Here is a 53,230-nt window from a genome sequence, read left to right on the forward strand (position 1 = left end):
GCAACCGAATTGGCCAGATTCAGGGTACCTGCGCTCGTTTCCAGCGTTGTGCCGTCGGCCATCGCCAGCGACGATGACGCGCCTGTGCCCAGCGCCGTGTTGCTGCCGACCTTGATCGTGCCGGCAGTAAGTGTGGTGCCGCCGGTGTAGGTGTTGGCGCCGCTCAGCAACAGCGTGCCGCTGTCGATCTTGGTCAGCGTGCCGCTACCGCTCACCACACCGCTAAGGGTCAGCGTGTTGCCATTGGTGTCGACCGTGCTGGTGCCGGTGATGGCAACCGCCCTGACCAGCGTCAGGCCCGCTGCGCCCGATTCCAGCGTTGTGCCCGTCGCCATCGTCAGCGCGCCGCTGCCCAGCGCCGTGTTGGTGCCAACCAAGATCGTGCCGCCACTGAGGGTGGTGCCGCCGGTGTAGCTGTTGGCGCCGGTCAGCGACAGCGTGTTGGCGCCGGTTTTGGTCAGAGCGCCACCGCTCACCACGCCGCCGAGCGTAAAGCTACCCCCGGCTGTGTCGGCATTGATCGCTTCAAAATTGCTCACTGCGCCCGACAAGCCGGAATTGATGTTCAGCGTATCATTAGAGCCTGCGCCGCCACTCAGCGATGTTACCCCCGCCAAAGTTACACCCGAGGCGATGTTGAGCGTGTCGCTGCCATCCCCTAGCGCGATACTGCCCGTAACTCCTGCGCCCGCATTGAGCGTCACAACTGCATTGCCGACACCGTCCGAAATCGCCGCCCCAGAGGTTGCGCTGACACTCGATCCCGACAGCAGGTCGATCGCCACTGCGCCACCCGCATTGGACTCGGTTGCAATGCCCGCGCCAGTGCCGCCCGATACTATACCGGAGACCGTCACCGACAGCGCGCCGCCCGAGTTGTTTGCCGAGACGCCAGTAGTGGCGCCCTTGATTGTCGAGCTATTTGAATCGGAAAATGTTATACCATTTGTTCCGGTGAGCACGAGCCCGCCCCCGGTTGTTGTCTCAACCTTGTAGTTGGGGTCTGTGGTGACCACCAAAGGCGCGCCCGTCGCAGTCTGGGTCGTTGTGTTATTTGTGCCCGTGAGCGCCACCGTTTGCGCCGAGGCCATGGGTGCTAACAGCAGTCCGCTGCCCAGCGCCATCGATACCGCAAACGCCGACAACGAAATGCCCGCCGATAGCGCGCCGATATGCGGCGACATGCTGACAACCCGACCCTTCCACTTGGTCATCCGCCCGCCGCGCAGAAGCAAACCGCCGGCAGCATGGGTCGAGTCATCAGATGTTTTCATAATTGTCATTATTTGACAGACCAATGCATTTTGCTCGGAAGAGTGGTTAAGTGGGTAGTCATAAATTCCAAATTCATCTTGGGTCGGCTGTAAAAGGCGTCTTGGAAATATATGTCATGAAGTCCGGCGTCATTTCGGCGCTTGGGGCGCGAAAGACCCTTGTCCGCTAAAGCTTAATCGCGGCGAAATCTTCCGTAGCCGCCATTGCCAGTGTAACCGCGATAGCCAACAGTGGCCGGATAGCCGCGATAGCCGCCGGCATAGCCCCAGCCGCGATAGGCGGGTACGACTACGACGATTGGCGCGACAACCACACCATATCCCCAGCCGCGATAGGCGGGCAGGCCATAGACGGCGCGTTGTCCCCAACCGCCATAGCCAGGAATACCGCGCGCCGCATAACCACGACCGTCATAGCCACGGTTATGGCCATATCCCCGGCCGCTATGGCCGCGACCGTCATAGCCAGGATTATACCGGGCGCCACGTCCCTCGTAACCGCGACCATCATAACCACGGTTGTAACCATGACCTCGGCCGTCATGACCCTGATCGTTGCCATAGCCACGTCCGTTGCCGCCGCCATTATGTCCGCCATCCCCACGATTATCGTGAGAACCCCGATCGTTGCGTTGGCCGCTCGATGAGCCACCGTGGCGTGAACCACCGCTGTTTACTTGCTGATTGCCCTGCTGCTGGCCTTGATGGGCAGTCATTGGACTGTCGGCTGCCGCCGGACTTGTGGTGAGAACGCCTGAAACCAGGGTTGCTAATGTCAGCAGATATTTTGACTTGTTGAACATTTTAACCTCCTTCGAAGCAATGCCTATAATCTGTCGTTTTTACGAAAAGTGGTGGGGAGCCTCAGCCCCCCACCCAAGTCGTTTGTGGTTCATGCCAGGGGTTCTAGCAGGAACCGGGTGTTGACCGGGCGGTATCGCCGCCCGGCCAAGGGGTTAGTTGCCACCACCGATGGTGCTGACCGAGCTGTTGCCAATCGCCTGAGCACTTATGCTGTTGCCGCTGTTGCGGAACGCACTGCCCGAAGCTGGGCCAGTCGGGGTCATGGTGTAGCCCACGCCTGTTGCCGTTGCCGTGACGGCACCGCCGTTGACCTGATTGCTCGATATCGCGCTGGACGGGATACCCGCGCTCCATGTCGCCATGGTCAGGGTGTTGGTGGCAGCGTTACCAAAGGCGACGGCAGAAGTCGTATTGTTGCCGAGCGAGGCTGAGGAATTCAACGCCGATCCGGCACCCGCCGTCGCTGGCCCCGAAAGTCCAACTGCATAAACAACGGAGTTGGCGTTCGCAGCTACGCCACCAGTGTTAGTTTGCGCGTTCAAGACAACGGCCCCAGCGGAAGCTTCCGTGGTTCCCGCAAAGGTAGGGGCAGTCGCTATACCGGTGTAGGCCACGTTAACGTTATAGTTAAGCGCGTTCGAGGCCGAGTTGCCGCGTGCCAAAGCCGTGGTCGTATTGCCTTCGACGGCGACGCTGCTGCCGCTTGCTGCATAGGTAGAAGCCACAGCCGTGGTCAGTTCAAGTTTATACGAGCTGCTCGACGCCGTGGCGGTAACACCCGCAGAACTGATTTGCTCGTTACCAAGCGCGGCCGTTGCACCATTGTCCGTGGCCGAAACCGCAAGGCTGTTTGCCACGCGGTTGGATGACGCTTCCGCCGTGGTCGTGTTTCGTGACAAGGAAGCTGAACCATTCGAGATACCGGTAGTGGTTGTATCTGTCCGGTCCAAGTTATAGGCGGTGGTCATGGCCGTGCTGGTGAGCACGCCGCTCGCATCCTGGTTATTGTTCAGCGCATAATCCGCTGTTGTTACATTGGTGGTCACATTGACACTGGCAAGGCCAGTCGAACCATCAACCGCCAAGCCCGACACAGAAACAGTGTTGGCGGCATTGTTGATCGCCCCCAAGGATGTGTTGCTGTTGCCGTTCAGGGCGACCGACGAACCAGACGAAGCCGCATTGGCATAGAGCGACATTTCCGACGTGGCGCCGATCGCTGCGGTCAGGCCCGATTGGACATTGTTCAGTGCCGCCGTGGGATCATTGCCCGTGGCGCCTGCACCCACTGCCGTTAGCTCGACCTTGTTGGTCGCCGAGTTGCCCAAAGCTTCGCCAAATTGCGTGTTGTTTGATACGGCAATTTTGGAGTCCGTCACGGCCTTATCGAAAGCCACATCGACGCCGTAGGTCGCATAAACCTTGGTTGTAGAAGTGGCGGCGGCATTCAGTGTCTGGGAGTTCCCAAGGCTGAAATCGGCGTTGGTCACCTGAGTGCCGCTGGTCGAATCTGCCGTGGCCTTTGCGTCCGTGCCGTCACCCGTCAGCGTGGTAGCCGATGCAATTAGTGTGTTGGTGCCGACGTTGCTGATGGCGGAACCGCGCGCCATATTGCCGGTCACGGCAATGTTGCTGCTCGAAATCGTTTCGTTGAAATCAACAATAACGCCCGCATCTACGCCTACGGCTCCAGCAACCCCACCGGTGGTCGCACCGATAATTGACGAAACTTGCGCGTCACTGTTCTGGTTGTTGACGACAGCGCCATCACTGGTGAGCGTCGTAGCCGCAAGCGTGATGCTGTTGGTTGCCTTGTTGCTCGTGGCGAATGCATCTTGCATGTTACCTGTGGATTTCACGGATGACGATGACGTTGCACCCGCGATCTCAGTCCGAAGCGGGATTGGATCGTTGAGCTCAGCCTTGATCGTGCCATTGCCGCCATCTTGGCGGTTGACGACCGCAAAGGCGGCGTCGGCAGTAAGGTCGGTAGAGCCTGGCACGCCAGTGGCGTCGGCGGCTGTTGTCAACGTGGTAGCCGACGCGGTCAGGGCGTTGGTGGCCGAAGCACCATCCGCAAAGGCCTGGATCCGGTTGTTGGAGGTCGACACTGATGAACTGCTGAGCACGCCACCGACGCTGGTCAACATGGCAGTATCGCCGGCTGTTGACACTGTTTGAACGCGCGCCGCGATGTTAGCGCCGTCTGACAATTCTTGGATGTTGCCGATGACGGCTGCATTCGCAATTGCGGTGGGGGTGACCGTGGCGCCCTGCGAAAGTGTCCCGCCGACGGACAAAGTGGTATTATTTGCGGCCACAGCGCCCTGCGCCTGCGCGGTCATCGCGTTGCGATCGTTGTTGATCGAACTTCCGTTTGAAACCTCACCGGTAACGCTGACAGTGAAGCCAGCTGTTGCCGCAGCAGTCGCATTGGTGGTTGCCGTCACGCTACCCGCGATCAACTGGTCATTCAGCGTTGCATAAGCGCCGCCCACCGTTCCTTCGAGACCCGCCGTAATGGTTGCGGCCGCGGCGACATCCGGTGATTTAATGGTGATGGTCGTCCCCGCTGCCGCGAGTGTATTGGTGACCGTTCCGCCTGTCGCACGCGACTGCAGTGCATTGTCCGTCAGCGATGCTGATGACGCCGTCGTAGCGCCCAAGGACGCCGCCGTAATGCCGGCCTGGCCAGTGGTGGCTGCAGTAACGGTGCTTTCTGCGTCACTCGTCTGGGTGCTAACAATGGCCGCGCCGGTGCCAACCGTGGTGCCCGAAAGGGCCAATGCATTTCCTGCCGAGCTGCCGGTGGCAGTTGCAGCCTGCGTGTTGCTGTTAACATCAAGCGACGAACTGTTGGTCACGCCGGCAACGAGCGTCACCGAAGAGGCCGTGTTTGCGGCTGACACATCGGTGAAAGTGTTGGTCTGGCGGCTGCTCACAATTGCCTGACCGGTCGCGCCGGTATCGGTGCCAACTGTCTCAGCGGTGGCGCTGACCGTGCCCAACGTCAGCGTGGTGCCGGTGAGGGTCATGTTCTGCGTCAGGCTGTTGGCGGTGGCGACGGCGGCATCGGTGTTGCCGCTGACGGTCAGATCGCTGGTCGTTGTGGCACCTGCTTGCAGGTTGATGTCAGTGTCATTGACCGTCGCCGTAATCGAAATGTTGTTGATACTTGGCGCGGCGTCAGCGACCCCAGTGTTCTGCTGCATCGCGCCCAGAGTTGCTTTGGTTGAGTTGGTGGTGAAATCGGTGGTGCTCACCCCAGTGGAGGCCGTGTTGCCTGTTGCAGATGCACGGTTAGCTACGTTTGAAATGGTCAACGGCGAGCCCGAAGTCACGCCGGTTAAAATCTTCACCTCGGTACCATCCGTCGCAGATCCTGTCTGCGCGGTGGCCGAGGACAGGTTGTCCTGTTCGACCGAGATCCCCGAAGTTCTGACAGTGGCGGCCGCGCCGGTATCATTGAGCGACGGCGATGCCGTGTTGTTGATTGCGGTGGCTGCGGTGGTGCTGTCGGTGATCGACACGCTGCTGTTCGTCACAGCGACACCGTTGCCCGATGTGTTGTTGGCATCGTTCGCCGTTGCCGTCGTGTCCGAAGATGCAGACACCGATTGATCGACAACCACCAATGCATCCACCGTATTGGCCAAGGTCACGTCAGTGGCAGTGGTTCCTACAGATTGCGCGTGGGCTGTGACTGCAGTTGCGCCGAGGATGAGCGCACTCGCGCTTTGTAGAAGCTTAATCTTGTTTGATGTTGAATATGACATGGTCTTCTTCCTTTTGTTAACTAATGTAATCATTTGGTAATTTTAATACGCGCCAGCAGCTGGACACCCGGTCCATCCCGATAAATCGTCGTGTCCGTGGCGGTGGGCCGCCACGTCATCGACAGGGATGTCGCAGGGATGCCGCGGCTGGACAGCGCGGCGACGAGACTGGAGAGGCGCTGGTCAAGCAGCCGGCTCCGTTGTGCAGGATCAAGCTTTTCCGAATCGCGTGCGACCAGCACAAGGGACACAGGCCCCCGCGTCAGCGCGGTCGACAGTCGGTCCAACACGGACTGCGCCGGGATGGAGAGCTTGGCATCGTTAATGTCGAACGGGATCTGAATAATCTCGCCCGCTTGTTCCGCCTGACCATTGGTGTCAGAATTCAGAGACTTCTTCTCCGACGCCGCTGCCCGTGGCGCTTCGGTTTGCGGGCTTGTTGCGGTCGGTGCGGGCTTGGGTGTCGATACCCGTGCAGGCGCTGGTGCGCGTGCCGGGGCCATGACGGGTGCTGGGGTCGGCGCAGGCTGCGGTTCGGGTTGCGCTGGGACAGATGCTCGGGACATTGGCGCTGCAGGCAACATCGGCTGCTGCGGCGCTTCTGCCATCGGGCCGACGGGGGCGTTGCCGTCCATGGCCGCCTGCCCGTCGCGGGTCATTTGCGCGAAGATTTCCTCAGACGTTTGCGGCTGAACCTCTTGCGTCCGCAGCGCGAGGCAGGGCCCGGGGTCCACTGCCGTAACCCGCCCAATCAGGCGGATGGCAGCCTCTTCAATGGCTGCCCGGACGCCGAGCTGTAAGGGCTCTTGGCCCTTTGAACCAACGTTGATATCGACTAACCCCAGCCCGAAAAAACGGAACGTGTTCGCGCCGACTTCATAGCCGCTGAACTGCTTTGAAAGGCTGATCGCATCGACAACAAGCAGCGTGCGCGTATCCACAATACGCAGGTCAATGGCCACGCTTTGGGTGTATGTGCGGCCCTTGGCGCCAATATTGTTCAGAGACGCCTCCGCGCCGCGGGAGGCGATGTTGTAATTGACCTCGGAAATACCGCCGGCAATATAATAATCGGACACTTGAATGGTGCCGCCATAATAAGGCACCCACGGCACTTTTTTCCCGTCGACTTCGTGCTGCGCGCCATCGCCCAGCTGGCGGCGCTCCATATAACCCAGCTCGCGGTCCGCAATCGTGCTATCGTAGCGCTCCGCAATCCGGACCGTGCCGCCCAGCTTGCCTAACGCCGAAAAGAGCATGAGCGAGCCGCCCTGCGTAATCACGTTGCCTTCGTTAATCGAGTATCGGCCAGTAAAATCTTTGATTTCGCCAACACCGATCACTAACGGAGGGCGACCGCTGGCCGCCAGCGAACGTGCATAGCAGCCAAGCGCCGCCTCCATTGGCGTCACATTGTTGCGGACGGGGGTCCCTATCTGCATCGGCGCCTCACCTGGGGCGATCTGCTGTGTTTGAACGCCGATCGTCGAGAGACTGCATCCGGACAGCCAAAGCACCTGCGAAGCCAAAAGAATCGGGCGCGCGGAGCGGGGCCATTGTCGCAAATTCACCATGATGGGTTCCGGCAGACAATGCGCGTCACGATTTACTTGGAGACACCGGTGACGCTATCAAACGCGCACGCGTTTGAACCGTTTACGCTGGCGTCTTGGACGCCAAGATTGTCCTGCGCAGAATTTAGCACCTGCCTTGTGAGGTTATTCGATGCGGACGCGAGACTGTCCCCCATTACGTCGCTGGCGACGAGGCCCGAGTTTCTCTGCGCGTTGTTCAGCACAGTTTCAAAAGGCTGCTGCATTGCAGATGTGCTTGCGGAGCTCGAGTTGCCGGTCGCTGAGCCGGTTGCGCCCGAAGAATTCGGCGTATTCGCCGTGGTAGAGTTCGTTCCAGCGTTGCCCGAGGCATTTGCGGCGTTCGAACAATTGAAGTTGTTCTGATTGTCGATGAAGGAGTTGTACACCGGCGAGTTGTAAAAGCCCGACTGCTGCTTGCGCCTTAGGTCCTCAATGTACGCGCGGTTAGCGAGTTCCGCCGTAGTCTGAAACTGCCACGCCGTGTTCTCGTTCAATCCATTCGCGTGTGCAGCAGAGCTGCCCATCAAAACGGCCGCCATCACTGACAGGTGGATAACTTTAAGCATCGATTTCTATCCTGATTCGGTAGACTTATATCGCCTAGATAATCAGATTTAATCAGATGTCAAAAATATATTTTATTTATTAGTAAATCTATGTTGTTTTTGCATCATATATAGTCATATCAAGGATATATGTGTCGCAATTCCCGGCCAATTATCTCGTAAAACCGCCAATGGGTCGCGCTTCGGCAGTGCATTCAATTTTCCTAAAGAGTGGTATTTAGGCCGGGAGGCGGCGCGTGACGGGCGGCCGCATTATGGGGTGCCTTTTACCAATCAGGTTGCGCAGCCAATTGGCGGGAGCCCCTGCAGGCTGGGGGCGAGGTGCGCTCACTTTAGACTATAGAATAATAAGGTGTCGCCCTGCCGATGATGAATTTGGCCTCCGGCGCCGCCAAAATCCTCAACAAGTGCCGCGCGGCGGTTCTCGGATCGGGAGGAGCTGAAGGTTACATGCAAACGCTCTGCATTTCCCGCTCGACGTTGGTGCCCGCCTCAACGGAGCGCCAGACGCGGCTCGCCCTTTCGGCGGTCGTTCTGCCGGCCTTCGACACCCCCGAAACCTTCAGGTTTCTGGACATCCTTGTGTCACAACGCACTTCAGTTTGAGAGATAACCTCCGACAGAGACGCGTCCTTTAAGAAGACGATCTTGGCGGAATAAGCCACAAGGGACTTCGACTTTTGGATGCTGTTATGGTCGACATAGAGCAGGACATCGTCACTCCAATTAACAATCCGCCAGTCAGCCTGTGGGGCGCGGCTAGATGCGAGAGAAGTCGATGGCAGACACGCCAGGAAAATCAGGAACGTACGCATTTTTTCAATTCCTTGACTACAACTGAAGTTAATGAACAGGCTGAGTGACCGCAGACGGGGGCTGCGCGTTTGGCCCGCTCATCATCAGGCTGTTATGCGTTTTCCCATTATTCAAGCTCATGCCCCCCAGTCAATAACAATTTATTGCTGATATTCAACAGATATGGTTAATATCTGTTTGACTCGAGTTATCCGATTCATTAAGCTAATTTCAAATGGAGGTCCATATGAAGAAAATTCTCGCGATTGCGACGATATGCTTGCTTACCAACGCCTGCGCCACGGACCGTCAGGTAGCGCAAAACATTTCCGCGCTTGAGCAAAGACGCTTGGCCGTTGAAATTGCATTGGCGGAGCGCGTAACGAAGGTCGAGGGCGTTGCTGAGGTTGCCTTGAGCACGGCTCAAGCCGCTGAAAAAACCGCTCAAACTGCGCAAAAAACCGCCGAAGGTAAGTTCCTTTACGAAACAGTCCTAACGGATACTGTCCTCTTTGCTTCAGGCTCGGTAATCTTGGATGATGCCGCCAAGCAGCGGATTACCGAACTTGCGAGCAGCTTGAAGGGCAGCAACCGCAACCTTTTTATCGAAATTGAGGGGCACACAGATGCTGTCGGCTCGGCCGAACGAAATGACGTTGTAGGTCTGCGCCGTGCGGAGAGCGTACGCAGCTTTTTTACCGAACAAGGCGTCGCACTTAACCGTATGTCGACCATTTCGCGCGGCGAGAGGTCGCCAATAGGCTCATATCTGACCGCCGCAGGCCGGGCAGCTAATCGCCGCGTTGTGGTGACGATCAAAAGGTGACCTTCGTCCACGGTCCGTTAAAATGTTATGCTGTTCGATTTCGAAGCTTTGAGGGCGCGCTGATTACGAGGCCGCCTACTGTCTTTTTATAGCCTAACCTTATTGCACTGGACACCCGCCTATGACTATGCCATCCATAATCGGTACTGCTCACGTTGTGGGCTCCCTCATTTTAGAACTGACCACCCTCCCGAGGGGGATCGGCGGAAATTTTAAAATCACTGGAGCCAGCAATTCATGATTTCGAATGACCCCAAAAACATTTGCATTGTCGATGACGATGCCGACTTTGTTGAGTTTCTTGGTCAGTATCTTGGCGTTCGCGGGCTTTTGTCTGCCGGCTTTGCGAATGCGGAAGCTTTGCTGAAGTCTGATAAGTTATCGTCATTTGACTTCTACATTCTGGACTTGGGACTTCCCGGGATCGACGGCATTGACCTCATCACCTTAATCAGAGGCCAAACATCTGCTGGCATTCTGGTGATCAGCGGCCGCATGGGCGCAGACGCATTTAACTCCGCACTCACCGCCGGCGCAGACATGTTCATAAACAAGCCCGTTCGCTTTGATCAGGTGTATAACGCAATCGCCTCTGTTTGCCGCCGCACATCGCTTAAATCGACGGCCAGTTCGCCATGGCAACTCGATGGCCGCCGTTCACAATTTATCTCGCCCAGCGGGTCAGTCGTTGATTTGACACCAGTGGAATTAAAGATTTTAAGCAGCCTATGCGATGACATTAACAAGCCAATGTCACGGCAGGCACTGGCTGACGCCGCCGGAATTATTCAGAACATAGATGACCGGAATTTGGATTCAGCTATCTTTCGACTGCGACGGAAAATTGAAAAAGACACCAACCAGCCGTCACCCCTGAAAACCGTTCACGGGCTTGGCTATCAAATCAGTGAACCGGTTAAGGTGGTTGATAACCGAAACAGGGGCTAAGTGGACTACGGCACAAACTTAAATTCGATGGTATACGCTTATGCGGGCCAGCTAATCGCCTTCACCATATGCCAGTTACTGTTGCTGCGATCAGACAATCGAACACAGGTGATTTTGTGGATATGCGCAAGCATTGTATCTGCGATATCGCTGCTGAGCGCGCCGCACGTTTTGACTATTTTTACCAGTCAAGACCTTCAAATTTGGGCGGCCTTTTTGTCATTGCTTGGCGGTGCCATTCGATACGGGGCACTTGGCCGTCAGCCGGGGAGATTCGTCCGGGACCGTTGGGCTAATATTTGGTTCCTGGTGGCAATCGCTGGAACGCCACTGGCTTTTCTCGACATTCTTTTGGATTATAGAGGGTTAATTACCTCAGTCGTCGGTATGTCAATCTCGCTCGCCTGCCTCCTGGTCGCAAAGCGAAATAGATATTGGGTAAGTCACGATCAATTAGGGCTGAAACTGGTGGTCATCGGGATGGCCGTCTCCGCTATGTTATTGGCTCTTCGTATATTGACCGTTTATCCCTTTAGTTTGGAAAAGGAGTTTGTTGGCACCTCGGCGATATCCATGCTGGCTTTGGGCGCACTTGTAGGCATTTCTTTTTTTCTGCAAATAGGCTTTACGGGTATGCTCGTCGCCCGGCAGGCCAAGGTGGCAAAGTTCGCGGCGCGTCGGAAGGTTCGGGCCTGGCAACGGTCGGCATATCTTACGGATCAAGCCCATAAGCTGCGTAATGTCGCCGAGCAGAGACTGGATTTCATTCAACTTTTGACGCATGAGGTCCGCCAACCCATTAACAATGCGCAGGCATCTCTTCAGTCCATCTCGACCGCATTAGATGCTACGTCGGCGTCATCGAAGGATGCCGAGCATGCCCTGGGCCGCGCGATCTCCTCGCTTGATGATATCACGCTGCCTTTGTCTAATATAATTCTCATAGGTACATTAACCGCAGACAATCAGAAATGGGACCTAAAACCGGTCGATGCGTTCGAGGTTTTGGAGATGGCGCGGTTGGATTGTAGCTTTGCAAACCGAAAACGCATTTTTCTAACACAGCCCGAACATAGTGTTTTTATCGAATGCGTGCCGATTTTTCTGCGTATCGCCCTGCACAACCTGTTTGACTATGCGCTTTTATGGTCGGAAATTAACAGCGACATCAATGTATCAATAGAAGTTGATGAAGTCCATCTCGGCGTTTCATTCTCAATTATTTACAAACAAATAAAGCAAAAAGGGTTTAGTTCGATTTCAATTGATGAGATCAATTTCAACGACTTGGTTCCATCGCAGGAGCAAAATTTAGGGATATTTGTCGCAAAAAAAGTTTCTAAATATCATGGTGGACTTTTATCCTTTGAAGATTTTAATAATTTAAATATAGAATTTAAATTATTTATACCATCAATTTTAGTTACATATTTATAATATGGTATATTTTAATGTTAAATGATAATTTAATATTAAATTTAAGTATGCTTTATACTGCATCCTTAACAGCATTTTCATTATTTATTTTTCTGTCTATTAGAAAATCAAATTTATATCAATCCACATTGTGGATAATTTCTAATTTCATGTCAGCATTTTCGATGCTTATACCATCTGTTTTTGTAGAAACGGCGCACTCGGTAACCTATAGTCTGATCAGTTACGTAGTTAGCGGCACATCCATTACTCTACCTTATTTTGCCCTAGCGGGGCGCCAATGGAGAATGTTACGTTTCTACAAAGCGCACATGGTCCTTGTGGCGGCTTTTTTGATAATGCTGACGATTACCGCGCTTCCCTATGGATGGTTGCCTGCCGTGTTGGGGTATTCATGTGGTGCCGCGATTGTTTTCGCCACCGCATGGGTGTGTCACAAGAACCGCGCTTGGAGAGGTTTTCGGGGCCAAAGTATATTGATTTTTGGTTTAATCGCATGTGCTTTGCTATTCCTATGGCGTGCCTGGATCGTGTTTGACGCAAGAAATGGCATCGGCTTTGATATTGACCCTGCTAATACGATATTAGGCCTTGAGATATTAATCTGCATATCGTTTTGCATACAGATTGGGTTTCTTCATCTGATCGTCGGGCGGGACATCCGATTCAATCTCTTCGAAGCACGTCGCGCGGCAAGATTGTTTGAAGATAATAGGCGAATGTCGGCAGAACAAAATCGCTTGTCCGACTTGGCGGATGAACGCCTCTTCACATTGGACCTTTTAACCCTTGAGGTTCGGCAGCCCATAAACAACGCGCGCGCTGCGCTTGAAGCACTGGATCATGCTATTGGGCTTGAGAATCCGAAGACCGCAAAACCCAAACTGGCTATTGCCCGCGCGCAGGGGGTGCTCGATTCCGTTACTTTGGCTATTTCGAACGCAATTTTTGCGGCATCATTTTTGGAACAAAACACCAAGATTACGCGACGACTGGTCGATGCACACGACGTCGCTGAGCTCGCAAAAACGGATTGCCCGATTGATCTAAGTCCGCGGATTGAAGTGAACTTTGACGATAACGCCGTTTATGTCGATATGGACCCCGTTCTGGTCCGCCTTGCCCTGCGAAACCTGCTGGACAACGCCTTGAAATATTCGCCGCCACAGAGCCCGATCCAGTTTCGCATTCTTCAGCGTGAAGATTTATTGGGCACGTCCTTCACTGTAACAAGCCAACTCACTAGGCTCGATTTGCTGGACGAAGCTATTTTCACGCGTCGTGGGCGTGGTGCCGGTGCCCAAGGCAGTGGGGGAGGGCTCGGCTTGTATCTCGTAAAAAAAGTCGCAGCAGCGCATGGCGGCTCGGTATCGTATTTCATTCACGATGACGCGAAGGTTACCTTTGATCTTTTTATTCCAGACGAATAGCGCGGTCCATGAATGCTGCTCGGCTTATTTCATCGGGCAGCTTCTGGGCCGAGGGCGGACTGTCTGGATGCGACCCAATGGCAGCCATCAGTCCCCAATGTTCCGACACCTGCATGCTTGTTTTTCAATTGGCGTCGGTTACAAACTACGCGCAGCTGCTGAAGCTATGCTTGGAGATAATGGTTCAAGATGACATCAGAAACCCCTATCATAACTCTGGCGCTGATGTTTCAGTACCTCCTTGTCGCGGAGTTTGTAATTTTCTCGATTTGTCTTGTTATTATACGAATAAAAACACGCGCAGTGTATATTTGGTTAATTTCTAATCTTATAGCGATTTTAGCTAGCCTGCTAACAGCTCAGTATATCAGTTCTAGTTGGAAAATTGACAACTCGGCAGCTGCCGCATTAATGATCCTATCTTCAGCACTCAAAGCATTGAGCTTTGCAGACCGAGGTTTCATTCGAAAATCCAACCGAATTCCAATCATTTTAATAATTATTAGCTTTATTATGGCGGTATTAATTTTTGTTTTGGGAGAAACAGTTTTTCGTCTATTTCTTCTATCAACTGCCGGTATTTTGATATGTTTATCAGCAATATTTTTCTTGATATATAACAAACATTGGATTGGTTTTCCTTCCTTAAAATATTGTGTTGCAACATTGGTGCTGTCTGCTCTGGCTTGTATTTATATCTTGCTGGTCTCTTACCCAATCGGGACCACAACAAGATTTATTACAAATGACAGTAGCATCACATATCAAGCCATTTTTCTGCCCGTACTTTTCTTTTTCTTTCACATGGCTTTTATCGGGCTTCTCATCGGCAGGCAGGCACGCGAAAATAATTTCAAATTGCGCAAGTCCGTTCGCATTCAGCAAGCGGTTAGCCAAGCTAAGATCAAGGAGAAAGCGAGCGCTGCGCTTGCAGAAGAGCGGTATCAACTGCTGAACATGCTAACCCATGAGGTCCGCCAGCCGCTCAATACAGCACAGGCGACCTTGGACACCATCAGTCAGCAATTACGCCGAGGACAGACAAAGCCGGAGAACATTCAGCAAACCGTGCTGAAGGCACAGTCCACGATCAATGCAATTGTGCTCTCCATCTCCAACTCAATTTTAGGCGCAACGTTGATAACGCAAGGCCGACCATCGCAACTTCATTCGATTGATTTGTGCGATGTGTGCCAACTTGCTTTATTCGACTTAGATCCGTCGCAACGCGCTCGCATTCAACAAAAGTTTGAACAGCCGGTAATCTACGCCGATGCCGACCCGATTATTTTGCGCCTGGCCATCCGCAATTTGCTTGAAAATGCACTCAAATATTCTCCTTCTGACACACCGATCTTGTTCGAAATCGTGACCGATGAGAAAAAGCTGGCATTGGTCATTCGTGTGACAAATACGCTCAACGATCCATCAACGCTGAGCGCCGACATATTTGAACGGAACAAGCGGGGCGTTGGCAGCCTGCACGAAGGGTCTGGCTTAGGTTTATATATCGTTAGAGAAGTCGCTGAATTGCATAAAGGCGAGGCTTCTTATCATTTGGTAAGCGGCCATCGGGTGGCATTCGAACTGAGTATACCGGCCTAATAGCAGCTTGTATCTCACGGGGCGTGGTGAGGTATCCAGGCATCAATCTGGTCAACTGAATGGCTGCTATTAGCCTCTATCTCCCGAAATCTGCCGAGCAGCTGCCCACCCACTTTCGATCATAGGGTATTTTCTAAAATTTCGTCTAGTTTTTTGAGTGCCGCAATGACGACCCTAAGTGCTCAACTAATCTAAATTTCTGCCTATCGCGCGCACTATCCATTCGACTTCTGCACGCAGTCGAGCATTGCTGTTCATATTCAAGCGCCCCGACATAAGGCGGCGATAGACCCGGCTAGGCATTTAGCTGGGCTTTGGGTGGTGGGGCAGCATGATGCTGCATCGATTAAGGAGAACCACCCATGACAAAGACCAAAAAGCTCCAGGTTAGCGAAACAATCATAGTCCCCTCAAAGCCTCAACAGATCTTGGATCTGCTGACCCGGGATTGCGGTGCCACGCTCGCACAACTCGCGACACTTGCAAACTGGCTGCCCCACTCCACACGGGCATATCTGACCGGCCTGAGGAAGAAGGGGCACGTTATCGATAGCGATAAGGTGGATGGCGTTCGCCGCTACCGCATAACATCGTCGCCCGAGGCGTAAGGCGGTGGTCATGACAAACAGTCTCGGTTGTGAACTGGGTCGCCTCTCCACCATGAAGCCTGCCGAACTGCGTTCTCGATGGCGCGAGGTCTATCGGAACGTGGCACCGGACATCGGACCCGATCTGCTGCGGCGCGGCATCGCCTATCGGTTGCAGGAACGCGGGCAGGGAACCCTGACCAGTTCCACACGTCGTAACATTGAACGCCAGATAAAGAGGCTGGGCAAGGATGATGGAGAAGCGATGATTGCGCCTTCCCTAAAGCCTGGAACCCGTCTGGTGCGCTCGTGGCGTGGAAAAATGCATCAGGTACTTGTTCTTGATGAAGGGTTTGAGTTCGACGGCAGGAGATATGCATCGCTCACCCAGATCGCAGGCGACATCACCGGCACACATTGGTCAGGGCCTCGGTTCTTTGGCCTAGTCACCAGGCGACGGAGAAGGGCAGTAGGGCCATGATATCACCTAACTGCAAGCGTTGTGCCATCTACACGCGCAAATCGACCGAGGAGGGGCTTGAGATGGACTTCAACAGCCTGGATGCGCAGCGCGAAGCATGTGCGGCTTATATATTGAGCCAGGCAGGCGAGGGATGGGAACAAGCTGGCGAGCTATACGATGACGGCGGTTGGTCAGGAGGTTCCATGATCCGTCCTGCACTTAAGCAACTGCTCGACGACATACAGGCAGGCAAGGTCGATATTGTCGTGGTCTATAAGGTTGACCGGCTGACCCGGTCACTTGCGGACTTTGCCAAGATCGTCGAGATCCTTGATGCAAAAGGCGCGTCGTTCGTGAGCGTTACACAGGCGTTCAACACCACGAACAGCATGGGTCGTTTGACGCTCAATGTATTGCTATCGTTCGCGCAGTTCGAACGCGAGGTCACAGGCGAACGTATCCGTGACAAGATAGCTGCATCCAAGCGTAAAGGCATGTGGATGGGAGGTACGGTCCCCCATGGCTATCGTGTGGAAGCACGCAAGTTACTTATCGAGCCTGAGGAAGCAGAAGACGTTCGTTATATCTTTAACCGCTATCTTGAGCTCAAATCCGTTCCGGCACTGGTAGATGACCTCGCACGACGCGGCATGCGCACCCGCACGCGCCATCGCAAGGCGGGTGGTACCATCGGCAATGTCTGCTTTGGAAAAGGACCACTGGGGTTCCTGCTCAAGAACCCCGTGTTCATAGGCAAGATCAAACATAAGGATGCCGTTTATGACGGTGAGCATGATCCGATAATCGATCACGACACCTTTGAACGCGTCCAGGCTACGCTTGCGGGTAACACTCGAGATAAGCTGATATCGAAGCATGCAAAGTCGCCAAGTCTTTTGGCAGGCCTTGTCACTGATCCGGATGGCAGGCCAATGTCGCCGTCACGCGGAAAGAAGGGATCGAAGCAATATTGCTATTATGTCACTCGGTCCAAAGTAGGCGAAGACCGCTCAACTATCTGCAGACTGCCAGCTGGCCCTCTCGATCAGATTGTCATAAAAACCTTGAAGACATATCTCAAAAAGCCCGCTGAACCCGATGCATCAACATGCAAGGTTGAATGGCAGGCCAATTGCCAAACCGAAGCTGCGTTAGCTGACAGCCTTGATCATATTACAACTAGCGAGTTGCGTGCGATATTGATTGACCGTCTTGTGAAGGTGAATGTTGCCGCCGACCGGATCGACGTTGTGATTGGGGATGAAGATGCAGTTACTATAACGACGCCTGCACAAATGGTTCGCCGAGGAAATGAGGTTCGGATTGTCCTGTCGCCTGATGGCGAATCCGCCAATGACAAAAATGCTGATGCTGCCCTCGTTCGCCTCGTGGTTCAGGGTTTTGCAGCAAGAGAGCATCTCCTAACCGGCGAAGAAATTCCAGCAGTATCACGTTATGAAAAGCGGCACTTGCATCGGCTTGCGAGGATGTCTTGGCTAGCACCGGACATCATAACCGCCATTCTGGATGGTCGGCAGCCGGCTCAACTGACTGCCCGGCACCTGATGCGCTGTGCAGATATCCCTATGGAATGGCAGCAGCAGCGGCACTTCCTCGGGTTTAGCTAGCACCGGCCAAAACAAAAGTGGTGCCACGAAATAGGGCCCCGGAGATATCCGGGGCTTTTTTGCGAGATCGCGCCACCACAAGGTGTCTCTCGCAGCAGATCTGCAAAATTAATGATCGCAAGTAACGGAAGTTAGGCGACAATTTCTGCTCTAAGCCAGAAGTCTGAAATCGCTGAAGATATTGGGGACTTCCTGGTGCCCATCAAAGGAACTGAGATGGCGACCTCATTTGTTGCAAGTCTATGATTCAATGCAATTAAACAATTTTTGGTAGTTTTTGAATTCTATTCAAAGCAAGGCTGACGTCCTTTAGCGGGCTGGAAATGAGACAACACAGTGTGCTTCCCGTCCCTGCCTTTAGGTTTATCCTGAAACCACTTTGGTGCCACGTTTTTAGGCCTCAGAGATAACCAACCAGAAAAAACTCAAATTGTCATAGGGACAGCGTCTCTGGGCTCCCTAATGTTGAAATTTTTACTGGTAACTCGCGGAATTTGCGCGACAAAACTAGCGTCTTTATATGGACCTAAGTATATGATATTAAAGGGAAAAATACCTGGTGCTGCTGGGGAGGATTGAACTCCCGACCTCGTCATTACCAATGACGCGCTCTACCACTGAGCTACAGCAGCATACACCGAAGGTGCGGCCCTATGCGAAGGGACGGGGCGGTTGTCAAGCGGCTTGCGCCTTTGCGGGCGATTTGGCATCGGGTGCGCGGGCAGGCAAAATGGATCGGAGAACGCAATTGGCAAAAGATGCGCAAGACAAAGAGCGGATTAAGGCCGAACGGTTGCGCGAGGCCCTGCGTGCCAATCTCCGCCGCCGCAAAGCGAAGCCGCAAAGTGCAGAACCGGATGCACCGAAGGATTAGCAGCCGAACGGCCCGTCGGGGACTATGGCAGCGGTGAAGGGGGCTTTCAGGAAAGAACGCCCGTTTTTCATCGGCGGAGCTCTTGGGTTGGGCTACGACAGTGCAGACGTTTGGTAAAATGCGATTGGACGGAATCGTCATCATCCATAAAATTCGGGCATTTGTGGCCAAAATCATCTTGGTACGCTTCATGAACGTAATCCCGCCGTTGCACCTTGCACGCGACTCGTGAATAGCACCGCAATGTTTTACCGACTTGCACGCCCCTTTTTGTTTCAGGCAGATGCCGAAACCGCCCACAACATGTCCCTTACGGCACTGAAAATGTTGCCCATCCCGTCTATGGGAACGCAGGGCGCGGCTTTGCAACAAAGCTTTGCCGGGTTGCACTTTGCAAATCCCGTTGGGTTGGCGCCGGGCTATGACAAAAACGCCGAAGTACCCGTTGAGATCATGCGCCTTGGCTTTGGGTTTACCGAGGTCGGCACGTTAACGCCGTTGCCGCAGGCGGGTAACCCAAAACCCCGCTTGTTCCGGTTGGTCGAGGACGCAGCGGTGATCAACCGCATGGGCTTCAACAACGAAGGACAGGCGGCGGCTATCGCGCGGCTGCAGAATATTCCGGACACGGCATTGGCGGGGCCGCTGGGCATCAATATCGGCGCCAATAAGGACAGCGCGGACCGCATTGCTGATTATGTCATCGGCGTGCGTAATATGGAGCCTTTGGCCGATTATCTGACGGTCAACATTAGCTCGCCCAATACGCAAGGGCTACGTGCGCTGCAGGACAAGGCTGCGTTGGATGACCTGTTGGCGCAGGTTATGGCCGCGCGGTCGCGGGCAACGCCGGTCTTCCTGAAAGTTGCGCCCGATCTGCAGCCCGCCGACATTGACGATATTGTCAGCGTGGCGATGGCGCGCGGTGTTGCGGCTTTGATCGTATCGAACACCACCATTTCGCGGCCAGACCTGCAATCGAAACATGCAGGTGAAACCGGTGGCTTGTCAGGTGCGCCGCTGCGAGATCTTGCGCAGCAACGCCTCATCGATTTTCGCAAGGCAAGTGGCGGCAAGCTGGGCTTGATTGGCGTCGGTGGCATTGCCTCTGCCGAAGATGCGTATGCGCGCATCCGTGCGGGCGCATCTTTGGTGCAGATTTACAGTGCGCTTGTGTATCATGGCCCCGGACTGGCGCTTAAAATCAGCCGGCAACTGCTTAAACTTTTGCAGCGCGACGGGTTTGCCAATATCTCGGACGCCGTGGGGACTGACGCGTAAATCCGGGCTTGGCATTGCCGTGTGAAGCGGGCTAGGTATCGGGCATGAAAAAATTGTCCTTCGCGATCAGCGCACTCATCCTTGCCGCTCAACCGGTTGTTGCCGAAAATGTCGGTGTCGCATCATCGGCCGACCCCCGTGTTACCGAAGCGGGGATGGAAATGTTGCGTCAGGGTGGTTCCGCTGCTGATGCGGCGATGGCCATGATGTTGGCGCTGACCGTCGTTGAACCGCAATCCAGCGGCATTGGGGGCGGCGGCTTCCTTTTGTATCAGGACAGCGCAAAGGGCGTGCTTTCAACCATCAACGGGCGCGAGACGGCGCCAGCCGCGGCGACACCCGATCGGTTTGTCGGACCATACGGTAAAGCGCTCGGTTTCTTGGAGGCTTTTCAGGGCGGGCGTTCCGTGGGCGTTCCCGGCAATATCCAGCTTATGGCGGAAACCCACCGCAAATGGGGCAAGCTGTCTTGGGCGACGATTTTCAAGCCCGCCATTCGCCTTGCCGACAAAGGGTTCGTCGTCAACAAGACGCTTGAATCGCGGCTGAAAGGTATTCAGCCACTTTGGTCTAACTTTGACGCTGCGCGCGCGATTTATTGGCGGAATGGCGCGCCTGTTACCGCAGGGATGACGCTTAAGAATCCCGAACTTGCCACGACCATGAAGTTGCTGGCGGAAAAGGGACCCGATGCATTTTACACCGGCCCCATCGCCAACAAGATTGTAAGTGCGGTCACGACGAGCAAGCTTAGCCCCGGCGACATGACCATGACGGACCTTGCGCAATATCGCGCAAAGGAACAGCAGGCTGTTTGCGCGCCGTACCGCGTCTATGTGGTGTGCGGCATGGCCCCGCCTTCATCAGGCGCGACGACGGTGTTGCAAATATTGGGCACATTGCAACGTTTTGACTTGGCAGCATCCGGCAAAAACAGCCCCAAAAGCTGGTATTTAATTGGTCAGGCGATGCAGCTGGCTTATGCCGACCGCGAAAAATATCTGGCGGATGATGCGTTTGTGAATGTGCCGGTCGCTGGCCTTTTGAACCCCGAATATATCAAAGAGCGTTCCGCGCTTATTGACCCTGAAAAGGCGCGCACGGACTATCCGGCCGGGAACCCGCCCGGCGCGATGCCGCGCACGGCGGCCATTTCCAGTGAAGTGGCAGGAACAACGCATTTCACCGCAGTCGACCGCAGCGGCAATATCGCCAATATGACGTCGACGATTGAGGGGCCATTTGGCAGCCAGCTGGTCGCGGGCGGCTTTTTCTTGAACAACGAATTGACGGACTTCACCTTTTCACCCGAAAAGAACGGTGCACCGGTCGCCAACCGCGTGATGGGCGGAAAGCGGCCATTGTCGTCCATGGCCCCTACGATTGTGTTTGATCGCGATGGCCGGGCGGTTCTGGCGCTTGGTTCGGCCGGCGGAAAACGCATCATCATGCATGTGACCAAGACGCTAATCGGTGTAATCGATTTCGGCCTTCCGCTCGATCAAGCGATTGCGCTGCCAAATATCTATTTTGGCGGTGGCGGTCTTGAGGTCGAACAAAATACTATGCTTTCGGCGATGTCTGATGGCCTCAGCAAATTTGGACAAACGGTTCGCCCTGTCGATCTGGGTTCAAAAGTTAACGGCGCGCAGCTTGTAGGCAATAGCTGGACAGGGGCATCCGATCCACGCAGCGAGGGGACATCGTCCACCATCGACGCCAAGGGCAAAGTGAAAGTAACCGTGCCGAGATCGGTGGACGAAGCACCAACGGAGGATGTCGGTTAACACGATAGGCACGTTGCGCCCAACGCATTGGCACGCTAGCGTAAATTTCAGTGTCCCATAATGGACCGCAAAATGTTCCTTAGGAGAGAATAGTGGCTGCCGAGCAATTCGACGATTTTGACAGCTTCCCCAACCTCGTCACCATGTTTTTTGCACGTGCGCGGCATCGCGGTGACGCGCCGTTTTTGTGGGCAAAGCATGATGGTAGGTGGCAATCCTTAAGCTGGGCTGAGGTCGCGCGTCAGGTTGCGGGCTTCGCCAAATCGCTGCGCCAGCTTGGGCTGGAAAAGGGCGACCGGGTCATGCTCGTTTCGGAAAATCGGCCCGAATGGTGCATCGCCGATTTGGGCATCATGGCGGCTGGATGCGTGACCGTGCCGACTTACGTCACCAATACCGAACGCGACCATCAGCATATTCTCGACGACAGCGCCGCCCGCGCGGTGATTGTTTCGACTGCAAAGTTGGCAAAGACATTGATGCCGGCGGCGTTGCGGTCTTCGCAAGCGGAATTCATCATCGCTATGGAGTCGCAGCCAGCGGTGCAGCATGGCCAGTTGTCGATGCACCAGTGGTCTGAGATGGTTCAAGGCAATGATGCCGACATACGGGCTGCTGAGGCGGCTATGGCGGCAGTGACCCGCGACGATTTGGCGTGCATCATCTACACCAGCGGCACCGGCGGTGCGCCGCGTGGTGTGATGCAGCATCATGGCGCGATATTGCATAATGTCGATGGCGCCGCTGAGGTGCTGCGCGAGGATTTTGGGCTGGATGAAGAAGAAGTCTTCCTGTCATTTTTGCCGCTCTCGCACGCCTACGAACATAGCGGTGGGCAATTCCTTCCCATCAGTGTCGGCGCGCAAATCTATTATGCGGAGGGGCTGGAAAAGCTCGCATCCAATATCGAGGAAACACGGCCAACCGTCATGGTGGTCGTTCCCCGATTGTTTGAAGTCCTGCGCCAAAGAATGATCAAGGCCGTCGAGAAGCAGGGTAAGTTTCCAAATTACTTGCTCAATAAAGCCCTGACCATTGGCGAGCGCGACTATTCGGGGCGCAAGCGGCTTTCCGATGCACCGATGCGGTTGATTTTATCGCGGACGATTAAGCCCAAAATCCAGGGACGCTTTGGCGGCCGGATGAAGGCGATGGTATCGGGCGGTGCGCCGCTCAATCCCGACATTGGCGTGTTTTTCCAATCCTTGGGCATCACCTTGCTGCAAGGGTACGGACAGACCGAGTCTGGCCCCGTTATCAGCTGCAACCGGCCCAGAGCGGGTATCAAGATGGATACCGTTGGCCCGCCGCTGAAGAATACTGGGGTCAAGATTGCCGAAGATGGCGAGATCCTTGTCCGTGGTCCTTTGGTGATGAAGGGCTATTGGCGGAACAAGGCGGAGACCGACCGGGTCATCAAGGATGGTTGGCTGCACACCGGCGACATCGGCCATATCGATGATCGCGGACGTATTGCCATCACTGACCGCAAAAAAGACCTGATCGTCAACGACAAGGGCGACAACATCGCGCCGCAAAAGATTGAGGGCATGCTCACGCTGCAGCCCGAAATTTTGCAGGCGATGGTTTCAGGTGACAAGCGGCCTTACATCGTTGGCCTTATCGTTCCAGATCCCGAATGGGCGCTGGAATGGGCGCGTGCGCAAGATATGAAATATGATTTCAATGCCTTGCAGGGCAATCCGCAGTTTCGTGCTGCGGTTCGTGCCGCCGTCGACCGGGTCAATGCGGATGTGTCGGTAACCGAAAAGGTCCGCCAGTTTGAATTTGCCGATGAGCCTTTCACAATCGAAAATGGCGAAATGACGCCGAGCATGAAAATTCGGCGCCATGTCATCCGCGAACGTTACGCAGCGCGCGTCAATGGCCTTTACAAGGACTAACGCGTCGCGACGTTTTGTCGGTTTGCTTATTTCGCGTCCAACCATGCACTGACCTCGGACCGGATCCGGGGTTGGGTTTTGATGCGCGTTTCTATGGACCGGATTTTCATATGACTGCTCCCCGGTGGGGCGCTACACATTTTGCGCCCAGATAAGAAATTCGACATTGCCTTGCGGCCCTGTGATCGGGCTGGTGGTCAAACCGCGTATCGTCCAGTTTTTTTCGACCAACCACTGCTGTACCTCGTTGCAAACGCGTTCATGGACTTCGGGGTCCCGCACCACGCCGCCTTTGCCAACTTCTTCGCGGCCAGCCTCAAACTGTGGTTTGATAAGTGCGATCAATTGCGCGCCGCTTTTGGCAAAGGTCAAAGGCCGCTCAAGCACTTTGGCGAGGCCAATGAAGCTTGCGTCACAGACGATGAGGTCAACGGGCTCGGTAATATGCACGTCGGTCAATATCCGCGCGCTTGTCTGTTCATGAACCACCACGCGGGGGTCTTGCCGCAGTTTCCACGCAAGCTGGTTCGTGCCACTATCGACGGCGTACACCCGCGTTGCCCCTTGCGTCAGCATAACGTCGGTAAAGCCGCCCGTTGACGAACCCACATCAATGGCCACCATGCGGGTTACATCGATAGCAAATTCATCAAGGGCATGGGCAAGTTTAATGCCGCCGCGCGAGACCCAGGGGTGGTCGCTGCCCTTCACACTGATTTCGGTATCTTCGGCGATTTGCTGCCCTGGCTTTAGTGCCTTGGCATCACCGATATAGACATGGCCCGCCATGACCAATGCCTGCGCACGCGTTTTGCTTTCGGCAAGGCCGCGATCAACGATCAATTGGTCTAGTCGTGTTTTTTTGGTCGCCATGTCGCAACGCGCTAGCGGAGCAGATGCGATTTGGCCATAAGACAAAGTCATGCAAACCCGTAACCTGACCCTCATTGCAATGTTGCTGCTCGCATCCTGCGTTGCGCCACCACCACCGCCAGCCCAAAGGGCCGCGCCCGTGCCTCCACCGGTCGCCGCCACGCCTGCACCAACGCCGCGTCTATCGGCGGATTGGAATGACTGGCCGTTTGCCGTGGGTGATTGGGTATATCGGCGCGATGTTCGCGGATCGACTGCTTCATTTGGACCGACTGGCCAAAATGCAGTCGTCAGCCTGCGCTGCGACCTGCAAAATCGGCGCATATATGTGTCGCGTGAAGCGACTGCGCCGGGGCAACGCATCGTCATACGGACATCTTCGTCCATGAAGGAATTTGCGGCAAAGCCGACCGGCGGAACGCCCGCCTATCTGGCCAGTGAAATCATGCCGATGGATGCTATATTGGATGCGATGGCGTTCAGCCGCGGACGGATATTATTGGAAACGGACGGACATCCGCCCATCATTTTGCCGGCATGGGCAGAGATTGCACGCATTGTCGAAGATTGCCGCAATTAGCATTTTGACCATGTCGCATATCGCGGCGCAGAACCCCAATATTTGCCCGAAAAAAAATTTAATACAAGACTTGTTTAAGTCACCCGTTTGATTCAACTTCGGTCCTGCGGAGGGCAGATATATGTTTGAAGCAAGCAATTTCCATTCAACGAAAGGAGGTGATCCGATGTCTCATGGTTCAGTTAAGAGGTCGGGGAATTCCGTTCGGGAGATCGGCCGCCGATAACATCGGCGATGCCGGTCACGGCATGAAAGCAACTTCCGGCAGCGGCACATCCGACCGCTGACCCATGTTTAAGGGCCGTTGGATCATTCCAGCGGCCCTTTTCTGTTTCGCAATCTTGTCAGCGCGCAACATCTTTTTGTCGAACAATAGTGGCAAACGGCGTTTGAATGCTTACATCAGAACAAAGATCAAAAGGGGCATCACATTATGCAGTTTCTGCGCGTCAGCTGGAAAATATTGGTTGGGTTTAAGGACCTGCTGGTGCTCTTTTTCCTGTTGTTCTTCTTCCTCGCGATATTCGCGCTTCTGAACGCCAGCCCCAATCCGGCGGTCGTACGCGATGGTGCATTGTTGCTGAAACTCGATGGTGTTATTTCCGAACAGCCTGCAGAAGTTGACCCGCTTACAGCGCTCACGTCCTCAGCCATGCCAACCGGTGAAATCCGGCAACGCGATGTCGTTCGCGCGCTAAAGCTGGCGGAAAAAGATGCGCGGGTAAAACTGGTCGTGGTCGACATGGAACGGTTCATGGGCGGCGGACAGGCGAGCCTTGCGGCAATCGGCAACAGCCTTGAGGCGGTGAAAAAGGCGGGCAAGCCTGTCTATGCCTTCGCCACGGCCTATACGGACGACAGCTATCAACTGGCGGCCCATGCCACGCAAATCTGGATGGACCCATTGGGCGGCGCAATGATTACGGGACCCGGCGGATCACAGCCATATTATAAGGGCTTGCTCGACCAGCTTGGTGTGAAGGCCAACATATACCGTGTCGGAACCTTCAAGAGCGCCGTTGAACCCTATATGCGCACCGAGCAGTCCCCTGAATCCAAAATGGCGATCAAGGGCGTATATGATGAAGTTTGGAGCCAGTGGAAAGCGGGCGTAGCAAAGGCGCGCCCCCAAGCACAGCTGGACCGTATGTTGACCGACCCGGCCGGTGCGGTGGAGTCCGTCAAAGGCGATCTGGGGCAATTGGCGCTGTCGTCGCGTCTGGTCGACAAGCTGGGTGACCGTATCGCATTCGGCAAATTCATCGCCGGCAAGGTTGGCGCGGATGACAAGAAAACGACCGGCGGCTTTGCCCACACACCGATGGACGCGTTACTTGCGAGCTATGGTCCCGCAACCGCGGGTGCGCAGATTGGCGTTGTGACCATTGCGGGTACCATCGTTGACGGAGAGGGTGGTCCCGGAACCGCAGCGGGCGACACCGTCAGCGGTCTCATTTACGATGCGCTCGACAATAAGGATTTGAAAGCTTTGGTGGTCCGCGTGGACTCGCCGGGCGGCTCCGTCACGGCGTCTGAAAAAATCCGTCTGGCGATTGAAGCGGCGAAGGCAAAAAAGATTCCGGTCATCGTTTCGATGGCGAACTTGGCCGCAAGCGGCGGTTATTGGATATCGCTTCCCGCCGATGTTATTTTTGCCGATCCTGCCACGATTACCGGATCCATTGGTATTTTCGGCGTCATTCCAAGTGCGGAGGCTGGCCTTGCGAAAATCGGCGTGAATGCAGACGGCGTGAAGACAACGCCATTGTCCGGCGAACCGGATATCTTGAATGGCTTCAGCCCCGAATTTGACCGCGTGGCCCAAAGCGCCATTGAGAATGGCTATCGCCAGTTCCTGACGCGCGTCGCAACGGCGCGCAAGAAAACGCCCGAACAAGTCGATGCCATCGCGCAGGGGCGTGTGTGGGCAGGTGGCACGGCCCGCAAGCTTGGCCTTGTCGACAGGACCGGTGGTATGCATGATGCGCTCGCGGAAGCCGTAAAGCGTGCCGGATTGAAACCCGATGGATGGCATGCCGAATATATCGAACCGCCAACGAGCTTCGCAGGCACGCTCATCAGTGGCCTGATGCCAAAGCGGGCGCAGGCTGCGGCACCGATGGATATTTTTGCGCAAGCATCGTGGCAGCAGCAGTTGCTGTTCCAGCGGATTTCGGCTGATCTGAACATGCTCACCGGCGTGCGTGGCGCGCAGGCCAAATGTCTTGAATGTGTGGATTTTGGTGCACCCGCGACGGCAAAGGCCGATACCGGTTGGTTCGCGATGTTGATGAAGGCTTTAAGCTAAAAATGTGTCATCCCGAACTGATGTCCGGGATGACAAATATCAGTTGGGTTGTTTACGCCTTCACCGCGCAAATAAGGCCGGACGAGCTTACGACGCCCAGTATTTCGGGGTCTTGCAGCGAACGTGTGCGCTTCAGAAAGTCCTCGACTGTAATCTTGCGCATGTCCTGACCGCGCAGCTTTTTAAGGCTGCTCAGTTTGTTCAGTTGCACAAGTGAAAGCCGGTCGACCATCCGGTCAGCCATACAGGCTGCAATCGGTTTGGGCAGACCGGCATCCATCAGCGCGGTTTTTACGCGTGCTTCAGGGGTGGCACATGCCGAGAGCGCTAGTGCAACCAATGTGACTAGCGCTGTCCGATTCATACACCATGTTCCTTCGCACGTTCGACGCATTCCATGATAATGCGCTTGGCGTCGTTTTCATCACCCCAGCCATTCAACTTGGCCCATTTGCCGGGCTCCAGGTCTTTATAATGGGTGAAGAAATGTTCGATCTGTTGAAGGACGATTGGTGGCATATCCTTATAGGTCACAACGTCCGAATAATAAGGGAAGGTCTTGTTGACCGGCACGCAGAGCAATTTCTCGTCACCGCCAGCATCATCTTCCATCATCAACACGCCAATCGGGCGGCATTTGACGACCGCACCGGCAACGATAGGCGAGCGCGCGACGACGAGCGCGTCCAACGGGTCGCCATCTTCACCCAATGTATGCGGAACAAAGCCATAATTGGCGGGGTAACGCATGGGCGTGTGCAGGAAACGGTCTACGAAAAGAGCGCCAGAAGCCTTGTCGAATTCATACTTTACAGGTTCACCGCCAATGGGAACCTCGATCAGCACGTTCAGGCTTTCAGGCACATTGTCGCCTGCTGGAATCAAATCAATACGCATGGGAGAATGCTTTCAAATGGTTTTAGTTGGTCCGCCGCGGACTGAGCAAACGATCGATCGCCGTTTCGCCCTTGCCCGTGGTTTCGAGGTGCGGATAGCGCAAGCCGCCCGAATAGGCGATGTCTATTTGCTCAAAACGTTTGTTGCGTTCCAATATAAGGCGCACGGGCTTTTCCCCACCCTTTGCAGCCTTGATTGCGGCACTCAGGCCGTCTTTGGAGTAAGCATAGCCATCGACCGCAATGATTTTGGTGCCGTTGACAATATTGGCCTTAAAAGCAGGGCCGTTCCATAATACCGATGTGACACGACCTTCTTTGTCCAACGTCAGCCCCAGCGAGTGGGTGAGGTTGAAGTTGTTGCCTTCCTTCATCAGCTCTTTGTCGAAGATGTTTGGCTCTTCTTTCCAGACAAGTTTGTACCCGCCCAATTCAAAACCGTTCAACGGTGCGGGCTGACCCGGTTGACGCAGTTTGGTATCTAGAAACTTCGCCCAATCATAAGGCTGCACAGCATTCAGCGTGCGGACAATCTCGTCAAAATTATAAGTGAGCACGCCCCAATTGGCGTTGCGCACGCCAAAAAAGGCTTTGGCGAAATCATCGAGCGATTTCTTACCCTTTGAAAGCGTGCGGATGGTCATGTCCGCGTCGAGCCAGATGAGCGAGCCTTCATTATAATAATCTTCGCCGCGTGCGTGGCTTGCGAATGGCTTGGCTTTGCGTGCGCCAAAAATGGGATCATGCGTGGTATCTTCCACCGAACGCCACGTGCGGCCTGGCTGTTCTGCGTAAAAGCCCGCATATTTGGCCCATTCGCCCATCACCATTTCTTTGGATTGCAGGCCCGAGCGCGCACCAAGGACGAGATCCCAATAGCTGGTCTGCCCTTCATAGACCCACAACAAATTGTCGCGCATCGGGGTGGAATAATCGGGCGTCCACATCGTATCGGGACGGCGGAACTTGCCGTTCCAGCTGTGCGTGAATTCGTGCGGCAACAGGCCGCGTTCGGACATATTGTCATCCCATTCGATGAAATAGTCGGTCTCGCGCGTATTTTCCGAGCTGCGATGATGTTCAAGCCCAATGCCGCCAAGCTCTTCGGTCAGGCCAAGCAGAAATTCGTAGCGATCAAAATGCTTTGATCCAAAAAGCAGGAGCGATTCATCCACCAATGCGCGATGTGCAGCGATGTGTTCGGGCTTGGCGGCCAGATATTTGGGGTCGTCCGCCCACACGTTCAGCGTGACATTGTTGCCCAGGTCCCATTTTTTATAATGTGGCCCCGCGAACATCGGGCTGTCGACAAGGGTTTCAAAACTCGTCACGCCATAATCGATGCGGTTGCCGGTAATCTTTGGGCCATCAAGCGCGGCCACGCCCGTCCAGCCTTCGGGCAATGTAATCGACGGCTTTACCTGAATAGCGCGGGTAAAATGTCCTGCGGGGTACAAGGCCACCTGTTCCCATTGGACGTTCATCATATTGGGCGTGACGTTGATGCGGCCTTCACTTTCGCGGACGGGCGCTGTGAATTGGAATTCTAAATCGACGGACGATGTTTCGGCAGGCACATCGACATGAAAAGCGTACACCTGAACCGGGTCGCGGGTCCAACGCAGCGTCTTCCCGCCCGCGCGGATCATCAGCCCCGTCATTTCGGCCAGTGCACCGCGTGGACCATGCTTGCCGGGCAACCATTGCGGGTAAAGCAGGATGAGCGGCTTGCCTTTTTCTACAGGAATGACCTGACGCACTTGGAAAATAGCGCGATCAATATCGGTTGCGTCCACAGACAGGATCATCGGTTCCGACAAGGGGCGATCTTGCGGCTCAGGGATGTTTGAGACGATAGGCACCGGCTGCGGCGCACTGTTTTGCGCAGAGGCTGCAGAAATGAGGCTAGCGGAAAGGGCGAATGCGGCGATAGCGCGCGACAATATGCGTGGATTCATGGGCCAGACTTTTGGCGAAAGCCGATTGGCGCGTCCAGCCCTATTCCACTAACAACAATTAGCCGCTAGGGCGCTTTAATATGGCAAAGATACAGACACCCCAAGCCGTTCGCGGTACTCAGGACATGTTCGGCGAGACAGAAGAACGTTTTGCGCATGTCGTCGCAACATTTGAGCGCGTGCGCAGGCTTTATGGATTTAAGGGGCTGCAACTGCCCGTCATTGAGCCAACGGCGGTTTTCTCGCGCAGCTTGGGTGAGGCGACCGATGTCGTATCCAAGGAAATGTACAGCTTCGAAGATCGCGGCGGGGATTCAATCACGCTGCGTCCCGAATTTACGGCGGGCATTGCGCGCGCGTATCTCACCAATGGCTGGCAGCAATTTGCGCCGATGAAGCTGTCGGTGCACGGCCCATTGTTCCGTTACGAACGCCCGCAAAAGGGCCGCTATCGTCAATTTCACCAGATTGACGCGGAGATTATCGGCGCAGCAGAGCCTGCCGCCGATGTTGAACTGCTGGTGATGGCGGACCAATTGCTGAAGGAATTGGGCATAAATGACGGCGTGACGTTGCAGCTCAATACATTGGGCGACACGCCAAGCCGCGACGCGTGGCGGGCGGCATTGGTCGGCTATTTCAACGATCACAAGGGGGCGCTTTCCGAAGACAGCCTATCGCGGCTGGAGAAAAATCCGCTGCGTATTCTGGATAGCAAAGACCCCAAAGACCGCCCGATTGCCGACGCTGCGCCGGTGATCGACGATTATCTGTCTGGCGAAGCACAGGATTTCTTCGGCGCGGTCACAGTAGGCCTTGATGCCGCTGGTGTGGCTTGGACACGCAATGCCGCGCTGGTGCGCGGCCTCGATTATTATCGCCACACTGCGTTTGAATTTGTGACCGACCGGCTCGGTGCGCAGGGCACTGTTCTGGGTGGTGGACGCTATGATGGTCTAATCGAGAACCTGGGCGGACCAGCGACGCCAGCGGTTGGCTGGGCGGCGGGCATTGAGCGGTTGGGCATGTTGATTGACGCCGTGCCAACACAGCAGATCGAAGCCATGATTGTTTTGGAGAATGACGCGGGTCTTGGGCATGCCTTCGCGCTTTTGCGTCAGCTGCGCCAAGCCGGAATTTCGGCCGACATGATTGCAACTGGTTCTCCGAAAAAGCGCTATGATAAGGCCGTCAAGCAAAGCCCGGCGGCTATCCTGCGCGTCAATGAGGATGGGTATTACGGGATGTCCGGTGACGATAACAATGACCGGCTTAAGAGCGTTCTTCAGTCGCTCGCATGACCAAAATCTCCCCGCAACGTATCGCACTTATTGAATCGCGCTTTTCCGAGCTTGAGGCGCGGATGGCGTCGGGGCAGTTGGAGGGCGATGCCTTTGTCACGGCGTCCAAGGAATATTCGGAGCTTGAACCGGTGGCCAAGGCGGCTGCCAATGTCCGGCGACTGCGTAAGGAAATCGAAACCTTGCAGCATATGTCTAAGGATTCCTCCGACCCCGACCTGCACGAAATGGCGATTGAGGAACTGGAGGATGTCAGCCATCAGTTGAGCGAAGCTGAAACCGCTTTGGCCATTTCGCTCTTGCCGAAAGATGCCGCCGATGACCGGCCCGCCATGCTCGAAATCCGGGCTGGCACGGGCGGTGATGAAGCGGCGTTGTTTGCCGGTGACCTGTACCGCATGTACGAACGCTACGCCGCGGGGCAGGGGTGGAAGATCGAACCTATTTCCATCAGCGCGTCCGATGTGGGCGGGTTCAAGGAAGTGGTTGTCGCGATCAAGGGCAATGGCGTTTTCGCAAAGCTAAAATATGAAAGCGGTGTCCACCGTGTGCAGCGCGTGCCCGTCACCGAAAGCGGCGGCCGCATTCACACCAGCGCAGCGACCGTCGCGGTGCTGCCGGAGCCGACCGAAGTCGATATCCAGATCGAGGCGCGCGACCTGAAAATCGACGTGTACCGTGCGTCGGGTGCGGGCGGACAGCACGTCAACACCACGGACTCGGCCGTGCGCATTACCCACTTGCCAACAGGCATTGTGGTGACCTGCCAAGACGGACGCAGCCAGCACAAGAACAAAGAACAAGCCATGCAAGTGCTGCGTGCGCGCATGTACGAAAAAGAGCGCGAGGAAGCCCAAGGCGCGGAGGCCGAGGCCCGCAAAGCGATGGTTGGCTCAGGCGACCGTTCGGAACGCATCCGCACCTATAATTTCCCGCAAGGCCGCGTCACCGACCACCGGATCAACCTGACGCTGCATAAGCTTCCGGAGATATTGGAAGGCGGTGGCCTTGGTGAATTGGTCGCGGCGCTGATTGCCGAAGATCAGGCCGAACGCATGGCGGGTCTGTCGGATTAAGCCTCTCACGTCATCCTGAACTTGTTTCAGGATAACGCACCGCCGTGGCCTGTTATCCTGAAACAAGTTCAGGATGACGGGGGGTAAGAATATGGGTCAGTCGATCACCAACCGCCCATGGTCCAATTTCGGCAAGACATACCGTGCAAACATGTCGCATTCGTTGATGTGCGGGTAACCCGACAAAATGAAGGCTTCGATGCCGACCGCACGATATGCCTCGATTTTGGCGAGCACTTGGTCCGGGTCGCCAACGATCGCAGCGCCGCAGCCTGAACGTGCACGGCCAATTCCGGTCCACAGATTGTCTTCCAGATATCCGTCGTTCGCTTCCGATTGCGCGCGCAATTCGGCCTGATGCGCAACACCGAAGGTTTGCGTATCCAATGATTTGTTGCGGATTGCGTCGCCCTGCTGCGCATCCAGCTTGGACAAGAGGCGGTTCGCATAGGCCCGGGCTTCCGCTTCGGTTTCACGCACGATCACATGCGCGCGGAAGCCATATTTCAACGTCCGTCCAAATTTTGCCGCGCGCGCGGTCATGTCTTCGACAAGATCCTTTGCGCCCTGAACCGTTTCTGGCCACATCAAATATACATCGCAACCTTCGGCAGCAGCGTCTTTAGCCGCGGGCGAGAGACCGCCGAAATATAACGGCGGGCATTTGCCGCTGACGGTCTTCATACGTGGCGGATCGAGATCGATTTTATAATGCTCGCCATCGATCGACAGATGTTCGCCGTTCAACAATGTCTTGAGGATCTGCATCGCTTCGACCGTCCGGCGATAGCGCGGTTCGCTGTCCATCTTGTCACCCGGCAAGTCAGACGAGATGATGTTGATGTTCAAACGCCCACCCGAAATCTGGTCTAGCGTGGCAATCTGTCGCGCCAATTGCGGGGGCCAGCTTTCGCCAATACGCACCGCCATCAGCAATTTGATACGCGTGGTCAGCGTCGCAATCGCGCTCGCAAACGCTGTGGTATCCAACCCAAGCGTGTAGCCCGAGGGCAGCAATATATTGTCGAACCCGCCCTTTTCAGCAGCAAGCACGATATTGCGGCAATGCTCCCAACTCGACGCGAGCATGGGGTCGGGTTGCCCAAGAAATTCGTAATCATCGTCGCATAATGCGGAGAACCAGCTGACTTCGATCGGGTTTTTCATGGCAGGGGAACTCCTCGCGCGGCGACCAACACGTTGTACCAATCAGCGCGGGTCCATTTGATTTTCAAGGCATCGGCAGCCTCAATGATGCGTGCCGGGTTTTGCGATCCAACAATCGGGATTGGGCGGGCAGGGTGCGCCATAATCCAGCTATAGGCCGCTGCGGTGCGCGAAACGCCATGCGCGGCTGCAACGTCCGACAAGGCTGCCGCTACATTTTGTTCGCGCGTGTTGCCTGGATCACCGATCCGTCCGCCGCCAAGTGGTGACCATGCCAACACGGCCAAATCCATGGCGATGGCTTGATCAAGCTCACCATTTTCGATGGTATCGATCCGCAATGGGGAAAGCTCCGGCTGCGTCGAGACAATCGGAACGCTGCTGAACTGTGCCAGCGTCGTTATTTGCGCGGGCGTGAAGTTTGACACACCAAAAGCGCGGATTTTTCCGGCTTTGTGCGCGGCTTCGATGGTGCGTGCGATTTCTTGCGGGTGGGTAAGGATATCGGGACGGTGGATTTGCCACAGGTCGACATATTCAGTGCCCAAACGCGACAGGCTGTCGTCAATCGCCTTGGTCAGATATTCCGCGCTGCTGTCATATGGCGTCGGCGGGGTAATTCCGCCCTTGGTAGCCAGCACCATCCGGTCACGATATTCGGGTGCCTCGGCAAAGACGCGGCCAAGCAGCTCTTCTGCCTTGCCAAAGCCTTGTTCGCCAAAGCCATAAATGTCCGCCGTATCGAAAAGGGTGATGCCTGCTTCGAACGCCGCATCAATGGCTGCGCGGGCTGCGGAGATTTCAAGACCCGCAAAGCGCCACATGCCCCAGGCAATCGATGAAATTTCAATGCCGCTTTTGCCCAAAAGGCGCGTCGACGGAGGTGTTGGAAGGGTCATGTGTTTTTGCTCTTTTTTATGGAAGGTGAATAAGGTGGGGCAACCGACTCGCGGCTGATCAGTTCGTGTGGAAGACGGCGATGCTCAATACCGCCCTCGCCAAATAATAGGTCGGCCGCCGTCGACGCCAGATCGCGTACAGGCTGGCGCACGGTGGTTAAGGGCGGCCAAACAACGCGGGCAAGCGTGGTGTCGTCGAACCCGGCGACAGACAATTGTTCAGGCACCTGAATGCCGCGGCGATGGGCGACGGCAAGGACACCCGAGGCCATGTCATCATTTGAAGCAAAGACCGCTGTGGGCGGATATTTAAGCGATAGAAACTGCTCTGTTGCCGCAACGCCGCTTTCAAAATCAAAATGACCCTCGGCGATCAAGTCGGGATCCACCGATATGCCAACACGGCTAAGCGCGCGTTCATATCCGGCCTGACGTTCGGCACTGGCCATATGGTTCGCATGACCCTTGATAAAGGCAATCCGACGGTGACCAATGTTGATGAGGTGCGTCGTCATGTCGTCCGCGGCCTGCATATCATCCATGAATACCGAGCTGGTAAGCGCATGGTTGGTGCCGGGTGAAATGCGCACGAAGGGAATGTTCATCGCTTCAAGAACGTTCAGCACGGGGCCGCAATCGGTGACGGGTGAAGACAATATCGCGCCATCAACATGCGTCTGCCGGACCATGCCGCGCACCTGCTCGCCCACAGCGGGGTCGGACACATCGACGGGCTGGGCAATCAGGCGCATGCCTTCTTCATGGCATCGGTCCCAGCAGCCCTGCATGATCTGGTGCATATAATAAGGGCTGTGATTGTCATAAATCAGCGCAATTTGGCCCGACTTCGTGCCCGCCAATATGCGCGCTGCGATGCTGGGCGAAAACCGCAGTTCCGCCATCGCGGCGTCGACCTTCGCTTTGGTTTCTGCACTGACATAAGGGTGATTGTTGAGCACGCGGCTGACGGTTTTGACGGCCACACCGGCAAGCTTTGCGACATCACGGATATTGGATCGGCTGTTCATGACCTGAATTCCTGTGTGATCGCGCCGAACAGCGATGCGTGCACGCTGTCCTTGCGGGTGAACACAGGCGGCTGCCCATGCGGAGCCGCGATGTCATATATGCCTTTGGCGTACACATCGCCGGACCAAAGATGGATCCAATCCCCATCTGGCAAAGTCACGTTGCGGCTGCTTGCACCCTCGTTGACCACAGGTGCGACGATCATGTCTGCGCCATAAAGATATTGGTCCTGAATGTCGTAATAGGCCGCATCGTCATAGTGCAGGAACAACGGACGCTGAAGCGGCAGGCCGGTCGCCACAGCCTCGTCGGACAAGGCGCGGACATATGGTGCAAGGCGGGCATGCACTTGGCTCATGCGGGCAAAATGGGTGAGTATTTCGGCGCTGCTATCGAGTTGCAGATTGTCTGCAGGACGATTGCCCTCATGACTGCGCATGACGGGTGCAAAGGCCGCCAAGTCGATCCAACGGTGCATCAATTCTGCGGTCCGGACCACGCCATGCAGGCTGGTATATCCGCCGAGGTCGCTGTGGTGGTACGCGTTGCCCAACAATCCGGACGATAATGCCGCCGTGATGACCGTGTTGATCCCGTCGTGGCGGGTGAAGTCGACGCATTGGTCGCCTGCCCACAATAATGGACAATGCGCCTGCACGCCCGAAAAACCGGCGCGCATGAAGAATGTCGCGTCATGCGTTTTGCCGCGCGATGCGATGGCGTCTGCATTGACCTTTGCCCAAAGCACGGGCCAGCGATTATGCGCCTCCATCGGGTCAGACCCGTCGAACAGGCGCACATCGGTCGGAAGATATTCGCCAAAATCTGCCATCCATCCCGAAAGCCCGAAGTCGAGCATTTCCTGACCAATGATGCGGTCGGCAAACCACGCCGCGGCGGCAGGGTTGGTGAAATCCACAACGCCCGCGTCAAATTCGCCGAAGTCGACGGCATAAGGAGTGTCGCTGTCCTGCCGCAGCGCAAGGAAGTTGGCAGCGCGTGCCTCTTGATACAGCGACCCATCCACCGCCAGATAGGGGTTTACATAGCCGAGAAAGCGAATGCCCCGTTCGGCAAGCGCCGCGATTTGTGCGGGCAAATCAGGATAGCGCGCAGCATTCCATTTCCAGTCCCAAAACAACCGTTTGCCAAAGCTGGTCTGACGAATGCCGATCCAATCTTCGCACCACAGACCCGTAATCGCCGCGCCAGAGGCTGCGATTTTTTCGAACCTGTCAAAGGTGTCGACACCATCCTTCAGCCCAACGATGGCACCGGAAATGGCCCAATCTGGCAGGGCAGGCTGGCGACCAAAGCGATCAGACATTTTGGTAACAAGCGCAGGAAGCGTAGGCGCGTCAAAAAGCTCCAGATCGACATTTGCTGACCAGCATTCGACCCCAACCCGGCCCGCGTCCGTCAGATCAAGCACCGAATAAGCTGCCGTTTCGAGGTGCACGGCGTAACGCGAAGAGCTTACCCATGTCGGCTGCGGATAGTTGGTGGTCCAATAGTCACCACCGGCCAAGCCATCTGCATCCATCGTCTGCGTAAGCGCGGTCGATTTGTCACGGCCAACGCCGGGTTCCGACGTCCAGAACGGAAAGCGCCTGCCGTTGAGGCGCAAATAGGACATTTGTTCGCCGCCACCCCAAAAGGCTTCGGATGTTGCGCACTGCATATCTATCCAAAGCCGGTTAAAGGCCGGATCTGTGCAGCGAAATGTGAGGATGGATTGCAGCGCCCGTTCCTCAAGCACCAGCGTTGCGACGACGTCAGGCCGCTTTGCGTTCCAAAGCCGGATACAGCCATCGACTTGGGCGAAACAATCAAGCGCCAATCGTGTTTCAACGATGTCGTCGATGCGAAAATTGCCACGGACCATTTCCAGATCAGGCCGCCCGCTACCGATGCTGATCGCAGGCGCGTCATTCCGGTGCGACAATATGCTGACATCACCATGCAGTAGGTCAAAACCTTCAGGATGCGTGATGACTGTAAATGGCAACGTCTGTCCCTCCTTCGGTTTCGAGCCTGTGACTATGGCAGTATTGCAACAGTCGCGGCTTAAATAACGTCACTATATGACACCGCTAGACATATTGAGTCAATCTGGTAACAACCCGCCCATTGATTAGGTATATCGCAGCATAGCTTTTGTTGCTTGAGGAAACTCAAGTGATTTGGTTGAGAAACGGATAGCCATTTTTAGGGAGGTACATGATGTTCAGTTCTGAATTTAAAAAAACGTCGTTCATTCGCGCTTCGTTGTTCGCAAGCGCCGCAATTATGGCTGGGGTCAGCCTGCCTGCCATGGCGCAGACCGCTCCAGCAGAAGATGAATCGGCCACCGCAGAAATCATCGTAACCGCGCAAAAGCGTGAAGAGCGTTTGCAGGATATTCCGCTCGCTGTATCCGTTGTCGGCGGTGAGGCTATTGCCAACAATGGCGGCGTCACGCTTGAAAATGCGCAGTATCTTGTTCCAAGCTTGAACTTCCGCAAGGCGGGTACTTCACTGAACCAGGCATTGTTCCTGCGCGGCGTTGGTACCATCAACTTTTCGATTGCTGCTGAACCATCGGTCGCTGCTGTTCTCGACGGCGTTGTCTTGAGCCGCGCTGGTGAGGGCTTTACCGATTTGTTCGACGTCGAGCGTATCGAAGTCCTGCGCGGACCGCAGGGTACATTGTTTGGAAAGAACGCATCGGCTGGTGTTGTCAGCATCGTAACGAAGCGTCCGACAGCAGAATTTGGCGCGACGGTTGAAGGTTCGTTCTTCACGAAGTCCGAATATCGCGGTCGTGCGACCGTTAACGTGCCGCTGAGTGCCAATGTGCGTTCGCGTTTCACCGGATTTTACGGAAGCTATGACGGCAACGTCAACAATCTGACCACGGGCAACAAGGTCAATGGCTATGAACATTACAGTGTTCGTGGCGCGATTGAGGCCGACGTTAGCGAAAAGATCATGCTGACGCTGCGCGCCGATTACCGCAAAGCCAATGATGATTGCTGTGCCGAAATTATTGGTAACACGCCAACGAACGCAGCTGCGCTGGCGCTGGCTGGAACGGGTTTCGATGCCGCGGATTCACGCAACATTCGGCAGAACCTTGTCACCACGACTAAGGAAGAAAGCTGGGGCATTGCGCTGCAAGCCGATATCGAATTGGGTGAACATAGCTTGACGTCGATCACCAGCCTTCGCGGTTGGGATAATACCGAAATCCGTGATGGTGACTGGCTCGACCGGCCCTATGTTGGTTTGAACCAATTGCACGATAATGGACCGCAAACTTCGAATACCTTTAGCCAGGAAATTCGCCTTGCTTCGCCGACCGGCGAATTCCTCGAATATGTCGTCGGGGCATATTATTCAAAGGCCGAATCTGACCGTACATTCACGCGCAACGTGATTACCTGTTCAGCATCGACCCTCGCTGCGGTTGTGCCTGGCCTCGTACCTTGTTCGACCGCTGCAGGGGTTTCGACTATCACAACCCCTGCCGGAACCGCGGACTTTGGATCGACGTTCAGAAACATGTCGCTATTTGGTCAGGCAACGCTCAACCTTTCCGACAGCCTGCGTTTTATTGGTGGCTTGCGTTACACAAATGACGCATTGGATGTATACCATATCCGCCGCACCTCGCTCGCAGGTCCAGGTGTGCAACCAAGCTTTGACGCTGGCGTTTACAATAACGGTCTCGTGGCAACCGCGCCCGCTACCGGCTTTGTTGCAGGCGCTTCAAACGGTGTTCCTTTCACCGCTAACACCAGCAATAATAACCTTTCGGGTAAGGCAGCTGTTCAGGCAGACCTTACTGAAAACAATATGGCTTATGCGAGCTACACGCGTGGTTATAAGGGCCCTGCCTACAACATCTTCTATAACCTGACGACACCCGGATCTGGCGTTATCGCACCAGAAACGGTCAATGCGTATGAAGTGGGCTTGAAAAATACCCTTTTCGACGGCGCCCTGATTCTTAACCTCGCGGCATATTATGCCAAGTATAACAACTATCAGGCCAACAGCCCAGACTTCGTAGCCGGTGTCCGCACCACGCGCCTGACCAATGCAGGTTCGGTATCGACCCAAGGTTTCGAGCTTGATTTTGTTGCGACGCCATTGCGTAACTTCTCGCTTTCGGGCGGCGTCGCTTACAACAAGGCGCAGGTTGAGAATTTCCGCTTGCCACCAGGTGCCGATGCATCACAATTGGTTGCCAAGGGCACGCCTTTGGCGAACGCACCAAAGTGGAAAATGTCATTTGGCGCACAATATGATATTGAAACGTCGGGCTTTGCGAATATCGAGTTGGCAAGCCAGATCTCAAGCCAGTCCGACCAGATTTACGAAGCGAGTGCGAACCCGGCTGTCCGCCTTGGCTCGACCGTAGATGGTTATGCGATTGTCGACGTGTCAGCAGCCTTGGTTGATCCTAACGATGGATGGCGGGTTGCGTTGCAGGTGAAGAACCTGTTCGATAAAAGCTTTGCTTCCTCGATCGTATCGGGCGGCCCCGGCGGTGCATATCGCTACATCATCCCCCGTGAGGCGGATCGGTATGTTGGCGTAACCGCAAAGATCAATTTCGGCGCGAAATAACCAAAGGCCGTAAAGGCACACCGAAAAAGGCTGGAATCCTCAATGGGTTCCAGCCTTTTTTGTTTTCAAATTTCAGGGGAGCAAGCGAGGATTGGGGGGCTGCGAGACCAGAGGCACAGCACCTCACCCTTTGCCCGATGCCCATATGTAAAGGATTTCGACGAAAAACGGACAATGGCAGACAAATGACGTTTACAGATGTAGTCGAGTCGACTACGTCTGTAGTCGGAGAATTCAAAATGTCATCAGAACGTATCAGCGACGCTGAATTAACAATCATGGAAATCCTATGGGAACGCGCGCCGTTGACGGCGACAGATGTCGCTGCGCGATTGCCAGATGATCGTGATTGGTCGTTACCAACCGTAAAAACCTTGCTGTCGCGCCTGCTGACCAAGGCCGCTGTTGAACATCGCGCCGATGGACGCCGGTTTCTGTACTCGCCCCTTATCGATCGCGAGGACTATGTTTCGCATGAATCCAAGCGGCTGGTCGACCGGCTTTTTGGGGGGCGGTTCATGCCGCTGGTTGCACATCTTGCCGAGCAGGAACAGCTTAGCGACGCTGACATTTCCGAAATCGAACAACTGTTGAGGGAGATGAAATCATGAACATAGACTTCATGGGCGCTTGGCTGTTTGATACCTTATGGACCACGACATTGCTGATGGTCGCCATTTTGATTGTGCGGCGGCCTGTCGCCAAATATTTTGGTCCGACCATTGCATATGCACTTTGGCTTATACCCGCTGCCCGTGTGTGCATGCCCACGATCGAAGGGCAATCCATTTCCACAGCTGACGGCGGTATCGCAATCCAAGACGCAGTAAGGGATGCTGTGCTCGCGGGGCTATCGTCCCCGGACACTTTGGCCACTGCAGCAAACCCGGTACATGCGCTCCCCACGATTGATTTTGTCGCACTCGGTCTGATGATCTGGCTTGGTGGCGCGGTGCTGTTGTTCATGGTCCAGATGATCCGTTACGCCGCAATGCGCGATGACCTTTTGGCCGAAGCCACGGACGTCGCCGTTGTCGATGGCGTCAAAATCGTCGCATCTGATCAGGTAGCCGGACCATTGGCTTTCGGCCTTTTTAACCGCGTGATCGCGGTGCCGCAGGATTTTACCAAAGCCTATTCGCCTGCCGAACGCGACCTCGCGATCGCGCATGAAATGGCGCATCACAAATCGGGCGATCTGTTCGCCAATCTGGCCGCTTTCACCATCCTGTGTCTGCAATGGTTCAACCCCGTTGCGTGGATCAGCTGGAACGCATTCAGCTTTGATCAGGAAGCGGCATGCGATGCCCGCGTGCTTGCCGGCAAGGGCCCGGAAGAGCGTGCAATGTACGGTCAGGCGTTGGCGAAGACAGCATTTGATGGCGTGCCGACCTTTGCGACGGCACTGAATTCACCGAAAACAATAATTGAGCGATTGAGGAGACTAACGATGAAGGACACCAGCAATACCCGCCGTTCGCTCGGCAAGATTGGCATAATAACGGCTGCTGCGATCATATTGCCGCTGACCGCCACAATAGTTCCCGCGGTCGTTGCGCAGGACAAAGTCGCGGCTGAAGAAGGCAAGCCTGAAGTGGTCAAGCGCGAGGTCCGGATAATTAAGCTGAAGCGCGACGGTGAGACGATGGACATAGTCGGTCAGGACGCCTCGGGCGGCGAAGTGACCAAGGTCGAACGTGACGGGAAAACCTTCATCTTCCGCACCGATAAGAAATTGTCGCCGGAAGAAGTTGAGCAATTCATCGATAAGGCCGAAAAATCGCGGGAAGAGGCTGAAGATGCTGTGGCGCAGGCAGACAGTGCCAAGGGCGCTGAAGGTGATACGCCCGCGCCCGCCAAAACCCGCCGCGTGGAAACCATCCGCGTCATGGGCGACATGGGCGACATGGATATAGCCTCCTACATCCCCGAAATCGATATTCGTGAAATGACCAAGGACTGTCGTGACGGCCAGCCGGTGACCACCGATGTCAGCGGGTTCGACGGCAAGCAAAAATCACGCGTCCGGCTGGTTATGTGCGGCAAAGGGCAAGCCAAATTAGCACGGGCCGAAGCGATCAAAGGCTTGCGTGAGGCGCGTGACGAAATTGCGAAGGACAAAGAAATGCCCAAGGGCGTTCGCAAAGATGTTGTGAAACAACTTGATCTGCAAATTCGCAAGCTGGAAGCGCAAAGCGACGCTGCGGAATAAACGCCAATCCATTCGCTGGGCTGCCACGCTCGGCTTGTGACAGAAGATTTGGGGCGGTTTTTGCGAACCGCCCCTTTTTCTTTGCGCGACATTGCGCCATAGCCATTTCATGAGCAACTGGCCCGATAGCATAGAAGCTGGCGAAACCGAGCAGCATGAACCCCTCGTGCGCCGCGTGCTTGCGCCCAATGCCTCACCTTACACCTATACAGGCACGCAAACCTGGTTGGTTGGCGCAGGGTCCGATGTCGCGGTGATAGATCCGGGCCCAGTCGGTACCGGGATGAGCATCGGCGATCCGGCTGATATCAATGGCGAGGGGCATGTTGACGCGATCTTGCGCGCTGTTGCCGGTAAGCGTGTTGCCGCCATCATGTGCACGCACACCCATCGCGATCATTCGCCAGCGGCGGCGCCGTTGAAGGCGGCGACAGGCGCGCCCATCATCGGTTGCGCGCCGCTTGTCTTGCGCGACGATGGCCCGCGTTCCGATAGTGCTTTTGACCCGGACTATGCTCCTGACCGCATCCTTGCGGATGGGGAGCGTATTTCAGGCGACGGGTGGACGTTGGAAGCCGTTGCAACCCCCGGCCACACCAGCAACCATATATGTTACGGACTGGTTGAGAGCGGCGCGCTGTTTACCGGCGATCATGTCATGAAATGGTCCACCAGCGTCGTCAGCCCGCCCGATGGTGATATGAGCGACTATCTGGCGTCGCTGCAAAAATTATATGAGCGTACGGACCGTATTTATTACCCCGCACATGGGCCAGCGGTCGAAAACCCAAGGCAGCTTGTACGCGGCATGATTGGTCATCGGCGTCAGCGGGAACGCCAGATTCTGAATTTGCTTGAGGCAGGCGAGGGGCACATTCCCGACATGGTCGCTGCGATGTATAAGGGTCTCGATCCGCGTTTGACGGGCGCTGCCGGCCGGTCGGTATTGGCGCATCTCATCGATTTGCAAAATCAGGGCCGGGTGGCTGCGCAAGGCGAAGGTTGGCATTTAATCCCGCAAAAAACACCTTAAAAGCGCCCGCCAGAACTTGTTTCGATCGGCCTTATCGACCACATAGAGCTTCACTCGAGACGCAGATGACAATGCTGCAACGCAAAGGTACGACAGAATGAACGCCCCTGTAGCCCGCGAAAATCTGCAAGGACTTGACCTGCTCGCTGAAATTCAGCGGCTGAAAAAAGAACGCAATGCGGTCATTCTCGCGCATTATTACCAAAAGCCGGAAATTCAGGACCTTGCCGATTTCGTCGGTGACTCGCTTGAACTCAGCAAGCGTGCGGCGGAAACCGACGCGGATGTCATCGCTTTTTGCGGCGTCAAGTTCATGGCCGAGACCGCGAAAATATTAAGCCCGCAAAAGACCGTCATTTTGCCCGATATGGCTGCTGGCTGCTCATTGGAGGACGCGTGCCCCCCCGGCAAATTCAAGGCTTTTCGGGAAGCACATCCCGACCATATCGCGCTGACCTACATCAATTGTTCGGCTGAAGTGAAAGCGCTGTCTGATATCATCGTCACATCCTCAAGCGCCGAAACGATTTTGAGCCAAATCCCTCCCGAGCAGAAAATCATTTTTGGGCCGGACCGGCATTTGGGCGGCTATTTGAGCCGTAAGTTCAACCGTGACATGCTGTTGTGGCCGGGCGTGTGCATTGTGCATGAGGCGTTTTCGGAAACCGAGCTGCTGAAACTGAAAGCGCAGCATCCCGGCGTTCCGGTGGCCGCGCACCCCGAATGCCCGCCGCATATCATCGATCATGCGGACTATGTCGGCAGCACCAGCGGCATCTTGCAATATGCGCAGACGATGAAGGGCGACACGCTCATCGTCGCGACCGAGCCGCACATCATCCACCAGATGGAAAAGGCCGAGCCCACCAAGGCCTTCATCGGTGCGCCGGGGGCTGACGGCAACTGCGCGTGCAATATCTGCCCCTATATGGCGCTCAATACGATGGAGAAGCTGTATCTCGCGCTGCGCGACCTCCAGCCGCAGATTCATCTGAATGAAACCGTCCGTTTGGCTGCCAAAAAAAGCCTCGACCGAATGCTTGAAATGGCAAGCGGGACCGTCGGTAAAGGCGACCTCGGCAGGGCCTAGCCCAGTCGGCAGAGAATTTATGCACTGTTCGCTGGACGCTAAAAAAGCGCCTTCATCTGACGTTCAGCGAAAAGCGTAAATATACCCTCGCATTCACCGTTATATCGATATAATACAGCCACGCGATGCTTTTCCGGCGCTCCTCTTCTAACATTCCTTCGGATATTGACGGCCGACTGGCGGCCTTCGATGAAAGCTATGCGCAGCGCTTTCCCGATGATCCGCAGCCTTGGAATCCCGATGCAAAGCCAGCGTCGACACGGCGCCTTATCTTGGGCAAGACGCGCTGGTGGTGGTTTAGCCGAACCAGTGCGGCCCTGCTTGGCCTGTTCATATTGTTGATATTGTGGCTTGCGATTACGGCGCCATTGTCCAAATCGCTTCAGCCCATCGCACCGCCGCGCATTACGCTGCTGGCGTCGGATGGCACGCCAATCGCGCGGAACGGGGCTATCGTTGATAAGCCGGTTGATGTTGGCACGCTGCCCCCGCACGTCGTGCAGGCGTTTTTGTCTATCGAAGATCGCCGATTTTATTCGCATTTCGGTATCGATCCCCGTGGCCTTGCGCGTGCGTTTTGGTCCAACGCTTTTGGCAGCGGAATGACGCAGGGCGGAAGCACGATTACGCAGCAACTCGCGAAATTCACGTTTCTGACGCCGGAGCGCAGCCTAACGCGCAAGGCGCGCGAAATGCTCATCGCGTTCTGGCTGGAAGGGCGTTTGACGAAGGACGAAATTCTTGAGCGCTATCTGTCGAACGTTTATTTCGGTGACAATGTCTACGGCCTGCGCGCAGCGTCCTTACATTATTTCTACAGGCAGCCCGAGCGCCTGACGCTCAGCCAGTCGGTGATGCTTGCCGGACTTGTACAGGCACCGTCGCGGCTTGCCCCGACAAAGAACCCCGAACGCGCGGCCAAGCGGGCGCAATTGGTGCTGAATGCAATGGTCGCCAATAATGTCATTACCCGGGCCAAGGCCGACGCGACACCCGTCGCGCGGCTTGACGTTCGCGTGCGGGAAACGCTGCCGACGGGCACCTATTTTGCAGACTGGGCCATTCCCCAGGCGCGGCTGCTGACCGACAGCGGCTATGCCGACGTCAGGATTACCACGACGTTGGACGCGCGATTGCAGAACATCGCCCGCAAGGTTGTGGCGCGATCCGCCGTTGGCAATGCCCAAATCGCGCTCGTCGCGATGCGCCCCAATGGCGAAGTTGTCGCCATGGTCGGTGGCCGAAGCTATAAGGATTCCGCGTTTAACCGCGCGACGCAGGCAAAGCGGCAACCGGGTTCGACCTTCAAACTTTTTGTCTATCTGGCCGCGCTCCGGTCGGGGATGACACCGGAATCGTTGATTGCCGATACGCCGATCAATGAAGGCGCGTATCGCCCCAAAAATTCGGGGCAAAATTATCGCGGTAACATTACGCTGGAGCAGGCATTTGCCCAGTCAAGCAACGTGGCTGCGGTCCGCCTATATCAAAAAGTTGGCGGCGAAGCGGTGGCGCGCGCGGCCACGGATCTGGGCGTGCGTAGTCCGTTGACGATGGACCAGAGCATGGCGCTGGGCAGTTCGGGCCTGACCCTGATTGAGCTGACGGCTGCCTATGCCGGTGTGGCGGGAAACCAATGGCCCGTTGAACCGCACGCCATCAAACGCGAAGAGCAAGGATGGATCGAATGGCTGTTTTCCGGACCACGTTCATTCAGCAGCCGTACGCACGGGATGTTGCTCGATTTTCTGGGTGCGACGGTCAATAAGGGAACCGGACGCGCGGCGCGGCTGTCCATTCCGGCCTATGGCAAAACAGGAACGAGCCAAGACAATCGCGATGCATTATTTGTCGGATTTGCGGGTGACCTCGTGGTCGGGGTCTGGATTGGCAATGACGACAACACCCCGTTGCGCGGTGTTAACGGCGGCGGTTTGCCGGCGCGCATCTGGCGCGATTTCATGGCGCAGTCGATCCGCAATGCGGCACCTGCGGCAAGGCCGAAGCTGCGTCAGCAGCCTGATCCTGAAGGCCCGATTGAACCGTTGGACTTGCCAGAACTCAGCGAACTTCCTGTCGATGTTGGCAACGCGGAAGTCCGGATTGACCAAGGCCAAGGTGTAACCGTGAACGCCGAGGTCGGCGGCATGCCGGTGGAGGTCAAGCTTGACCGCGGCGGTGTGAATATCCAGCCTGCGCCGCCCGAAACGCGACCCGCGCCGGGTCCGCGATGATGGTCGTTCGGTCCTTGTATTCAAGCATTAGAAAACTCGCGCTCGCACTGGCATGTGTTCTCGGCGCGGTCGTCGCGACCCCGGTCTATGCAGACGCAAGTGATATTAGCGCTGCCGCACGAAGTGTCGTGCGCATCGTCGTTTTTAGCTCGGCAGAAGGCCAGCAGACCATTGTCAGCATTGGCTCTGGCGTGGTTGTTGACCGCAACAAGGTCATTACCAACGCCCATGTCGTGGAACAGGCGCGCTTTGACGACAGTGTCGAAATTGTCGTTGTGCCGTCTGACGGGACGCAAAGCTATCGCGCCAGGGTGTCCGCCGTGGCCGCGCGCAAGGACCTTGCACTTCTGCAGCTTTCTGCGGGCGCGTTGGTCCCAGCCAGCATATTTGCGGGCACGGTATCGGATGGCGCGGATGTCTTCGCAATTGGCTACCCGGCCAGCGTGGATGTCGCGCTTGAACAAAGCGAGGCGGACGTGCTGCGCCCTCAACCACCCGTTAAAACGCGGGGGACCATTTCTTCAGGCCGGACATCGAAGTCCGTTGAATCGCTTTTGCACACCGCGCCCATTGCACCGGGTAATAGCGGCGGGCCGATTGTCGATGCATGTGGCCGCGTTGTTGGCATCAACAGCTTTGGATCAGTAGCGAACGATGGCGGCGCCGAGTTCTACTTCGCTATTTCAACGCGCGAGCTTGCGGCATTTCTCGACAATCAAGGCGTGGCATTCCGGACGGTTCGTGGCGATTGCCGCTCGGTCGCGGAATTGACCCGCGCTGAGGCGGAACTAGAAGCAGCCACCCGGGCCAAGGTTGAGAAAGAAGCACGCGTCGCCGCCGAATTGCAACGCAGCCGTGAAGGCAAAGTGCGCAGTGACGCCGAGCACGCCGTGATATCGGCCCGCGAAAATCACATCGCGCTTGCGGTTTTGCTGCTGGTCTTAAGTGCCGTCGCCGGCGGCGCAGCGTGGCAATTTTCGGAGCGTGCGCAAAATGATCGTTTCAAGGCGGCTGCCGCTGCGGGCGCGATATTACTGGTTTCGGCGGTCGGTATGTTTGCAGCGCGCCCCTCTTTCGACGAAGTCGATGACAGGGTGCGTGCGGCCCTAACCGCGGATGCGCCGCAGGACGAAGCGGTCAAAGCGGCCGTAACCGAAGCGGCCAAAATATGCGTGCTGCAGCCCGAACGCAGCCGTATCACCATGTCCGATACCGCCGATGTTGATTTCACATGGCGGCCGGACGGATGCGTCAATGGGCGCACGCAATATGTCGAAAGCGGCGGGCGATGGGTCCGAAGCTTTGTGCCGAACAATGACGCACAGATTTCGGTGACGAGTTACGACCCCGACACCAATATCTATCGTATCGAGCGTTTTCTGCCGGGTACAGATGCCATGCGGTCCGCCCGCGAAGCGCGTCAACGTTATGACGTGAAGACATGTACAACGGACGCCAGTCAGCTGACCAATATCGACAATATGAATAAGGCGATTGCCGCACAATTGCCGCCCGCCCCGAACGAGATATTGCTGTTCACCTGCACTGACCGTTGAATCGTGGATTGTGCACCGCGACATTCTGATTATGGTGGCCGCATGACCCGTTTGCTGCCGTTTTTGCTTTTGTTGCTGTCGGCTACACTCGCCGGTTGTTCGCAGGGCGTCGACAATGAACGTGTCCGCGTCGACGTGATTGAGGAGCGTCCGAAGCCTTTCAACGTGTCCGCCACACCATTGCCGCTCGCCTCTGCCTATCTGCGCAGTGCCACGGCACAGGGGTTGGTCACCTTTGACGAAAAAGGACGTGTTGCGCCGGGGTTGGCGAGCCGCTGGATCGTTAATGACGACGGTATGAGTTATATCTTCCGCCTGAACAAAGCGCGGTGGAACGATGGGCGCGAATTGGATTCGCAAGAGGTCGCGCAGCTTTTGACCCGGCGCATAAGTGAACTCAAAAAGGGCCGTTTGGGCGATGAACTCGCCGTCATCGACCGCGTCGTAGCCATGACAGGCAAGGTCGTTGAAATCCGGCTGAAGGCCCCGATGCCTTATTTGCTTGAGCTGCTTGCTTTGCCTGAATTCGGATTATTACGTCGCGGTGCCGGGTCCGGCCCGATGCAGGCCAAGAAATTGGGTCAGGCCATGCAATTGCGGCGCAATGAAATCGATGCCGAGGGGACGGCGGTTCTTGGCACCGCAACCGTTACGCTCCGCCGGGGCGAAGCGTCGTTGGTGCTCGCGCGTTATGTGCTTGGGCAAACCGATTTGATTGAGGGCGGCCGTTTTGAAACTTTCCCGTTGCTCGAAGCGGCAAAGATCAATGCCAATGAGATTCAGTTTGATGCTGTCCCGGGTTTGTTTGGATTGATGGTGGTGCAGGCTGGACCATTTTTAGCGAACAAGGACAACCGCACCGCGATCGCCATGGCCATTGACCGGCCAAAGTTGCTGACAGCTTTCGACATTGTTGCATGGCGCGAAACGGTCACGCTGGTACCCGAAAGCTTGCCGAACCGCGCGGACATTTCTCGGCCCGATTGGGCGGCGCCATCCATGGACCAACGACGGTCCATGGCCGCTGCAAGCATTGCAAACTGGAAGCGCGCAAACGGGGCCATCCGGCCTTTGCGGGTTGCGCTGCCACGTGGGTACGGCAGCCGCATATTTTTTGCGCGTCTGCGTGCCGACCTAGCAGCCGTGGGTGTCGATATTGAGCGGGTGACCGCCGACCGGCCGCATGACCTGCGTTTGATTGACCTGACGGCGCAACAGTCCAGCCCTGCATGGTATCTGGACCAATTGTCCTGCAAATTTGCCGCGATATGCAGCGCGCGGGCGGACGCAATCGTCGCAGAGGCGCGCATGACGAAGGACATGACGGTGCGTGTGCAATTATTGGGGCAGGCGGAAGCCGAAATGCAATCCACGGTCGGCTTTATTCCGATTGCCAATCCGCTGCGCTGGTCTGTCGTGCGGCCCGGGCTTTTGGGGCATTTTGCCAACGGACGGGGCTGGCACCTGTTGCAATATCTCGGGCGGGACCCAACATAAGTCCAAAGGAGTTATGCCAGTGCCGATTTCGCAGGAACAGTTTGCACAAATTGCCAAGGATCTGCCCGGAATGGGCAATAATCCGCAGGCCGTTCGCATGCGCGTCGAGGCACTCGAAAAGGTGCTTGAACGGGCATTTCACATTCCCGGCACAAAAATTCCAGTGGGCTTGGACACCGTCATTGGCTTGGTGCCCGTGCTTGGCGATCTCGTGACCGCAGCCATGGGCGCCTATATGGTCTGGGAAGGCCGCAATCTGGGCATGTCAAAATGGCAGCTGGTGCGCATGAGTGCGAATATCGGCATTGATACCGCGATTGGCGCGGTGCCGTTTTTGGGCGATGCCTTTGACTTGGTGTGGCGTTCAAATACGAAAAACCTAAAGATCATCCGCAAGCATCTCGATAAACATCATCCGTCCACGCGGATTATCGAGCGTTAACGCCCGCGCCAGATTTTGACGTGCGCTGTGCGTGAGGAAGCCCGGCTAAAGCTGGGGCATTGTCGCGGTTTGAATGTGCGGTCTAGGCAAATGCGTATTTCTTGAAGCCAGCCTTTCGCGCTGACCTTTACCGTCACGGAATCCGCAGGCATCCCATCGTTTAACTCGGCAAATCTTTCGGCAATTGTCGCTGCGGTCAATGGCGTCCCGCGTTCCGGCTCGCGCGAAAGCCGTGCCATGTCGGGAAACTCAAGCGCGTTGAACAACAGCCGTGCTGCACCGAAATAAGCCTCCGGCGTTTTGGCGATACAGCTGCCATGCTTCGCCCATTGGTGCTGCAGCAATTGCGGGGAAGGGCTAAGGCAGATGTTGTTGGCAATGGTCTGCCGAGGCAGCACGCCCACCGGCCGGCAATATTGCGGATAATTCGGTCCCTTTGCTTCGGGCCAGAGGCCATGAAGAATGAAGCCGAAGTCGCCAATTGTTCCGGAACATTGGAACCGCATCGCCGGGTCGCGTTCACGCCCACGGCAAAATTCGGGGCTCCAGCTTAACGCCAGAATATAGCCCGCAATCGCCGTGCGCCGAACCTGATCGGGTGACGGAAGCTCCAATGCTGGACGGGGCAGATAATTTGTGGGCTGACACTGCCATGCTTGCGCCAGCGCCGGTGCTGGCGACAGGCACGCGGCAGCGCCTAAAAGGACAAGGCCGCTAAGCCTGCGCAAAATCCAAACCGATATCGGCAGCGGGTGCGCTTTGCGTCAAGCGTCCAACCGAGATGTAGGTAACGCCGGTTTCCGCCTTGGCGCGAATGCTATCAAGCGTGACACCGCCCGACGCCTCTGTCGGCACACGGCCCGCAATTAACGCAACTGCGGTGCGCAGCGTATCTGCGTCCATATTGTCGAGCAGCAAATGGCTCGCGCCCGCCGCAAGCCCGGGTTCGATCTGCGCAATGCTATCGACCTCTAATATGATGCGTTCAACGCCAGCTTCGCGTGCGCGGCGTACCGCCTCTGCAACGCCGCCCGCGACCGCCACATGATTGTCCTTGATCATCGCGGCATCCCACAATCCCATGCGGTGGTTTGTTGCCCCGCCCATGCGCGTGGCGTATTTTTCAAGCACGCGAAGCCCGGGAATGGTTTTGCGCGTGTCCAAAAGGGTGCAGCCCGTGCCCGAAATCGCGTCGACATATTGCCGCGTTAGCGTGGCGATGCCCGAAAGATGTTGGACCGTGTTCAGTGCGGACCGCTCCGCCGTCAGCATCGCGCGGGCATTACCCCGAAGGCGCATGAGGTCAGTTCCAGCGGCAACCTGCTGTCCTTCTTCGACAAACAGGTCGATTTCCATCGCGGGATCGAGCGAACTGAAGAACGCAACGGCAATCGGCAGACCAGCAACGACGATGGCGTCACGGCTGTCCATCGTGCCTTCAAACCGGACATCCGCAGGGATTACGCTTTGCGATGTAACGTCGGTGCCGGTTGGCCCCAGATCTTCGGCAAGCGTCGCGCGGACAAACGCGTCGAGATCAAAATGGGGAAGGGTAAAGGCCATGTCAGTGCAGTCCGGCGATTCTTATATTATGGGGTTGCCCCCACCCATAAGTGCGTTCGAACCGGGCAGCAATGCCGTAATCAGTAGCCCATCAGGCTCATGACTTCCTTGCGGCTCGATTGATCGTCAAGGAAACAGCCGATAAGCTTTGACGTGACCATGCCAACGCCATGCACCTTCACGCCGCGGCCCGTCATGCAACCATGCTGCGCCTCAATGACAACGGCGACGCCCTCTGGCTTCAGATGTTCCCAAATGCAGTTTGCGACTTCGGCGGTCAGGCGTTCCTGCACCTGCAGCCGTTGTGCAAAGCCGTGGAGCACGCGCGCCAGCTTTGAAATGCCGACAACGCGATCCGTTGGCATATAGGCAATAGATGCCTTGCCGATGATCGGGGCCATATGGTGCTCACAATGTGACTGGAACGGGATATCCTTCAGCAGAACCAGTTCGTGATATCCGCCGACTTCCTGAAACGTCCGCGACAGATGCGCCGCCGGGTCTTCGGCATAGCCTGCGCAATATTCGCGCCATGCGCGTCCGACGCGTGCGGGTGTGTCCAGCAAGCCTTCACGGGCTGGGTCATCGCCGGACCAACGGATTAACGTGCGAATGGCGTCTTGAACTTCGTCAGGAACGACAATTTTGCCGTTCTCACCAATTTCGTCTTCATAATGTATATGTGCGATGGGAAACACCTTTTCGGGCTTGTTCATCTTGGGTCTCCAGCGGTCTGAATTGCCCGCTCTTCTTAAAACCCAAAATAGGTCCGCCCGCCTTTAAAATCTATACGGCGAATAACCCATAGGCATTTCACCATGATGCGATAACATATTCATGCATGGCTGCTGCTTCAAGCACAGCCGCGCCGATAGCATTAGCCGATGGCTTGACCAGTCTTCGCCCAGTCCGCCAAAAAGCCTTCAATGCCCTTGTCTGTCAGGATATGTTTGAACAGGCCCTTGATGACCGCAGGTGGTGCCGTCATGACGTCAGCGCCGATTTTCGCCGCTTCAAGCACATGCACACCATGGCGCACGCTGGCGACGAGGATTTCCGTGTCGAATGCGTAATTGTCGTAAATCAGGCGAATGTCACTGATCAGCTGCATGCCGTCAAAGCCATTGTCATCATGACGACCGACGAATGGCGATACAAATGTTGCCCCCGCTTTGGCCGCAAGCAGCGCTTGGTTGGCAGAGAAGCACAAGGTCACATTGACCATGGTCCCTTCTGACGTCAGCGCTTTGCAGGTTTTCAGACCATCAATCGTCAATGGCACCTTGATGCAGACATTGCTTGCAATCTTGCGGAGGATTTCC

At 55.8% G+C, this 53,230-nt stretch carries 43 protein-coding genes and 1 tRNA gene; 25 read left to right on the top strand and 19 right to left on the bottom strand.

Going from position 1 to position 53,230, the window contains the following annotated elements:
* From ACIQ0G_RS00290 to ACIQ0G_RS00315, 6 genes are all read right to left on the bottom strand, one after another.
* Positions 1-1,274: beta strand repeat-containing protein (locus ACIQ0G_RS00290; protein WP_397576169.1), on the bottom strand; the 1,274-nt coding region annotated here is incomplete at its 3' end.
* Between the two features lie 173 nt (positions 1,275-1,447).
* Complete coding sequence (locus ACIQ0G_RS00295; protein ID WP_397576170.1) at positions 1,448-2,077, bottom strand: hypothetical protein; 630 nt, start codon at positions 2,075-2,077, stop codon at positions 1,448-1,450.
* Between the two features lie 153 nt (positions 2,078-2,230).
* On the bottom strand, positions 2,231-5,854 hold the full coding sequence (locus ACIQ0G_RS00300) for a beta strand repeat-containing protein (protein WP_397576171.1): 3,624 nt from the start codon (positions 5,852-5,854) through the stop codon (positions 2,231-2,233).
* 29 nt (positions 5,855-5,883) lie between these two features.
* Positions 5,884-7,296, bottom strand: a complete 1,413-nt coding sequence (locus ACIQ0G_RS00305; RefSeq protein WP_397576172.1) for a CsgG/HfaB family protein — start codon at positions 7,294-7,296, stop codon at positions 5,884-5,886.
* Between the two features lie 164 nt (positions 7,297-7,460).
* A complete protein-coding gene (locus tag ACIQ0G_RS00310; protein WP_397576173.1) occupies positions 7,461-8,015 on the bottom strand; it encodes a hypothetical protein in 555 nt (184 codons plus the stop codon).
* 446 nt (positions 8,016-8,461) lie between these two features.
* A complete protein-coding gene (locus tag ACIQ0G_RS00315) occupies positions 8,462-8,830 on the bottom strand; it encodes a surface-adhesin E family protein (RefSeq protein WP_397576174.1) in 369 nt (122 codons plus the stop codon).
* Positions 8,831-9,057: 227 nt separating this feature from the next.
* On the opposite strand from ACIQ0G_RS00315, the gene ACIQ0G_RS00320 reads away from it, so the two are divergent.
* The 8 genes from ACIQ0G_RS00320 (at position 9,058) to ACIQ0G_RS00355 (ending at position 17,734) form a co-directional block, all read left to right on the top strand.
* Positions 9,058-9,636, top strand: a complete 579-nt coding sequence (locus tag ACIQ0G_RS00320) for an OmpA family protein (RefSeq protein ID WP_397576175.1) — start codon at positions 9,058-9,060, stop codon at positions 9,634-9,636.
* Positions 9,637-9,873: 237 nt separating this feature from the next.
* Positions 9,874-10,584, top strand: coding sequence for a response regulator transcription factor (locus tag ACIQ0G_RS00325; RefSeq protein ID WP_397576176.1), 711 nt, complete (start codon positions 9,874-9,876; stop codon positions 10,582-10,584).
* The gene (locus ACIQ0G_RS00330; protein ID WP_397576177.1) at positions 10,585-12,021 is read left to right on the top strand and encodes a hypothetical protein; all 1,437 of its coding nucleotides are present in this window, start codon (positions 10,585-10,587) and stop codon (positions 12,019-12,021) included.
* Between the two features lie 14 nt (positions 12,022-12,035).
* A complete protein-coding gene (locus ACIQ0G_RS00335; RefSeq protein WP_397576178.1) occupies positions 12,036-13,451 on the top strand; it encodes a sensor histidine kinase in 1,416 nt (471 codons plus the stop codon).
* Between the two features lie 189 nt (positions 13,452-13,640).
* Entirely contained in the window at positions 13,641-15,056 is a 1,416-nt protein-coding gene (locus ACIQ0G_RS00340; RefSeq protein WP_397576179.1) for a sensor histidine kinase, read from the top strand.
* Between the two features lie 362 nt (positions 15,057-15,418).
* Positions 15,419-15,664: a DUF3489 domain-containing protein gene (locus ACIQ0G_RS00345; RefSeq protein ID WP_397576180.1), complete on the top strand. Its 246-nt coding sequence runs from the start codon at positions 15,419-15,421 to the stop codon at positions 15,662-15,664.
* 10 nt (positions 15,665-15,674) lie between these two features.
* Positions 15,675-16,124, top strand: a complete 450-nt coding sequence (locus ACIQ0G_RS00350; protein ID WP_397576181.1) for a DUF2924 domain-containing protein — start codon at positions 15,675-15,677, stop codon at positions 16,122-16,124.
* Positions 16,121-17,734: a recombinase family protein gene (locus ACIQ0G_RS00355; RefSeq protein ID WP_397576182.1), complete on the top strand. Its 1,614-nt coding sequence runs from the start codon at positions 16,121-16,123 to the stop codon at positions 17,732-17,734. Before ACIQ0G_RS00350 ends, ACIQ0G_RS00355 begins: the two co-directional genes overlap by 4 nt.
* Before the next feature lie 557 nt (positions 17,735-18,291).
* On the opposite strand, the gene ACIQ0G_RS00360 is transcribed toward ACIQ0G_RS00355, so the two are convergent.
* Positions 18,292-18,366: transfer RNA gene (locus ACIQ0G_RS00360), tRNA-Thr, on the bottom strand.
* Positions 18,367-18,464: 98 nt separating this feature from the next.
* Between ACIQ0G_RS00360 and ACIQ0G_RS00365 the strand changes: the two genes are divergently transcribed.
* From ACIQ0G_RS00365 to ACIQ0G_RS00380, 4 genes are all read left to right on the top strand, one after another.
* Positions 18,465-18,608: a hypothetical protein gene (locus ACIQ0G_RS00365; protein ID WP_397576183.1), complete on the top strand. Its 144-nt coding sequence runs from the start codon at positions 18,465-18,467 to the stop codon at positions 18,606-18,608.
* Positions 18,609-18,851: 243 nt separating this feature from the next.
* Complete coding sequence (locus ACIQ0G_RS00370) at positions 18,852-19,889, top strand: quinone-dependent dihydroorotate dehydrogenase (protein ID WP_397576209.1); 1,038 nt, start codon at positions 18,852-18,854, stop codon at positions 19,887-19,889.
* Positions 19,890-19,933: 44 nt separating this feature from the next.
* Positions 19,934-21,676, top strand: a complete 1,743-nt coding sequence (ggt, locus tag ACIQ0G_RS00375; RefSeq protein WP_397576184.1) for a gamma-glutamyltransferase — start codon at positions 19,934-19,936, stop codon at positions 21,674-21,676.
* Between the two features lie 143 nt (positions 21,677-21,819).
* The gene (locus ACIQ0G_RS00380; protein WP_397576210.1) at positions 21,820-23,580 is read left to right on the top strand and encodes an AMP-dependent synthetase/ligase; all 1,761 of its coding nucleotides are present in this window, start codon (positions 21,820-21,822) and stop codon (positions 23,578-23,580) included.
* Positions 23,581-23,712: 132 nt separating this feature from the next.
* Here the strand turns inward: ACIQ0G_RS00380 and ACIQ0G_RS00385 are convergent, their stop codons facing one another.
* On the bottom strand, positions 23,713-24,453 hold the full coding sequence (locus ACIQ0G_RS00385) for a TlyA family RNA methyltransferase (protein WP_397576185.1): 741 nt from the start codon (positions 24,451-24,453) through the stop codon (positions 23,713-23,715).
* Positions 24,454-24,502: 49 nt separating this feature from the next.
* Between ACIQ0G_RS00385 and ACIQ0G_RS00390 the strand changes: the two genes are divergently transcribed.
* Together ACIQ0G_RS00390 and sppA are read left to right on the top strand one after the other, a co-directional pair.
* Positions 24,503-25,033 (top strand): hypothetical protein, encoded by a 531-nt coding sequence (locus ACIQ0G_RS00390; protein ID WP_397576186.1) that lies wholly within the window; start codon positions 24,503-24,505, stop codon positions 25,031-25,033.
* Positions 25,034-25,466: 433 nt separating this feature from the next.
* Positions 25,467-27,341, top strand: a complete 1,875-nt coding sequence (sppA, locus tag ACIQ0G_RS00395; RefSeq protein ID WP_397576187.1) for a signal peptide peptidase SppA — start codon at positions 25,467-25,469, stop codon at positions 27,339-27,341.
* Between the two features lie 52 nt (positions 27,342-27,393).
* Here the strand turns inward: sppA and ACIQ0G_RS00400 are convergent, their stop codons facing one another.
* The 3 genes from ACIQ0G_RS00400 to ACIQ0G_RS00410 are packed head-to-tail and all read right to left on the bottom strand — an operon-like array spanning position 27,394 to position 30,195.
* The gene (locus ACIQ0G_RS00400; protein ID WP_397576188.1) at positions 27,394-27,705 is read right to left on the bottom strand and encodes a hypothetical protein; all 312 of its coding nucleotides are present in this window, start codon (positions 27,703-27,705) and stop codon (positions 27,394-27,396) included.
* The gene (gene ppa, locus ACIQ0G_RS00405; RefSeq protein WP_324479498.1) at positions 27,702-28,238 is read right to left on the bottom strand and encodes an inorganic diphosphatase; all 537 of its coding nucleotides are present in this window, start codon (positions 28,236-28,238) and stop codon (positions 27,702-27,704) included. The genes ACIQ0G_RS00400 and ppa overlap by 4 nt, the downstream gene beginning before the upstream one ends.
* A 22-nt stretch (positions 28,239-28,260) precedes the next feature.
* Positions 28,261-30,195, bottom strand: a complete 1,935-nt coding sequence (locus ACIQ0G_RS00410; RefSeq protein WP_397576189.1) for a M61 family metallopeptidase — start codon at positions 30,193-30,195, stop codon at positions 28,261-28,263.
* A gap of 80 nt (positions 30,196-30,275) precedes the next feature.
* Between ACIQ0G_RS00410 and hisS the strand changes: the two genes are divergently transcribed.
* Both hisS and prfA read left to right on the top strand, forming a co-directional pair.
* The gene (gene hisS, locus ACIQ0G_RS00415; protein WP_397576190.1) at positions 30,276-31,496 is read left to right on the top strand and encodes a histidine--tRNA ligase; all 1,221 of its coding nucleotides are present in this window, start codon (positions 30,276-30,278) and stop codon (positions 31,494-31,496) included.
* Positions 31,493-32,572 (top strand): peptide chain release factor 1, encoded by a 1,080-nt coding sequence (gene prfA, locus ACIQ0G_RS00420; protein WP_397576191.1) that lies wholly within the window; start codon positions 31,493-31,495, stop codon positions 32,570-32,572. The genes hisS and prfA overlap by 4 nt, the downstream gene beginning before the upstream one ends.
* Before the next feature lie 96 nt (positions 32,573-32,668).
* Here the strand turns inward: prfA and ACIQ0G_RS00425 are convergent, their stop codons facing one another.
* Genes ACIQ0G_RS00425 through ACIQ0G_RS00440 form a run of 4 tightly spaced genes read right to left on the bottom strand, consistent with a single transcriptional unit; the run spans position 32,669 to position 37,675 of the window.
* Positions 32,669-33,739: an LLM class flavin-dependent oxidoreductase gene (locus tag ACIQ0G_RS00425; protein ID WP_397576192.1), complete on the bottom strand. Its 1,071-nt coding sequence runs from the start codon at positions 33,737-33,739 to the stop codon at positions 32,669-32,671.
* Positions 33,736-34,638 (bottom strand): aldo/keto reductase family oxidoreductase, encoded by a 903-nt coding sequence (locus ACIQ0G_RS00430; protein WP_397576193.1) that lies wholly within the window; start codon positions 34,636-34,638, stop codon positions 33,736-33,738. The genes ACIQ0G_RS00425 and ACIQ0G_RS00430 overlap by 4 nt, the downstream gene beginning before the upstream one ends.
* Positions 34,635-35,666: a LacI family DNA-binding transcriptional regulator gene (locus ACIQ0G_RS00435; RefSeq protein WP_397576194.1), complete on the bottom strand. Its 1,032-nt coding sequence runs from the start codon at positions 35,664-35,666 to the stop codon at positions 34,635-34,637. The genes ACIQ0G_RS00430 and ACIQ0G_RS00435 overlap by 4 nt, the downstream gene beginning before the upstream one ends.
* On the bottom strand, positions 35,663-37,675 hold the full coding sequence (locus ACIQ0G_RS00440) for an alpha-glucosidase (RefSeq protein ID WP_397576195.1): 2,013 nt from the start codon (positions 37,673-37,675) through the stop codon (positions 35,663-35,665). The genes ACIQ0G_RS00435 and ACIQ0G_RS00440 overlap by 4 nt, the downstream gene beginning before the upstream one ends.
* Before the next feature lie 212 nt (positions 37,676-37,887).
* Between ACIQ0G_RS00440 and ACIQ0G_RS00445 the strand changes: the two genes are divergently transcribed.
* The 9 genes from ACIQ0G_RS00445 (at position 37,888) to ACIQ0G_RS00485 (ending at position 50,345) form a co-directional block, all read left to right on the top strand.
* A complete protein-coding gene (locus tag ACIQ0G_RS00445; protein ID WP_397576196.1) occupies positions 37,888-40,281 on the top strand; it encodes a TonB-dependent receptor in 2,394 nt (797 codons plus the stop codon).
* A gap of 239 nt (positions 40,282-40,520) precedes the next feature.
* Positions 40,521-40,892 (top strand): BlaI/MecI/CopY family transcriptional regulator, encoded by a 372-nt coding sequence (locus ACIQ0G_RS00450; RefSeq protein WP_397576197.1) that lies wholly within the window; start codon positions 40,521-40,523, stop codon positions 40,890-40,892.
* On the top strand, positions 40,889-42,493 hold the full coding sequence (locus tag ACIQ0G_RS00455; RefSeq protein ID WP_397576198.1) for a M56 family metallopeptidase: 1,605 nt from the start codon (positions 40,889-40,891) through the stop codon (positions 42,491-42,493). Before ACIQ0G_RS00450 ends, ACIQ0G_RS00455 begins: the two co-directional genes overlap by 4 nt.
* Before the next feature lie 109 nt (positions 42,494-42,602).
* On the top strand, positions 42,603-43,526 hold the full coding sequence (locus ACIQ0G_RS00460; protein WP_397576199.1) for an MBL fold metallo-hydrolase: 924 nt from the start codon (positions 42,603-42,605) through the stop codon (positions 43,524-43,526).
* Between the two features lie 97 nt (positions 43,527-43,623).
* Entirely contained in the window at positions 43,624-44,616 is a 993-nt protein-coding gene (gene nadA / locus ACIQ0G_RS00465; RefSeq protein ID WP_397576200.1) for a quinolinate synthase NadA, read from the top strand.
* A gap of 125 nt (positions 44,617-44,741) precedes the next feature.
* A complete protein-coding gene (locus ACIQ0G_RS00470; protein WP_397576201.1) occupies positions 44,742-46,850 on the top strand; it encodes a transglycosylase domain-containing protein in 2,109 nt (702 codons plus the stop codon).
* A gap of 128 nt (positions 46,851-46,978) precedes the next feature.
* Positions 46,979-48,406, top strand: coding sequence for a S1C family serine protease (locus ACIQ0G_RS00475; RefSeq protein ID WP_397576202.1), 1,428 nt, complete (start codon positions 46,979-46,981; stop codon positions 48,404-48,406).
* Positions 48,407-48,448: 42 nt separating this feature from the next.
* Complete coding sequence (locus ACIQ0G_RS00480) at positions 48,449-49,903, top strand: ABC transporter substrate-binding protein (protein WP_397576203.1); 1,455 nt, start codon at positions 48,449-48,451, stop codon at positions 49,901-49,903.
* A gap of 19 nt (positions 49,904-49,922) precedes the next feature.
* Positions 49,923-50,345: a DUF4112 domain-containing protein gene (locus tag ACIQ0G_RS00485; RefSeq protein ID WP_397576204.1), complete on the top strand. Its 423-nt coding sequence runs from the start codon at positions 49,923-49,925 to the stop codon at positions 50,343-50,345.
* Here ACIQ0G_RS00485 and ACIQ0G_RS00490 read toward each other — a convergent pair.
* From ACIQ0G_RS00490 to ACIQ0G_RS00505, 4 genes are all read right to left on the bottom strand, one after another.
* Entirely contained in the window at positions 50,342-51,073 is a 732-nt protein-coding gene (locus ACIQ0G_RS00490; RefSeq protein ID WP_397576205.1) for a ribonuclease T, read from the bottom strand. The genes ACIQ0G_RS00485 and ACIQ0G_RS00490 overlap by 4 nt on opposite strands.
* Positions 51,060-51,908 (bottom strand): carboxylating nicotinate-nucleotide diphosphorylase, encoded by an 849-nt coding sequence (nadC, locus tag ACIQ0G_RS00495; RefSeq protein ID WP_397576206.1) that lies wholly within the window; start codon positions 51,906-51,908, stop codon positions 51,060-51,062. The genes ACIQ0G_RS00490 and nadC overlap by 14 nt, the downstream gene beginning before the upstream one ends.
* A gap of 80 nt (positions 51,909-51,988) precedes the next feature.
* Positions 51,989-52,624 (bottom strand): GTP cyclohydrolase I FolE, encoded by a 636-nt coding sequence (gene folE / locus ACIQ0G_RS00500; protein WP_397576207.1) that lies wholly within the window; start codon positions 52,622-52,624, stop codon positions 51,989-51,991.
* Positions 52,625-52,785: 161 nt separating this feature from the next.
* A partial coding sequence (locus ACIQ0G_RS00505) for a transaldolase family protein (protein ID WP_397576208.1) occupies positions 52,786-53,230 on the bottom strand: 445 nt, incomplete at its 5' end.

Origin of the sequence: Sphingorhabdus sp., assembly GCF_044354325.1 — a bacterium.
Taxonomy (GTDB): Bacteria; Pseudomonadota; Alphaproteobacteria; order Sphingomonadales; family Sphingomonadaceae; genus Sphingorhabdus_B.

What these genes read in the sequence shown, in the direction of transcription:
- ACIQ0G_RS00295 (WP_397576170.1), bottom strand. Translation starts at nt 2,077, where the DNA reads ATGTTCAACAAGTCAAAATATCTGCTGACATTAGCAACCCTGGTTTCA.
- ACIQ0G_RS00300 (WP_397576171.1), bottom strand. Translation starts at nt 5,854, where the DNA reads ATGTCATATTCAACATCAAACAAGATTAAGCTTCTACAAAGCGCGAGT.
- ACIQ0G_RS00305 (WP_397576172.1), bottom strand. Translation starts at nt 7,296, where the DNA reads ATGCAGATAGGGACCCCCGTCCGCAACAATGTGACGCCAATGGAGGCG.
- ACIQ0G_RS00310 (WP_397576173.1), bottom strand. Translation starts at nt 8,015, where the DNA reads ATGCTTAAAGTTATCCACCTGTCAGTGATGGCGGCCGTTTTGATGGGC.
- ACIQ0G_RS00315 (WP_397576174.1), bottom strand. Translation starts at nt 8,830, where the DNA reads ATGCGTACGTTCCTGATTTTCCTGGCGTGTCTGCCATCGACTTCTCTC.
- ACIQ0G_RS00320 (WP_397576175.1), top strand. Translation starts at nt 9,058, where the DNA reads ATGAAGAAAATTCTCGCGATTGCGACGATATGCTTGCTTACCAACGCC.
- ACIQ0G_RS00325 (WP_397576176.1), top strand. Translation starts at nt 9,874, where the DNA reads ATGATTTCGAATGACCCCAAAAACATTTGCATTGTCGATGACGATGCC.
- ACIQ0G_RS00335 (WP_397576178.1), top strand. Translation starts at nt 12,036, where the DNA reads ATGTTAAATGATAATTTAATATTAAATTTAAGTATGCTTTATACTGCA.
- ACIQ0G_RS00340 (WP_397576179.1), top strand. Translation starts at nt 13,641, where the DNA reads ATGACATCAGAAACCCCTATCATAACTCTGGCGCTGATGTTTCAGTAC.
- ACIQ0G_RS00345 (WP_397576180.1), top strand. Translation starts at nt 15,419, where the DNA reads ATGACAAAGACCAAAAAGCTCCAGGTTAGCGAAACAATCATAGTCCCC.
- ACIQ0G_RS00350 (WP_397576181.1), top strand. Translation starts at nt 15,675, where the DNA reads ATGACAAACAGTCTCGGTTGTGAACTGGGTCGCCTCTCCACCATGAAG.
- ACIQ0G_RS00355 (WP_397576182.1), top strand. Translation starts at nt 16,121, where the DNA reads ATGATATCACCTAACTGCAAGCGTTGTGCCATCTACACGCGCAAATCG.
- ACIQ0G_RS00365 (WP_397576183.1), top strand. Translation starts at nt 18,465, where the DNA reads ATGGATCGGAGAACGCAATTGGCAAAAGATGCGCAAGACAAAGAGCGG.
- ACIQ0G_RS00370 (WP_397576209.1), top strand. Translation starts at nt 18,852, where the DNA reads ATGTTTTACCGACTTGCACGCCCCTTTTTGTTTCAGGCAGATGCCGAA.
- ggt (WP_397576184.1), top strand. Translation starts at nt 19,934, where the DNA reads ATGAAAAAATTGTCCTTCGCGATCAGCGCACTCATCCTTGCCGCTCAA.
- ACIQ0G_RS00380 (WP_397576210.1), top strand. Translation starts at nt 21,820, where the DNA reads ATGTTTTTTGCACGTGCGCGGCATCGCGGTGACGCGCCGTTTTTGTGG.
- ACIQ0G_RS00385 (WP_397576185.1), bottom strand. Translation starts at nt 24,453, where the DNA reads ATGGCGACCAAAAAAACACGACTAGACCAATTGATCGTTGATCGCGGC.
- ACIQ0G_RS00390 (WP_397576186.1), top strand. Translation starts at nt 24,503, where the DNA reads ATGCAAACCCGTAACCTGACCCTCATTGCAATGTTGCTGCTCGCATCC.
- sppA (WP_397576187.1), top strand. Translation starts at nt 25,467, where the DNA reads ATGCAGTTTCTGCGCGTCAGCTGGAAAATATTGGTTGGGTTTAAGGAC.
- ACIQ0G_RS00400 (WP_397576188.1), bottom strand. Translation starts at nt 27,705, where the DNA reads ATGAATCGGACAGCGCTAGTCACATTGGTTGCACTAGCGCTCTCGGCA.
- ppa (WP_324479498.1), bottom strand. Translation starts at nt 28,238, where the DNA reads ATGCGTATTGATTTGATTCCAGCAGGCGACAATGTGCCTGAAAGCCTG.
- ACIQ0G_RS00410 (WP_397576189.1), bottom strand. Translation starts at nt 30,195, where the DNA reads ATGAATCCACGCATATTGTCGCGCGCTATCGCCGCATTCGCCCTTTCC.
- hisS (WP_397576190.1), top strand. Translation starts at nt 30,276, where the DNA reads ATGGCAAAGATACAGACACCCCAAGCCGTTCGCGGTACTCAGGACATG.
- prfA (WP_397576191.1), top strand. Translation starts at nt 31,493, where the DNA reads ATGACCAAAATCTCCCCGCAACGTATCGCACTTATTGAATCGCGCTTT.
- ACIQ0G_RS00425 (WP_397576192.1), bottom strand. Translation starts at nt 33,739, where the DNA reads ATGAAAAACCCGATCGAAGTCAGCTGGTTCTCCGCATTATGCGACGAT.
- ACIQ0G_RS00430 (WP_397576193.1), bottom strand. Translation starts at nt 34,638, where the DNA reads ATGACCCTTCCAACACCTCCGTCGACGCGCCTTTTGGGCAAAAGCGGC.
- ACIQ0G_RS00435 (WP_397576194.1), bottom strand. Translation starts at nt 35,666, where the DNA reads ATGAACAGCCGATCCAATATCCGTGATGTCGCAAAGCTTGCCGGTGTG.
- ACIQ0G_RS00445 (WP_397576196.1), top strand. Translation starts at nt 37,888, where the DNA reads ATGATGTTCAGTTCTGAATTTAAAAAAACGTCGTTCATTCGCGCTTCG.
- ACIQ0G_RS00450 (WP_397576197.1), top strand. Translation starts at nt 40,521, where the DNA reads ATGTCATCAGAACGTATCAGCGACGCTGAATTAACAATCATGGAAATC.
- ACIQ0G_RS00455 (WP_397576198.1), top strand. Translation starts at nt 40,889, where the DNA reads ATGAACATAGACTTCATGGGCGCTTGGCTGTTTGATACCTTATGGACC.
- ACIQ0G_RS00460 (WP_397576199.1), top strand. Translation starts at nt 42,603, where the DNA reads ATGAGCAACTGGCCCGATAGCATAGAAGCTGGCGAAACCGAGCAGCAT.
- nadA (WP_397576200.1), top strand. Translation starts at nt 43,624, where the DNA reads ATGAACGCCCCTGTAGCCCGCGAAAATCTGCAAGGACTTGACCTGCTC.
- ACIQ0G_RS00470 (WP_397576201.1), top strand. Translation starts at nt 44,742, where the DNA reads ATGCTTTTCCGGCGCTCCTCTTCTAACATTCCTTCGGATATTGACGGC.
- ACIQ0G_RS00480 (WP_397576203.1), top strand. Translation starts at nt 48,449, where the DNA reads ATGACCCGTTTGCTGCCGTTTTTGCTTTTGTTGCTGTCGGCTACACTC.
- nadC (WP_397576206.1), bottom strand. Translation starts at nt 51,908, where the DNA reads ATGGCCTTTACCCTTCCCCATTTTGATCTCGACGCGTTTGTCCGCGCG.
- folE (WP_397576207.1), bottom strand. Translation starts at nt 52,624, where the DNA reads ATGAACAAGCCCGAAAAGGTGTTTCCCATCGCACATATACATTATGAA.